This window comes from Achromobacter sp. JD-1, assembly GCF_038594925.1.
GTDB classification, from domain to species: domain Bacteria; phylum Pseudomonadota; class Gammaproteobacteria; order Burkholderiales; family Burkholderiaceae_B; genus Achromobacter; species Achromobacter spanius_C.
Map to the genome: position 1 here is coordinate 110098 of NZ_JBCGCS010000004.1, position 54601 is coordinate 164698.

Consider the following 54601-nt stretch of genomic DNA (forward strand, 5'->3'; position numbering starts at 1 on the left):
CGTTATTTGAGTGCCATAGGGCCACGCCCAAAGGCTGCAAGATGTAGTCGTGATTGACCTTTTCCCCTTGGCCTACGTGGTAGTCAATGTGGGCTGCGGTGCCTTGGGCTGCTGCTGAAAGCATGGTGGTCACGGTCTTAAGGTCTGAGCCTGCTGCATCACTGGTCACAAGACTGATAAATGCCTCTTTGTAGAGTGCTTGTTCGGCCTGGTCGCGGGTGCTGATCGCCTCTATGGCCATCTCCTTGCCTGCCACTTGGAAAAAGTGCATGTCCTCGGCTGTTGGGTGGTAGCCGGTGTCTACGATGGCCTGCACAAAGGCTCTGTCGTTCTCATGGTCGCTTACTGACCCTATGGCATACCCAAGGCTTACGCCTGCCTTGTTGAGCTCCAAAACGGTTCCTACCTGGTGCGCCTTTGACGCTGCAAACATGGCATCTACTTTTGCGTCATGGGTCATGGTTGGGTAGTAGCTGTTTGCCATCATGCGGGTGGTTTCAACTGAACCTTTGACTGCTGCATATTCCAAATTCTCTCTTGTGAATATGTCTGAGGTCCAACCTTGTCTTGATAACAATCTCAAATTGTCTATGTTGTCAGTGTCAATGTTTTCTCTAACAATTTCGTGAATTGATTTATTCATATTTTCTCCTTTATGATTGTTCTATAGTTATACAAAAAAACAAACATAAATCAATAGACAAGCACAAAAGAAAAAAGCCCCGTAGGGCTTAAATTTTCATTCCTCTTGATTGAGACTTTGCTTTGGGTGGCATCTTGTTTTGGAAATTATGATTTTGATAGGCTTTAATCAAAAGGATCTTGGACTCTGAGAAAAGGTCATTTACCTCGTCAATCCACTCTTTGGTAGGTGGAACCATGCCTTTATGAACAAGTAGGTGCTTAAGAATGGTCAAGTCCTCAATATGGCTTGCACGGCTCAAGGTTTCCAATGTTGGCTCTGCTCCATTCTCAAGCATGTAGATAGCTGCGTTTGTATGGTCGTTCTCAATGAAATCATTGAGGATTGGGCTGTAGTTCTTGGCTCCACGTTCGGCAAGAAATGGCAAGTAGCATGGGTTATCGGTTGCGGCTCTATAGACAAGGTATTCGTCATCTGCCGTGGCATCTGCACCATGCTTAAAAAGGTATTCAACATAGAAATCATCGCCGTTTTCCATAGCAACACCACAAGAGCCTGTGCTTGGCACAACTCCTTGCACCTCAACGATTTCTTGAACCACTGAGAAAGCACGGGCATTGACTGCCCACTCAAGAGCCTCTTGGATGTCGTATGTCTCATCCTTTGCCTCAATCATCTTGGCTTGGTGTTCTCTGAATTCCTCCAATTGATTTCCTGCTGCAAGTTGCTGTAGGTATTCTTGTGGTTCAGGTGTGATTTTTGAAAAGCCTGCCTCGGCTCCAAATGGGTCATATTCGTCAAAATCAATCATCTTTATTCTCCTTAGATTTTCATTTTTTGGGTTGTTGTTGTGGTGGTTCTTGCTTGGTGTTTCACAAGCAATTTGTCTCTCAAGTCTCTTTTGGCTAGGGCTTGATTGATTTCATTGATTGCATATTCATTGCCAGCTCTTAAATTTTCAGGGCCTTTATTAAGCCTTTGCCTATCCTCTTGGGTTAGGTTTCGCTCTGTGTGATTGATAATGAAAAGCAATGTGTAAATGTGGTAGACGGGCATTGCCAATGCAATTTTCAAGTCAAAGTCCTTGTGAACGTAATCTTTGACCTCTTGGTAGTTATCGTAGCAGTGGGTCAAGATTTCCATGTAGTTGCTATTGAATCCTGTATTTGTTAAGCAGGTTGCAATAATTTGCCCATCAAACCTCATAGGGTTTGCACCTTTTTCTAAGAGTTTATAGATTAGGTGCATTTTGTTTGGTGTGTGTTTTACGACTTTATTAAACAAGTCAAGGTCAAGCTTGTCTTGTTTTTCTTGTGCATAAAATTCATCGTTGGTTAAAATTGTGTAGGTCATAATTTCTCTCTTATTGTGGTTGTGCTTTCATGTAGACAATTCGTTCGCCATTGACTTTCTTTTCTCCGTCTTTTTTGATTTGAGGAAAGATATTGGCAACACGCATCCAAAAGGTTGTTGAGTTCATCTGTTCAAAGTTGTTCTCGTCAGCCCATTGATTGAAATAATCAAAGACTTTCTTTTTGCTTGTGGTCTGTTTTTGCTCAGTGTCGTATTGGTAATTTTTCTCAGACAAGAACAAACGCACTTTGTCAGCACTGTTTTTCCATTCGTCCAAAGCTTTCTCAACCTCATCGGCAACTGTGAATTTCCACTTGTTCTTGATAAGACGTTGCAAGCCCTGCAAGCACCAAATAATGAAATCATCCATCTCGCTTTCTGCAATCAATTTTTCCAAATCAGGGATTGGCTCAGGGTTGCCGTTCTTGCCGTCAAATTGAGTGTCCCAAGTAATCAACTGAATGCGACGGAACAAGCCATCTGAAAAGTCATTGATGTGAGGCATGCCATTCATCAACATAATCCACTTGGCTGTTAGCTTTGCATTCTGTTTCTTGGAATAGATGCCTCTAAGCTCAATGGTGTCGCCACTGACTGCTTGCTTAAGGAATTCCTGGTCAAAGCCTGCTTTGCCTGTCTCAGTGCAATAGATAAGGCTAGAGCCAATCAAATGATTGTTGTATTCATGGACCTTGCTGATATTGACTGACACTGCTTTTGAGTGAGCCTTACTAAGCAAGTAAATCATGACGGATTTACCGTTTGCACCTTTGCCAATCCACATCTGCATAAGCTGCATCATGGTGGTGTTGGTCAAGGTATAGCCGCAGTATTCTTGAACCATGCTTTTCTTGGCACCTGTGCCCAAAGATGACTCAATGAATTTATGCAAGCGTGCATTTTTCTTTGGTGGGAAAGGTTTATCTTTCTCAGGCAACTTATAAGGGCCTGCTTTTTCCACTACCAAATCAATTTGTGTGCGAATAGGTTTACTTTTGTCAGGAACGATGCCAATGAAATCGCCTGTCTCAGCATCCAACTTAAGCCAATGCTTTTTAGTTGGGATGATGGTTTCGTTGGTGTCGGTGGTATCAAAACTCTTAGCAGTAGCCAAAAGCATTGAATAAATGCTGTTCAAATTCTTGCTTGTGAATTTGAGTGGGTGCTTTTCACGCAACCATGCGGCAATCTGTTCTTTGATAAGTTCCTCAGATTGCTCTTGCCAATATTCTTTGTTCCACTTGAACAATACTTGTCCGTCTTTCTTATAGTCCCAATGCAAGAATTGGCCTGGGGTTTTCTCTTGAAAGACATATTTAAACTCAATGGATTGAGTTTCTTTTTTCTCGTTATTCTTTGCCAATGCTTTGACTGCAAGAGCAATCATTTCAGCCTCGGTCAATTCAGGCTTTTGTTCTTTTGCTTGTGGTGCAGTTGTAAGCGCAAGTTGTTCTTTGAGTTCTGTCATACGGTTCCTTTGCTGTGTTTATTTGTGGCTCATCTCCTTTCAAAAGATTGAGCAAGGTATTTAATTAGTGAGTCTTTTTATCTAAGAGAAATTGGTATTTTTCAATCACAATGTCTGCGGCCTCTCTTAAGGCGTGGCTCACATTAATGCCTTTTTCTTTGAGTTCTTTTAATGCTTGTGTCTGTTCTACTGTGTAGCGAGTGGAACTATGCTTTTCTGATATTTTTGCTTTGTTTGTCATCTGTTTTCCTTTTGTCCTACTTGTCGTACAAAGATACTAAAATAAAAACTAATGTCAATAGTCTATGAATAAAATATTGAAATTTGTTTTCAATGATTTGCCCCATCTTTAGTTGGGGCATCGCTTTTTTCATACTTTGATTTTTTCAAGAGTCTTGAGAAAGACTTGAGAGTTCAAAGGGCAAATGTGATTTGTGGCAGGGTCTTGAATGAAAACTGAAATCAGCCTGTCGTTTACAACCTTTCGCTTAATCACTACCTCACGATTGAAAAAGAAATCACGCATATCCTTGGCAATGTTCATAAGAGGCTTTTCTTGAAAGATTGCCATGCCTGTGCAAGTGTTCTTGATAAGGGCGGTCAGTTGTGAGCTTTCATAGTGGGTTTTTGTGTAGTCCTGCTTTGCATGGAAAAGATGATTAAGTGCAATCACGTCATTGATAAGCTTGATTTTCTTGTTCATGATTTTGAGTTGTTCGTTCATTTGTTTTCCTTTCGTTTGTTTGATGTGTGTATGTTATTGATTTGAGCTAAAACTAGCGCCAAACGAGAACCTGCCTTGTGTTTGTTGACAGGTTTCGTTTTCTGGTGTAGCTCAAGCTGTTTCGGGCTCTTTGGTCTTGTTGGTCTTGTGTTCCTGGCTGAACCTCACAACGTCGTCATAGAGGCTCTGATGGGCGTTTGGTAGCCAGTGGTAAAGCACATGCTTTCCTTGGTTCATTTCCTCGTATTCAGTGATGATGTTTCCATTGAAAACTCGGACACTTTTCAAAGGGATTCTGTGAATGCAAGAGTTGAGAACCACTTGCACGGTGCAAATCTTTGCCATGTGAGGATCTAGGTCGTTGGCAACCACATTAAGCATGCTGACGGCTCCTTTGCCGTCTCTTGCAAGCGTTGCTTTTATCTGTCCAAGGACAAGACTGCCTGCGCCGCATCCTGTGTCGTCTCCAATGGTTGTAGGGCTTGTGATTGGCTCACTGATGTTCATGATTAATGCCCCCAAGAGGTCTGCTAGGTCAGGCGGGGTTAGGAACTGTCCAAGGGTGTTGCCCTTGAGCTCCAAGTCATAGAGGCTTGTCATGTGGTCTGTGAAAGGCTCTGCCTCAGCTATGGCCTGCAAGAACATTTGGGAAAGTGTTTGCAGTTCCTCCCATGCTCGTTTGTCTTTCTTGTAGTAGGTCAATTCCTGCCTGAACTCTGCACCATAGCGATATAGGGTGTTGGGAAATGCTCGCTCAATGAATGCAGGCTCACTCAAGAGATTGCAATACATCTGCATCAAGTCCTCAATGACTTGTTTTTCTGTCCTGCGTCTAGCAACTGTGGCAACCCGTGCCACTTGTTTTGATAGGTTTGTCATTGCTTTCATTTATTGAGTGATTGTTTGAATTTCTACCTTGTCCTCATATCCCCATTCGTTGACATAGGTTTCCAAAAACTCAGAGACTCCTTGAGTTGTAGCCTTGCAGTCGTATTCATAAGTCTGCTCGTCTACGACAAAATGAATTGCAAAGGTGTCTCCTGACTCGTCGTTTTCTTTGCGATCTACAAAGATAAACTTTGCATTGCCGTTTTCCATGTTGTTAATCGTGTCAATGATTAAGCCCTCAAGACTTAGACTTTTGCTTTCGTATGTGAAAATGTCATCGTCAAGGTAGGTGTGAGTCCATAGCATTTTGTATTTGTGATTTATCATCTTTCTTTCTCCTGTTGTTATTTATATATTATTAAATCTAAAGTTAAAGTCAATGGTTTGTCTTTATTTCTTTATCTAATGTTGGTATGTAAAAGGAAACCTCATCAACGTGGTGACTGTTGAAAATACGGGCAATCTCAGTTTGAGAAAGAATGACGGCTTGCGCCTGCTCCATACTTTCAGCAATAACCTCAATGTGGCCTGTTGTTTCCTTTCTCATGATGACTTGAACCTTAAAAACATTCATTTAAAGACGTTTCTATTGCTGTCAAAGCTTTCGTTGATAAGTGTTTCCCCATCGTCGTCCAAGACTGTTATTTCCTCGTCTTTAACGTCTTTGTCATGGCCGTAGCCCTGGAATTCATCCTCAAGATTCATTCCAAAGTAAATCTCCAAAGCCTCTTGTTGTGCTGTTTCTGCGCTGTGGCTATCAATGGAAATTTGGCAAACCTCTCTTTTCCATCGTTCAATTTCAATGTAATATTTCATGGCTTTTCTCCTTTAAGTTAATCTTTGTCTGCAATCCAACTGCTCACGTTGTCAAAATCAACATGAATATTTGTGTCTATGATTGATTGAGTTAAAACAATGTGTGCAAGGCTTTCCATCTGTTTTTGACCTAAAGCCTCGGCTTGTTCCAAAACATCATCCATATCCTCATCCTCGTCATAGTTATCAACCTCAATTTCAAGGGTCATAAGAACGGGGAACTCAACGTCTACATAAATCTTTGATTTCATGCTGTCTCCTTAACAAGAAATGTTTTAAGTAATTCAATGCTGTTGTGGTCTTTGAACTCAAAGAGCCTGACTTTCTTTTTGATATGGAATGCCATGACAAATCTTTCGTTTTCAATTTTCACAAGTTGCAAGCCGTCTTTACTGCCTGCATAACTTACAAACATGTCCAAAATGATTGGCAATAGGTTCTCAAGTAGATTGTTGTCTTTCATGGTCTTTCCTTTATAGAGTTGTTATTTGGTATTCTTTTTCAAAGCCGTTTTTAAATTGCTTGAAAACATTGTTTAGTTCGTCGTTCAATTCTTTGATTGATGAAATTTCAAAAGTAGTTTGCGTATTGCACCAATCGTTTAAAAGTAATGAATAGCAGACAAAGAACTCTCCATTTGGCATGAACTTTGATTTTTCAATCCAGTTCCATCCTTTCCATTCGTCAAAGATCTCTTTCAAAAGACTCTTAATGTTTTCGTGGTCTGATGTGTAGGTTTCCTCATCGGGCTGAGTAATCTGCAATCTGAATTTATTGCTCATGCTGCATCCTTTTCTTGTTGGTTGTTTGTGGTGGCAAGGTATTCAAGGAATGCATGAAACAAGCTTTCCTTGCTGTTCTTGATAAGCCTTACCTTTGGCTCCGCGTTGTAGTGCCTTGTTGAAAGCAAGATTTGGCTTTCATGGTGGATTGCCTGAAACATTGCTTTGCCCATAGTCATGTCGCTGTATGAGCTAGTTGTCTCAAGCAATTCAGGCTCTACTTGTTCTTGTCCAATCTCGGCCAAGAGCTTTGCAACCTCAATGAATGCGATTGGTTTAATGCTTTCATCATGAAAGAGCATGTCGTTCATGACTCGTTGCATTGAATAAAAGAGTTTTGTTTTACTATCCATATCAATTCCTTTCTTTGTTTTGATGTTTGTATTGTTTCAAAATCAAAGAAAACAATCGCCAAAGTAAAAGCTTGTCTATAATTGTTGACAAGTGATATGATTTGGCGTATGGATACCGTCAATGAAATAAGAGGGGCAACTTGGATTGCCTACTTGCTAGACAAAGGGGGATACAAGAGCCTTGCTGAAATGCATGAGGCTCTTGACCTAGTGGGATCTGTCCAGTCGTGGGGCCAATACAAGGCAGGCAAGGCGAGTCCGCAGGAATCAACCGTCAAGCTCGCTGATAGGGCTGTGCCTGGTAGCGCCTCGGTGTTCTTGAATGGGCCAAAGGGCCTGCCTGTGTGGGCTGTGCTTGATGGGGATTTGTCCGTGTGTCAGAGAGTCGTTTCTGACCTCTTGAATGCCTACCTTGAGCCTGAGCCGTGGATGTCTGTGGCTCGTCGTTCAGTCGTGTCTATGGGCGACTCTGAGAGGCTGAAAGCTCTGCTTGAGGTGGTGTTGCCTCAATCCCTGTGGCATTCGCCCTCAAGCTCTGTCCGATACAACCCAAATGAGCCTCATAGGCTTGAGCTCGTAGGGTGGCTGTCTCTTGCTGAACTGTTCCAAAGGGCTGAGAACCCCTTGGCCGTCCTGTATCCAAATGACAGGCTGAAAGCTGGTGAGGAAAACATTCTCAAGTCGTTCGTCTATGGCATGGTTGCCAAAATGACGGGGCAAGGTGCTTTCGTTCAGAGTTCCAAGAACAATCTCACAAATCCTAGCTTTGTCTTAGCATTCATTGCTCTAATTCAGATATGCAATGAGAGTAGAGATAAGACTTTGAGCCTTGCACCTGATTTCCTAAAGCTTGGTATCAAGCAAAGTGTGATTGATTGCTTTGGTTCTGAGGTTGCTTTGTTTGTAGAGAGATTGTAGGGGCCTTGTTTTCTTTTATATGTACGCTAGTATTGGTTCACAACAACCAATGGAGTAGATATATGAGAAAACTTTTGTCAGTCGTTGTTCTTTCAGTGGCATTCTTGAGCGGCTGTGCCACCACTCAAAAAGAACAAATCAGTTTCAATGCAACTGTGCAGGCAGTCCGCAATTATCAAGGTTTCAAGAAAGAGCCTAGCGGCGTCAATACGGTTCTTGGTGCTGTGGGCGGCGGTGTCCTTGGCAATCAAGTTGGCAAGGGCAACGGTAGGAAAGCCATGACTGTGCTTGGTGTCCTTGGCGGTGCTGCAATCGGCTCTCAAGTCGGTCAAAACACTGTGCCTGTTGCCATGCAAGAGCTTTCTGTTCTCATGCCTGACGGTCGCCTTATCAAAATCAACGTTGAGCAAGCCGGTTTCTATGCAGGGCAGCAAGTTCAAATTACGACTACTAATGGAAATAAAGCAGAAATCAAAGCCTTGTAAGAGATTTGAAAAAAACAAAGCCCCAATCAAGGGGCTTTTTTCATTTGAGCTATTGACAAAGACAAATAACCTACTATAAAGAGTAATGTTTATTTTAGTGTGTTTGATTTAGTCTTTGTTCATGTCGTTTAGCCTCCTTTGCTGACGAAAGAAAGAGCCACTGTAAAAGGTGGCTTTTTTCTTTGGTGGATCGTTGACTTTTGAAATCAGCACGCTATTAAATAGGTGTGGGCATGAATTAGTTTTCTAATTACTGACTCCGTTGTTGAAAAGAGCCTCTGTAGAAATGCAGGGGCTTTTTTGTTGGCTTTGCTTGTTTTGTCTCTTGATTTTCATTTTCTATTTTGTATAACTTAGAGACATGCACTTAGAAAAATAACAACAAAGGAGGTGTGCAATGCAATATCTAGTCTTTTTAATGATGCTCTTGCTTATGGGCGAGTCTCATGCATCAAACTTATTTGAACCTGTCGCAAATGACATTTCAATTCAAGCCTTGACGGCTTTGTTTCCTGGACTCATGCCTAGTGGTGGGGGCGCTGACGCTATAGCAGGCTCAATGATGGTGTTCAACGGGGCAATCTTAATGGTGGGTGGCATCTTGGCTACCTATACCTTATTGGCAGGAACCTTGGGCACTGCTCATGACGGGGAAATGCTCGGCAAAAAGTTTTCCTCTGTTTGGATTCCCATCAGATATGCCCTTGGCACTGCTGTTGTTTTGCCTGTCATTGGTGGTGGCTACAACATCATGCAGCAAATCGTTATGTGGTTAGTCATTCAATCAGTTGGCATGGCTGACAACGTTTGGACAAAGTTTGTAGATAGCCAAAACATCACAAATATTGCTGCCGTGTCCATTCAATCCCCTGATGCAAAACAATTGGCTTACACCACATTGAACATTGGTGTTTGTATGGCTGCATTGGCTAAAGCTCAAAACGGCAGTGGCGACAAGATAGCAAGAGGCGATATATCAGCAGGAATTACTACTGATGACGGTTTGGTTTCTAAGTCTTATTTGTTTGGCGACAAGAACGAAACATCAGGATTGAAAAAAGACACTTGCGGCACTGTGACTTTCGCAAAAATGACAACCCCTGTTCAAACTGCAAATGGCTTTACTAATTTTATAGCCTCATTTGCCAATGCTCAAAAAATCATCAATGCTCAAGAGTCTCAATATGCGGGCTTGGTTGCAAGCTTGACTCCGATTGCTGCAAAGATATTCACTGAAAAGAAAGCGGGTGATGTCACTGCCATTCAAACTGCAATCAATACTTATCAAAGCAATGTATCCAAAGACGCTGCAAGCATGATTTCTAATTCTGACGCTTTCAGTGATTTATCCAAGAATGCAAGTCAAGACGGTTGGGGTTCTGCGGGTTTTTGGTTCGTCAAGCTTTCAAACATGATGGACTTGGTTCAACGCTCTATTGCTGCCGTTCCTACTGCTCAAGGTCCTCAAACTGAGTCAGCAAGCACAATGGAATATTATGCTGATGCTGTTCCTGCAATCATTGAGACAATCAATAAAGGTGGTGCGAACTTAGCAGGTATGGGCATAGGTAATGAGGATGGTGGTTCAAACACATCCTGGTGGAACACTATTAAGTCTGCTGTCAAAAATCTTGACCCTACTGTGATTGTCAAGAAAGCATTCACGTCAAGCATGAACTTTGCTATTCAAGACGGCGAACACCCATTGATGGCAATCAAACGCTTAGGAAATACAACTCTTGCAATCGCTGCGACTGGCTTTGCAGGTTGTATGGCTGCTCTTGCAACTATCGGCAATGCGCCTGGTATCGGTATGGCGATAGCCTCAGCTATGTTCATGGCTGTGATTCCTCTTGCAATCATTGGTGTGACTCTTTCCTATGTCATTCCTTTTATGCCTGCCTTGATTTGGATCTCAATCTTGATTGGTTGGTTTATTCAGGTGGTAGAGGCTGTGATTGCTGCAAGTATTTGGGCAATCATGCACTTGCACCCAAGTGGTGATGACTTAACAGGAAAAGGGGGCAATGGTTATAACTTAATCATGGGCATCATGTTCCGTCCTGTCTTGTCAGTATTCGGCTTGATTGCTGCATTGCTTTCAATGCAAATCTTTGGTCAGTTCATAAACAAAGTTTTTGCAGATGCATTTCTTGTATCTCAGCAAGACTCAGGATTATTCATTTGGTTGATTGGGTTGATTGCTGCCCCTCTTATGTATTGTGTGGCTATGTGGACTATCGTCAAGAAATTATTTGAAATCGTTCATATTATTCCTGACCAATTAATGCAATGGATTGGTGGCGGTTCTCATACTTTAGGCGAGTATGCTAAATCAATGGGTGGCGGTGGTGATCATAGTCACATGGTTGCAGCAGGCTTGAACTTAGGAAATCAGCAAGGCGCAAATGCAATGAATGGATTTGCTGACATGAAAAAGAATGCAAGCAATAAATTGTCTGAGAAAGCAATGACCAAAAAGGGCATGGGCCAAGGTCAACAAGAGGTCATGAACATGTTGCAAGGCACATTGAAAGGAAAGGCTGCTCAAAGTCAATCAGCAATGGCAATGCAAGCTAATCACAAAGCAAACATAGCTGATTTGAAAGCTGTCAATCCTGCGATGGCTGGTCAGTATGAAAAGAACTTAGAGGAAATGAGCTCTAATCCTAAATACGACAAGCTTACCCATACTGATTTAATGACTCATGCAAGAGAGTCCACAATCAGACAAAACTATGGTGGTGGTGCTTTAACTGCTATGAGAAATTATTCAGGTGGCGCAAGTAGTGGTCCAGCATTCAATAAAGCTCTTGATACTTATGAGACTGCAAGACAATCAGCTAAAGAGGTCAATCCAAGTGGATATGTGAAAGATTTGACTGCTGCAAGCACTGCAATCAATACTGAGTTCAAGAGCAATGCCAAATTGCCTCAAGCTCAACAAATCACTCCTGATGCAATCATGTCTAAACACTTAGACAAATTCCAAGAGTAAGAGTGATAGAAATAAGAAAGCCCCTTAATCGGGGCTTTTTTATTTCATAAGCAAAGGGCATTTACTTTATCAGGAAAGACTTTGACTTTGATTTGAAAACCTGATTGTTTGGGGTCAATCAACTTGCCAAAGTCCAAAACCTCCATCTTGGTCTGTCCCTTGGCAATCGCTACTGATATGCGGTGCATGCCGTCCACAAGGCTATCGCCTGCGATTGCAGGAAACTTGGTTGAGGGGTTGGTTAGGATAGTGGTGTAGTTCGCTACCTGGTGGGCACTGAGGGCGTGTAGAGCCTCTTTTGGAACTACTCTGAGGTCTATGGTCTTGACAGGCACTAGACGGCTGTAAAAGTCTCTTTCTGTGGCATCAGGATTGACATAGCAAGCATGTAGGTTAAATAGTTCCTCTCTCATTGCCCTATCCAAGTCTCCTATTCTTATTTTTTTCATTCTTATTCTCCATGATATGAGAATAAGATAGAGAATAGATTTTGTTAGTCAATGGCTATTGATTTTATTCTTTGTTTTTGTATAACTAGAAAAACAAAAGGAATATTTATGAATAACTATGACGATAAAGAAATTGAGGTAATGAGTGATGAGGAAATAAAGCAGTTCGTTGGCATTCTTGGCAAGATGCTCAAGTCTGCTCAGACAAAGGAACTCACTGCAAAGGTTGAGCTTGACCAGGCGCAAAAGCACTGGTTTTATGATCGCCCAAAGTGGGTAGCTGACCAAAAGGCTTTATCCAAGAGAATAGATAAGCTTGAGTTCAAGCTGAAAGAAATTAGCAATCAGTTGTTCTACTTGAAAAGAACCCTCGGCAGGACAAAGTCTGAAATCAATGCAAGGTCATGTGTGAGAGAAAAGGTTGAGACAATTATTGATGACCTTTTTGATGAGGTATAAAAAAAGCCCCTTGATAGGGGCTTTGCTTTTGGGCTACTCTCAATCACTCAACCATGATTCCAAAAGAGTTGCATTCATAAGCCAATATCCATCTCTTGCTCCTATCGTGCAAAGGTTTTACAAATCGGGCAACGCCACTTTCCAAAGGGTCCGGCGAATGCACCAGGTGCAGCACCAAGCCTTATTTTCTTTTGCTGTGAGTCAAAGCAGCCTGTGCAGTAAAGAGCATCGTCTCCCTCAAACTTGTAGCCACCGTCAACCAATGTGGGCTTGGTGTCCTCTTTGTTTGAGAGCCGTTTTGCAAGTGCCTCTTTTTCCTCTATCTCTTTAGCAAGTTCTGTCTTGAGATTGGCAACCTCAAGCTTTGTCTCTGCAAGCTGCATTGAGAGGTCGGCAAGCAACATACTGAAATCAGCATCTTGCACTTTCTTTGAAAGCTCTCTGAGTTTGCCCGTTATCTCCAAGGCAGTCTGAATGCCTGTTATTACGTCCATTGTTAGCCCCTGTCTGAAAAGCCCCATCAAAGAGGCTTAGATTATTTTGGTAGATAGTCGTGGACTTTGGTTTTCCACTCACTCATTAAGAGCATGTCGCAAGATACGGTTGTGCTGTCGTCAAACACAAGTTCAAGCTCTCCTGCTTTTTTGATTCTCTCAACCTTGAAATTGTCATTGATCGTTTGCAGCAGCTTTTTCTTGTACTTGGTGTCAAGGTTTCCGTCTAACTGGTCGCCCTTGGTTTCAATGACCACAACACGCTTGTCATTCACTGCAAAGATAAAGTCAGGATAGACCTTGTTCTTACGCCATCCTTGAACAAAGTATTGACCTGATTTGGCAACGTTCCTGTGCCACCAAACAAGAGCTTTATGTTCGTCAAGGTAGCAAGCAAAGTCTTGTTCGTCATTGTTGAACTCAAGCTTGTAGGCAGGAGCAAAGATGCTCTTTTCTACAATGTCGCCATTGCTACGGGTCAGTTTCTCCGAGTTCTCGGCAAGGTCAGTCCACATGTGTTCGGGCATAACCCAATTGTGTGTGTCCGTCCTCAGTCGGAATTGGATGTCCTCGGCTGCAACCTTGCTGATAAAGATTTCCTCGGCCAAGTTGTCTCTCTGAGCAACAAGATACTTTCGCAATTCCTCAAGAATGAAACTTGAGAGCAAGCCAATCTTGTTCTCATCAAAGCCTCGCTTTTGCAAGCCCTTGATAATCTCTGCAATCAAGCCACGTGCAACCCAAGGGTTCGGCACAATGTCAGAAACAATCCTTGTCGCATAAACAGGGTCAAACAAAGAGAGTTCATCAATCGCCTTTGCTTTGGCTGTCTTAAAGAATTCGCCGTCCTCTCCATCGCTTACCGTTATCTGAGTCATTTGAGACTTGATAAGGGTTATGTTCTCAGGGATAGAATCAATCAAGGGCTGAATGTCAATCTGGCTCCATTCCACATCCATGAGAATGTCATGCTCATAGTTGAGTGGTCTGATTATCTCCCCCTCTACAACATTAACAACGGGCATGTAGATTTGGACCTTTTCAAAGCCTTTTCTACGTGCCACTTTCCTTGCTGCATTGGTTTTCTTTCCTGAGCCATCGGACTCTCGGATTTCTTGCACCAGGTCAGCCATGCCGTCTTTCTCAAGGCTGTCCTTGATACCTGCAACTACCTCTTTCGTGCTCGCATGATGACAAAACACATAGCATTGATCCAATGCCTCGGCATTGGTTTTCACTGCATACGGTTGCCTCAAAATGCGTCCTACAAGCTGAGTCATTGCCGATAGGTTGGAGCTGGCCGACAAGGAGCAAAGCACATAGGCAAAGGGGCAGTCCCATCCCTCCTGCAATGCCTGCTTTGTGATGATGACTCTGATTGCATTGGTGGGGCTTAAGAGGTCTTGATTTTCAGGTGTCTTGAGGTCGTTAATCTCAGAGGTCTTGATTGCAATTTCCCTCTCCGTGAGTCCTGCTGTAAGCAAGAACTCCTTGGCATCCTCCGAATGGATAAAGCCTGCCTCTCGTTGGTCTTTGCCTGTTCTCTCAACCTGCACAAGCAAGATTGGTCGGATGTAGGTTGCTGTGTTGCTCAAGAGCTTGTCTGCATCAGCCTGCAACTTGTTTAGGTGTTCAAGGCTCTCCCTCAAACAGTCTCGCCAATCGTCGCCTGCTTTAACTTTCAGGTTGATTGGCAGCTTAATCATTTCCTCTTTGGCTAGGTCTGAACCTCGCACGTCCACAAGCCAATTTGAGTAGGTCGGTGGGATGTCTTTGGGCTTGTCCTTTGGTGTGGCTGACAACTCAAGCACAAAGCTTGGATTGAACCCATAAACGGTGTCCAAGGCTTTCTGACTGAATGCCTTATGCCCCTCGTCAATGACCACTACGGGCCTGATAAGTCGCAAGACATTACCAAGGCTGTCATGAATGATTGAACCCATCTGTGCGCCGTCCTGCCCGTTGTAGCAAGAAAGGTTTGGAATGGCTTGCAAGAGGCTGTAGTGAGCTTGGAAATCGTCCTCAAGGGGAAAGAACCCATGCACATTGCCACGGTCCCTAAAGAGCCTCAATGTCTCCTTAGTCTCGCGGTTTGCTGACTGCAACATAAGCAACATGACACAAAGATGAGTGTTAAGGTCTTGCCTGTTCAGTGGGTCGTCTTTCTCAAGAATTTTGGTGCGGCCTGCTGAGGCTCTATCCAAAATCTGCCTGAAAGGATGCTCTCTATTTGCCAATTGTCTTTTTGTTTGGCTGTAGATAGCCTCATTGGGAACAATCCAAAGCACCAAGCCTGTGTTGCTGCTCAGGTAGCGCCCATAAATCTTGCTCACTGAGGCTGCGGCAAGCAGGGTCTTACCTCCACCTGTCGGAATTTTTAGTGTTAGGTTTGGTACCTGTCTGCCAACTCCATCAAATCGTGGGCTGTAAGGTGTGTTCTCGCGGATTTTGGGCAGCAGTCCTTTTGCCTTTTGCTGGCCCCAAGCATCTCCACAAAAATCAGGGATAGGTATCTTTAACTTGGGATTAGCAAGTTTCAGTTGCTCAACCTCAATTGCATTTTCTTTTTGAGTTCGCAACTCATCAAGAAAAGAATCAAGCTTGATTAATACTCCGTCTTGGTAGTCTTTGAACTCCATTGTTATTTCTCCACTCGGTAGAGAGCAAATGGCAACGGTGCATATTCAACACCAAGCGGCAATAAAGTTTTATTAGGAACATACTTTGCAGGAGCAAAGACAAGATGCTTTTTGTTTTTGTTTTCAGCAATCTTTTCTGCAAATGACAAAGTAAGTGCTGCATCTCTTGATTTCAAAAAATCAAGGGATGGTTTGTAAATCAACCAAACACAATAGGCATTGCTCTCGCCAAGGAAAAAGTCTTTTTCTTTGATGTTTTTAACATTCAAAGCCTCGCCTGTGGCTGTATGGAACAACCAAGAACCAATAGATTGAAAATCGGGCAGATTTTCGCCTGTCAATATTTTGTCAATGTCAATCGGCTCTCCAAGAGTGCAGTATGTAAAGCTGCCTCCTGTTCCTGCTTTAATATTCTTATCTTTGGATGTTGGAACACCATTGATGACTCGTCGGACTCGTTCAGCCGTGGTTGTGTCAGCATAAGGCTCACACTCAACAAGAATGAATTTTCTGTCACTCTTGCTGTCTCGCTTGTTCATGGCAAGAACTGCATGGGCTGTGGTTCCTGAACCTGCGAAAGAGTCAAGAACGGTCATGCCTGGCTCTGTTGCAATCTGCAATACCATGTCAAGCAAACCTACAGGCTTAGGAGTGTCAAAGGGGGATCCCTCTGGGAACAACTGCTTAATTTCAAGCTTGGATGTGCGAGAACTACCTACTTGAGCGTTGTAGAAAATTGTCTCAGGTGGTCGTCCGTCCAATGTATCTGCATAAATGCGGAAATAAGGGGTCCAACCCGTTTTGCCAACTTTCCACTCAATACGGTCTTTTTCTTTCTCAGCCTTATCTTTGCCCCATCTCCATGCTCCATCGGTTCCGTCTGTCAAAACAGGGAACACCTCTGAGCCGTCAGGAGCTTGCATTGCATAGTAAAGGTTTGGTCGGGCTGCTCTTGTCTCGCCCTGTCCACCCATAGCTCGTAAAGGCTTGAGGTAGTATTTCCTACCTCCATCGTCCTCTTTGTCGTAGTGCTGAGGAATGTCTGTTGTTTGGATGCGATTAAAGCAAACATGCTCAAGGTTCTTTGCATAAACAAGCATGTGGTCTTGTCTTGACGAAAAGAACTCCACATCCATTCTTGGGCTGTCTGCTTTTTCCCATGAGACATCAGCGAGAAAGTTGTTTTCTCCAAAGATTTCGTCAAGCATCATGCGTGCTCGGTGAACCTCGTTGTCGTCCAGTGTCATCCAGAAAGACCCATGTTCTGCCAAGAGTTCATGCAGTAGCTTGAGCCGTGGATACATCATGGCAAGCCACTTGTCATGTTTCAGCATGTCGTCTTTGTTGACGGGGTTGCTACTGAGCCATTCCTTAATCATTGGGCTATTAACATTGTCGTTATAAGCCCATCCCTCATTGCCCGTGTTGTAAGGTGGGTCAATGAAAATACAGTCAATCTTTCCTGCATACATAGGCATTAATGCCTTGAGTGCATGCAAGTTGTCTCCATGAACAACTAGATTCTCGTTAATGTTTCCTGCGCCAATAGACTTATCCTTATGAGGCACAAGAGGGCGGTAAGGAACAGATAGGTGATGGTTAAAGACAAACTCTTTACCCTTGAATTGAATTTCTGGCATTGTTATATTCCTCGCAATTAGTGCTGTACAAAGCACATAGGCTAGAGCAACCCCTAGCCTATAAACTTTGTGAACAAGAGAAAGCCCCAAACTAGGGGCTTTCCTTGAGGCCGTTAGGTCTTACTTGGCCTTGGGGTCAACATAGTTGAACACGAACTCGGCAATCTTTTTCAGTTCTGCCTTGCCTGCCTCGGTCTTTGCATAAGCCTCAGCCTCCTTGACGATGAACTTGCTCAGGTTCTTTTCGGTTTCGGCTACATCCTTGCCCTTGAGGCGTTGTGCAGGCTTGCCGATAGAGGCAAAGATTTGCTTGCCTTGATAGAACTCGTTGGTGCGGCCTTGGTGGATAACCACATCCGTAACCCGTTGGTGGTCGTCGGCTGCACGGGGGATGTCAATGAAAATCGGGTTCTTGTCCGATTCAAAGACACGGGCAACCTTTTCTTGCTTGGGCTTGGCCTCGCCGCTTGCAGCCTTTGCAGCCTTGCCGGTGGTCAGGCCACGTGCCTTAACCTCGTCCATCAGTTCCTCGTTCGTGAATTCAGCGAACGGGGCATCAGCAAACAGTTCCTTGATACCAAAGCCTTGAGCCTTGATTGCAGCAGCAATCTTGGTCAGTTCGGTGGTGCGGGTGGCCTTGAGGTCACGGATTTGCTTGATGACGGCGGCTTGTTGCTTTTGGTTGGCTGCAAGCTCCTTGTCGTCAAGGTCCAGTTCAGCATTGCGCAGGTCGTTCAGCAGGTCGCGCAGTTGGGTTGCGTTCAGCTTGGTCAGGTCAGCAGCAGCAGCGGTGGGGGCAGCGACGGGGGCGTTTGCAACGGCGTTCATAGTGTTTCTCCTAAAGGATTGATCAAGAAAGAGTTGAGGTTGGTATCAACACACAACCCTTTCTTTGAATCGGTGTTTTGTGTTGATGGGTCTACTGTAGCTTTGGCCTTTGTGTGCGTCAACAACAAACAAAGACTTTTTTCAATCTTTTTTGTCTGCGTCTTTCTCACAACAAAGAACACTGTAGCCACTATGTATAAAACTCAGACAAACGCATTATTTTTACTTATAAGACATTCCATAGCATGAGATAGAGCCACCTAATCCACCAATAACCCCACAAAAAGAAAAAGGACGGATAGCTTTAAAACCATCCATCCCTTTCAATGCCAAGCAAGGTATTTAATTGCGGTTTCTGCCTTTGGTGCTCAATTCCCTGAGTCTTTCAATATCAGCAGGGTCAATTCCTGGCATTTGAGCAAGTCCCTCAGTCAGCTTATCCATTGCACTAAGCATATTTGTGATTGAATCGCTCTTGTCTTTGGCATTGGAATTATTGAACTCATCAAATTTGACTTGTGCATACTGAATAAAGCTTTGGTATGCCTCATTGAATTTCGGTGTCCTGATGCTTTCGTCAATCTGGCCGATAATAGATGCAGGGGTGTTCATGAACTCAAAATATGGTACTGCATCGTCTTGAGTCGCAATCCAATCACAAACCTTATGAAAACCCATGAGAACCGGGGCAATGGCCTCCGTTCCTTTTGTTCCATAGTTCCTTGCAATATCCAAGATTGAGAAACCTGCATAGAACATGGCTTTGCCAAAGTCTGTGTCAGCTACATCTGAAATATGCCCACGGTAGCCTTTGAAAAGTTGGCTGTCCTTTTCCAAATCAGCAGCATAGACTTTATTTGCCCCTGCTTTGAGTGGGATAAGTTCAACGGCTTGAATTCCGCAGGTATCAAACCAGGTCAATCCCGTGCTTGCATTTGCTTTGGCAAATTCCTCTTTTGCACGGTTAAGCAAGTCACTCCTGTCTTTGTCGCCCAATTCTTTTTGGATGAAACCAATGACTTGCTCAAAGGTTTCATTGAACTCTGAATTCTTTTGTTCGTTGCAGTTGCCTTTGATGACATTGAACGGCAGATTGAGCAAGTCAAAGTATGCTTGCTTGTTCGGTTGCATTGAAATCCATTGAGCAACCACTACAAAGCCCTCAAGGGCATAGGCTCCTTTGTCTGCACCACTGCTGCGCAGTTCATTGAGAACACCTGTGGCTGCATAAAGCATGGCCTTTGAAAAATCGGTATTACCTACTTTGTCAAAGTGCTTGCCGTTTTCACTCCACAATGCAAAGCCGCGTTCTTTGTCAATGTTGTATGACTCATTAGCAGCAGATTGCAAGGCTACGAATTGAGTATTGCTTGAATTGATACTTTTGAACCAAGGCAAACCTGATGAGTCAAGCTTGTCTTTCAATCCACCCTTGAGAATTGCAAGAATGGCGGCTTTGACTTGTTGCATGGTTGCAGAACCAAGAGGCAGCAATGCAAGTCGTTCTTGACCCTTGAGGCTTGCCGTATCCTTTTGCATGAATACTGAGAAAACCACATTGATAACTGCCTCTGCATTGTCAGCAGCAGTAGCAGGCTGATAGCTCTTGCTTTCTTTCAGGATTGCCAAAATCACATTGGCATCAATATCAAGCTCGGCCTCCTGGTTGGCCTGCATGGCATCCTTTAGTGCAAGAAAGCTCGGATAAACATAGTTGGCAATCTTGAGGAAATTTGCCCTGTCCTGTTCATAGAAAGCTTTGGCCTCTTTCTCGTTAAGCTCCTGTATGGCTTTCTCAATCGTCATGCCATGACCTTGAACGGCTGTTGCAAAGTCTTTGGATGATTGAGTAGGGGTAGCTTGTTGTGTGGTTGCAGCCGTGTCCTTGATAAGCAGGATTTTCCTGCACATCTTTTCTATGCCCTTGAGCTTTTGTTGAACTGCCTCTTTGCTGTCTGGTGCTTGCTGTGTCAGAAAGCCAGTGTAGGTGACTGCCATGCCTCTCAAATAATAGCCTGCGAACTCTCTGAGAATTTCAGGTTGGCTTTGCGCTTTGATGTAATCGTTGAGCTTGGCATAAGAGTCAAGTAACTCAGGAATGTCATTGGCTCCTTTGTCTATGACTGCTGTATGCCAATGCTTGAACAAGTAGGCCGATATGACAGCATTGTCTGCTGTGTTGCCACTGAGGCTTTGCTTGAAACCTTGTGAGGCGAATTGGCTGTTTTCGCTTGAGGCTTTGACTAGGTTTGCATAGAGAGCTCTTGCGCCATTCAAAACACTTTCAGGATAGCTTGCAACCTCTGCAATCAATGCTTGGTTCTGCTTGTCCGTTAGAACTTGATTGTTGTAGTCCTGCACTCGGTTTGTGGTCGGCTCTTGGCTAGTCGTTTTCTTAGAACCAATCAGCCCCATGACATCGTCTTGGGTGGCATGTTCTTTTTTCTCAAACATCAATAATCCTCAGTTGTCAGTTTTTTTGGGTTAAGTCTTGGACGGAAACTTTGCACTGAATTTCTGCATCATTTCCCGTTTTTCCAAATAATTGTTGAGTTCCTGGTTGCCGTATTCAAGAGCCGTCTTACCGTTGCCGTCCTTTACTGAAAAATTCAAACCATTGTCTAAGAGTTCGGGCAGGTATTCATTGAGGCTCTGTGCAGGGTTTCTTGCAATCAAATGGGCTAGGGTGCCTCGTTGCTCAATGCCATTCACAAAGTAGCTCAATACCTTGTTTAAATCATGGCTTGCTGCAACCGTGTCAAGGTCGCTTTGCATGTAGGCGATAGCTTGAGGGTCGTTTGTGATTAGAACCTCAAAGCCTGTAATGTTTGTCTCATCGTCCCTGCCAAAAATCTCAATGCTCTCAAAGAGAGTAAATGGCTCGTCGTCGTGATAGATAGTTGGGGCAACTAGGCAATCATCAAAAGCACTTGCAAAGGTCAGCTTGTCGGCTTGCGTTGTGTTTTTGACGGTTCTAGCTTTAATCCAATCCCTCACATCTCCTACACGATACTTGACATGCTTTTTGTTTTTGACAAATTGGGGGCCGTCGCCATCAACCCTCCATTTGTTCAATCGTTCGGGGATTTCTCCAATCCATTCCCCCAAGGTTTCGGTATCAATGAGTTTTTCATTGTCCCAAGTGCTGTAAGCCCCTGCATTGTTCGTAATGACTTGAGGGGCTTGCAAAGCTCCAAGGATTGCAATGATGTGTTCTGCCGTGATTGGGGTATTTGGTGGCAAGCTCTTGAGCTTAAATTCAAGTTCTGATGGTGTCATGCAACTGCCTCAATATTTTGGTTGTTGTTCTGGTTGTTCTTGCGTTGGCGCTCAAAGGCTTGTTTGTCCAAGAAATTTTGGGCAACGGGTGCTTTCAATGTTTCTGCAACTACTGCAAGGAAAAAATCCTCAACGGTTTGCATAGTCTCCAAAATCTCAGCCTCGTTGCGAACAAAGTAATGTTCATTGACATCACTGCGCTTGTGCTTGAGGCAGTAGTCAATGTTTCGTTCATCAAGCTTGAGTTTGCGTGCAGCCGTTGCCCATGTGCGGCGCAAATCATGGTGACTCACAAGCTTGCCTGACATTTCAGCAATCCTCTTGAAATGCCATTGGCAATCTTGTGGAATGTGGCCGGTCTTGCTGTCTGCATAGTCAAAGACATGCACGGTGTCTTTGTTCAATTTCAGTCGTCGCTCAAAAATCTCATGAACCCGTTTGGTCATCGGATAAGTGTAATCCTCGCCGTTCTTTGTATCAATGTAGTGAATTCGCTTGAGCTCCATATCCACATGTTTCCATTGCAAAGGTGCAAGGTCAATGGAACGGCCTGACTGCAAAAGAGAACAAAGCAAGTAGTCTGAAACAATGCCTTGTTCAAAGTCGTATTGCTCAACTGCTTTCCACCACTTAGGAAACTCTGCACGCTCAAAATCTACAAAACGAGTTCGCTTGTTTGTCTTTGTCCATTTTTTACGCACTGACATGACATCAAAGGGATTGCGCAAGTCCTCTAAAACATCCAACTCATTTCTTGCAATAATAAAGTTGTAGGCAGAGCTTGCGAACTTGAACGACATTTGATTTGTGCGAACAATTGGCGCCAATACTTTTTGATTGCGTGCGGGTCGTGCTTTCTCCAAGACTGCAAAACGGTCAAGCACCTCTTGACGTGTGATTGAACGGAATGGGCGGTCATGCCACGACGAAAGTTTGACCTCCATATCGTTTGTCCAACTGCCGTCCTCATTCTGCTTGAGGGTCATGACGGTCTTTTCGTCAAAGTAGTCCATCGTTGTGGCAATGTTGTGCAGTGTGCCTTTGCTGCCACCTTTGTAACCGATGAGGTGTTCGGCCTTGTAGGTGTCCATCAACCACTTGAATGTTTCCTCGTCTGCGGCCTTGGCCTGTGCCTCAACTATCTTGGCCTGCTTTTTTTCTTGAACGGGGTTGTGGCCGTCAGCAATCTTGGCAAGCTCCTTGGCTGCAAGGTCTGAGGCATGCTTGATAGTGATGTCGCCATACTTGCCCAAGCTGATACGAACGGGGGCAGTGCTGCCTTTGGGTCTTGTGTAGACGATGAACGTCTTGCTTGAGGCTCCAACTCGTAAGGCTAAGTTGGTCTTGTTGGTGTCGTAGTAAGTGGTCTGCTTGCCACTTTCGGCAAAGGGGATGGCGTCCAGGTTGGACTTGTTGAAAGCAATGCGTGTGGTCGGCTTGCCTGTCATAATTGCTGTGCCTCGTGTCTAGGGTTCATTGAGATGTTGTGTGGAAACATCATTTTAGCGAACTCTAGGCTACTAGGCTACAGAAAAGGCTACAGACTGACGGAAATCAACGGTATCCAACGGAATGTAGCGGTAGGCAAAAAATCAAGGAAATCAAGCACTTAGGCGCTAAACCCTTGATTTTGCTAGGCTCGAAAGGCTCAAACTAGAGGACTCATAATCCGTTGGTGCCGAGTTCGACTCTCGGGGGGCCTACCAAGAAAATCCTGAGAAATCAGGTACGAAACAGCCGCCATTACTGGCGGCTGTTTCGTTTCCGGCGTTTGCGGTGTCCAAAATGCGCCCACTCTTGGCAACGCGTCTTCAGTAGGCGGTGCTTGATCTCTGATCGCGCAGCGGGGCCAGCCCATGAACTTGCGTCAATGGAGAGGGCACGTTCGCTGGCCTGACATCTTGGGCGCATGTACGCCGGGAAGCGCCAGGTAGCCCACGTTTGGAGCGGGCTGCGCGATGCCGGCCTGGGCTAATAGTAAGGCTGCTCATCCTCGGGGAACCGCATGCCGATTTGTTCTTGCAGCGCAGCCTCAGCACAGTATGCGCGGATCATCGCCAGACAAAGTTCTTTGTCTGCGAGCGAGAGCGCTCTGAATTGCTCGAGCGGAAAATTGGGGATAGGCCAGTCGTTCATGCATCGCACTCTACCAAGCGAATCGACCTTTGCGTTGGATATCGGCCCAATCTAAGACCAATTGACTCTCCTATCGGCGGCGCGCCGGGGTATGCCCTTGCGGCTATCGGGGCGCCATTCCTTTTCTAAGCCTCCCAGAGCGGCGAGATCACGTCGGAGTTCCAGGGCTGGCGCTCGCGGATGGTGCGAAGGTCGTCAAGGGTGAGGGGAGCTTTGAACGTCATGGTGGAAAATACTGTTTGTATATCCAGTATATTTCATCAAAAACGGGGGCATTCCTCGCTATCCAAACAAGTCTCGCGGCGATGCGGAGACGAGAGTGTATGGCTGTCTTGATATGCCGAGTGCCCGGCAATTCGGCGCGCCAATGGAAGAGCGCCCCAGCTCAAGATGAGTCTGAGGCGCTCCTGCCCGGCTTCGCACGCGATGGGTGTCAGACAGCCCGGCAACTCAAATCTACTGCTGTGAAAATCTATCGGCAATAGGGAAAACCCCAAAAAATTAAAGGGTTACAAGCGTCTTGAATCGGGCGCGACGACGCACCTCCCCGACCCTTTGTCGCCGATGGCGCGAAGGGTTTTTTGTCGGGCGGCGACGTTCCTCGGCGCGTCAAGGCCGCGGGATCTTTTTGCCCACCTCGGCTTGCGCGAATTGTGGCGGCCAGGTGCCAAGCCGACACTGACGCCTACTTTCAACGCAGCGGAGAGCAGAGATGTGGAGCAGTCGAAAACGGCAGGTGGGCCAAGGGATGACGGAATACATAGTCGTCGTGGCGCTGGTGGCGGTGGCTGCTATTGCCGTCTATCAGTACTTCGGTCAGGTGGTTCGTTCCCAAACCGCCGCCATGGCGCGAGAGCTTGCAGGGGAAGACGGCGGCACACAGACGCGCGCGGCACAGCAGGCGGCTCAGAAGGCCGCGGCTCAGGCCAAGGCACGGTCTCTCAAGTCCTTTACCGGCAATGCCTCGGATGCGAAGTGATGACGCGGATGCGGGTGTCTTCCGGCGTTCAGCAGGGCCAGGCGTTGGTGCTGGGCATGATGATCGTGTCGGTCGCGGCGGCATCCCTGGTTGTGCTCTACAACCTGGGTCAAACTGCTGAAGGCCGCATGCGCTTGACCCATGCGGCGGACGCGGCGGCCTATAGCGGCGCGCTTGAGCAAGCGCGCACGCTCAATGCCCTTGCTTATTTGAACCGTACGCAGATTGCGCACCAGGTCGCCATGGCGCACTTGGTCACCTTGGCCGCCGCCGCCCAGTACGGCCGTACCATGCACGCTCAACGTACCCGCGGCAACCCGCCTGCCGGCCTGATCGCCATGCTGTTTGGCCCGGATATGGGGCTTGCTTATCGGGCAGGGCAGGTAGTGCCCGATGCTGAGTCCCGCTTGGCCAATGCGTTCGCACAACATGACTACGTTGTGCATCGGGTGTTGGAAGCCGCGGCGGCTTCGGCCATGACCGGGCTGTCGGCTTCGCGCGAGCGCATCATGCGCAAGGTCCTGGAAGCCAACATGACTGACTCGGATCAGGATTCGGGCAAGTTGCCCCGTGCGCCGGGGCTTACGTTGCATTTGCTGTCGGATGCGTGGCCCGGGTTCGCCCAGCGTAACGTCGGTACGCGCAAAGCGGGGCTGCGGCCAGCTGTGGAGCAGGCTGTCGACCGCTATGCCTACCTGCAAAAGCGCAATGCCACGCGCCGCAATTCCTGGCCCGTCAGCAAACGCTGCCCCTTGAAGCGGCATGAATTGCGCCGCCGTGGTTCGACATGGTTGGGGCCCGATGGGCGTTGGGGCGCCTTGGACACGCAGTCGTTTCATGCGCTGCGATCCAATCGATGGATCGGCTGCTATTTCCGCGAATACTCAATGGCCTGGGGTACGGCGCAAGGCCAGAAGTCCAAGACGCCAGTGGGTCTGGACTACGTGGATGAGCCGCCCGCGGACTTTTCCCAAGACGATTTTTGGCGTTGGGTGGAGCAGTCCACGGCATGGGACATTTTCAGCGGCGTGACCAATCCCATGGCGAACTCCTATGCGATGGCGTCCGCACAGCGCTGGCCAGGCAAAGGCTTGCCTCCTTACCGCGAAGTCAAGGCGTCGCGCACGGGCGAGCCGCTACGTTTTGCCGTGCGCGTGCGTTGGTCTGGTTCGGTACTGAAGACGACCGACGCGGGCAGCGCGTTGGCGTCGCCGACCGGAATTTTTCGTTATGCCGCGCTGGGGCAGTCCGGCGGGATCACCGTGACCAGCGCGGCTGAAACGTATTTCTCGCGGCCCGAGCAACGGGCGGATCGCCGTGAAGAATTGGCCACCTTGTTTCGACCTTATTGGCAGGCACGTCTATCGGCGGTTACGCGCGCGGAGACCTTGCTTGCCCGGAGGACGCCATGATGCAGAGATATGGGTATCCCCGTCCCGCGCGGCAACGAGGGCAGGCGATCGTCGAGGCCCTGCTGATGCTGCCGCTGATGGCGGCGCTGGTTTGGGCGGTGTCTTGGGTCGGCGGGCTGCAGTTCTCGGCGCAACAGTTGCTGCAGGCCAGCCGCAAGACGGTGATGTCAGGCGCGATGGGGCAGGCCGTGGAGCCGCCGCAATCAATGGCGGCCGTCGGGCTGCGCCAGCGGGTCCGTGAGTTGCCCGGCATCGTGCCGCCGAACCTCTCTGTACTACAGCGCGAATGGTTCGGCGCAGGCTTGAACTTGCTGTCGGTGTATGTGCGCTCGCGGCCCTTGAAAGAGGGGCGAACGCCTTTCATCGCACGCCATGCGCATGTGGCAATCGGCGCCGGCCATGCACATGGAGACGTCGACACGCATCGTCGTATTGGCAATGCACCGACGGCATGGCGTCAGGTTGAACGGGCATCGCTTGCGCAGGCCCGACGAGTAGGGGCTGCCACACGGCGCATGGAAAGCCCCTGGGGGCGGGCGGCGCTACAGACCGATTGGCTGTCGGCATGGGCAGATGTGGTGCCGCCTGAGCGGTTGGGAACACGTGAAGGACGAAAGCCATGAATGCGCGCTCAATGATTCCGATTCGCTGGACAAGGCCTGCCGCCGTCAACCTGATTCGTCCCTTGATGGCGATGATGTGGTTCGCGAGTTTGGCCGGGTCCTGCATTGCGCAGCCGTCCCTGTCCGCAACGACTGCCGCGGCATCCTTGATCCAGTTGCGCTTGCCGGAAGGGTCCACTCGCGCGATGTTGGCCGACCGCATGTGGCTTCATGGCCATCCAGCCCAAGTGCTGGTGTTTGACGCACCCGTGGATGCCCGTGCAGTGGTCCGTGTGTTGGTGGATCAGCAGCCCGGCTTGTCCGATTTGAATGTGTTGCCAGGCCATCTCATCCTGTCTGGTTGGATCGATGACCGGCAATGGGTGGCGCAAATGCAAAGTGCGGGTCCGAGCCGGACGGTCGGCATGGTTTCTTCGCTGCGGGTGACGGCTCCCTCAAACCCCGTCGTGCCCGCCTGGCTGCCAGAGGGCGCAAGGTTGCGTCTTGATTTTGCCGTGATGGAGGCGGGGGTCAAAGTGTGGGAGCGCGTTTGGCAGCATTCTTTGCCGCCTTCTCGGATAGCACCATTGTTGGAAGCGGCCTTGTTGCGTGACGGGTGGCACCTTGAAGCGGACGACGGTGCTTTGCAATCATGGACACGCGCAGACCAGCGCATGCAGGTGTCGTTGGTGCCGTTGGATGCCGGCAGCGGCCTGCGGATTAGAAGGTGGGCGCCATGAAGGCCGCATTGATACGTGGCGTTTCCCGGTTGCGCCGCGCAGGCGTGTACGGGCTGGCGTTGATGGCCGGGCTGTTATCGGCCTGGGCCGTGCGCGAGCATGTGCAGCAACGGGTAGCGGCACTGGAAGCCGAAGCCCGCACACCCGTGGTCGAGCGTCTGGTTGCCGCCTATGACCTGGTGGCGGGAACGCGGCTGGAAGAGGCTGACGTGGCTATTCGCGAAATTCCGGTGCAGTGGGCCTCTTCCGCCAGCCTGGAACCCCTGGCATTGAGCAATTTGCTTGGCGGTACCCTGATGGCAGATGTCGCCCACGGCGAACCCCTGCTGAAGTCTCATCTGACATTCGCCATGCCGGCCCCCGCCCTGGCATCCCGATTGCGTTCGGGCCAGCGGGCGCTGACTGTCGCCGCGGCTGACCTTGGCGGCTTGGCCGAGATGCTGCATGCCGGCGATTCGATCGACATTTACGTGACCTTTCCCCATCGTCAAAAGGAGCTCACCGTGCCTTTGCTGCAAGGCATGCGCGTACTGACGGTGGGGGGCGGGGCCGACGATGAGGGTGGTGCAAGCGGCGTCGGCAGCATTACGCTTGCCGCCGATCCGGACCAAGCCATGAAGTTCGTTGCCGCCAGGCAGGCTGGATCGCTGACGGCCATGCTGCGTCATCGTGACGATGAGGCGGCTGTCGCTGGGTCTGCCCAGACAGATTTGGCTTCGCTCATTGGATTGGTGCCCGAACCCGAGCCTGCGCCGGGTGTTGCGATCTTGTACGGGGACCGCATGCAGGCTCAATCGCCTGTTCCTTCTGACTCGGCCGCAATGGCGGGTATCGCATCGGAGCGGCCATGAGACACATCGTATTCATCCTGGGCGCAATCACTCTTTTCTTGACGTCCGTGAGCGCCAGCGTCGCGCAAGAGCCGCAGGCGCTGGAGTTGCAGGTGGGTGAAACCCGGGTGCTGCCGCATCCCGGCGTGAAAAGAGTAGCTATCGGAAACGGGCAGGTATTGAGCGCTGTTGCGGCCGAGGGTCGGGATGTCGTGATCTTTGCGCGCGCTGAAGGGGTGTCGTCCGTGCACGTCTGGGCGTCCGGAGGCAAACCGAAAGCCTATGAGCTGCGCGTTGTTCCCGCCGGCACGCCGCGTTTGCGGGTAGAGGTCGAGTCGCTGCTTGCCCGCATCCCCGGCGCGCGCAGCACCATTGTCGGAGGGCGGATCGTGATCGAAGGAGACGATTTGTCCGATGACGATCGGGCACGCATCGCGGCCTTGGCCGAACGTTATCCCGCCATCCTGGATTTCACGGGGCAAGTGGGATGGGACCGCATGGTGCTGCTCGATGTACAGGTTGTCGAGATTCCCACGTCGCGAATGCGCGAGTTTGGCCTGCGCTGGGATGGGGTGAGCCAAGGCGGCGCGAACGTTGGCGTGGCTTGGGACGCCGGCTCACGCGGGCGCATGAGCCGGCCCGGCGAATCCATCATCGAGATCTCCGGACCGGTCTCGGCTGTCGCGGGCTATTTCGGGGTCAACGCCTTGCTGTCCGCGCGCATCGCCGCGTTGGCTCAAAGTGGCGAAGCCGTCATGCTGGCCCAACCGCAACTACTGGCGCGAAGCGGCGCCAGCGCGACGTTTCTGGCGGGCGGCGAAGTGCCCTACACATCGACCGATTCCCGTGGCAATCCCACCACCTTGTTCAAACCATATGGCGTGTCACTCAACATCACGCCGCGCATAGACCGAAACGGCGTGATCCGTTCCCTGATCGAAGTCGAGGCAAGCTCTGTCGATACGTCGCTAAGCGTAGCGGGTGGGCCGGCTTTGCGCACGCGGCGGGCTTCCACCGAGTTCAACGTCAGATCGGGCAATACGCTGGTCATCGGGGGCTTCTTGTCGCGAGAGCAAAGCCAAGAGGTCAATGGCCTGCCCTGGTTGCAGAACATTCCCATCCTTGGGGCCTTGTTCTCGTCGCGTCGGTTTCAGCAGCGCGAAACCGAGCTGGCCATCTTTGTGACACCCAAGATCGTGTCGCAAAGTGAGCCCGGCATGCAGGATCGGGTGCGACGCGGACGTGATGTGTTGAGCACGACGTTTCCAGAGCCGCCGCGCCTGGGCACCGCAACTCCCGCCACCGTCGACGCTTGGGATCCCTATGTGGGCGCGGGCTCGCAGTGGGTTGCGCGCGATGAACTCCCTCAGACACCACGCCAAGAGTGATGCCATGCTCGACATCGAAATGACCTTTGAAGATTCGGGCGTTCGCCGACAGTTTGTGCCGACGCCGGTGCTGATCGGACGGGGCGCCCAGTGCGGCCTGCGTATCGTCAATTGGCGAGTGGGTCGGCAGCATGCCCGCTTGCTGCGTCAAGACAACGATATCGTTCTGGAGGATCTGGGCACCTTGGCGGGCACCATCGTGAACGGAGCAAGAGTGGTTCGTCATGCGCCGGTCCTGCCCGACGACGATATTCTGATAGGTCCTTGCCGCTTGCGAGTGAAATGGGTAGAGCCGGACGAAGCCGCGCCGGCCCAGGCCTTCGACGCTGTGCCCGTACCCTCCGATGCGGTGGTGGTGACCTCGTCCGAGACGGCTTCGCCCTCGATGGCCTCGACGCCGCCGTCGTCCATTGCACCACAGCGCGTGCAAGCACGGCGCCGCCTGCACGCGGCCTTGCTGGAAGCGCTGGACCTGCGTCGGCGCGACGTCGCGGGCATGAGCGACGGCATATTGCGTGCCGAAGCCGAGCGCTTGCTGACGCATATCGTCGCATCCGACGTCGATTTTCCCGACGATCTGGCCAAGCAGGCCTTGTGCAGAGAGGTGCTGGACGAAGCCGTGGGCTTGGGGCCTTTGGAGCCCCTGTTGGCGGCGCCCGATATCACCGAAATCATGGTCAACCGCTACGACGAGATCTATGTTGAACGCGCGGGGCGGCTTTGGCGGCATCCCGCCGCATTTACCAGCGAACAATCGGTGCGATGGGTGATCGAACGCATCGTCACGCCGCTTGGCCGTCGTATCGACGAAAGCTCGCCCATGGTTGACGCACGCTTGCCCGATGGATCGCGCGTACACGCCATCATCCCCCCTGTTGCGATGAAGGGGGCCAGCCTGACCATCCGCAAGTTTCCGCAGCGACGGCCCCAGATGTCTGATCTGATCGCGGCGGCATCCTTGAGCGAGGCCATGGCGCAGTTCCTGGCGCTATGCGTCAGGATGCGCAAGAACCTGGTTGTGTCCGGTGGCACGGGTTCCGGAAAAACGACTTTGCTGAACATCTTGTCCAACGAAATACCCGATGGCGAGCGGGTCGTCACCATTGAGGACGCCGCCGAGTTGCGGCTGAATCACGATCATCTGGTGGCGCTGGAAGCGCGCCCCGCCAATCAGGAGGGCAGGGGGCATATCGCCATACGCGAACTTGTGCGCAATGCGCTGCGCATGCGGCCAGACCGAATTGTTGTAGGAGAGTGCCGGGGCGCCGAAGCGTTTGACATGTTGACGGCCATGAATACGGGCCACGAGGGCTCGTTGACCACCTTGCATGCGAACTCACCTCGTGATGCCTTGGGCAGGCTGGAATCGATGGTCCTGATGGCGGGCCTGGACCTGCCCTTGTCCGTCGTGCGGGAGCAGATCGCCGCCAGCGTGGAACTTGTGGTGCAACAGGCCCGTTTGGCGGATGGCCGCCGAGTCGTGACGTCGATTGTCGAAGTCACCGGTATGGAAAGCGGGCGCATACAACTACTGGAGCTATTCCGATTTGATCGGACTGCGGGGTTCAAGGGGTGCGGAGCGTTGCCGGGCTTCTCGCAAGGCTGGGCCGACGATGGTGTGTCGATCGATCCAGCGTGGTTCACTGAAGCCTGGGCACCGAAGGGTTCGCCCTTGTCCAAGTTCGCACTGGGGCTGCCATGATCTGGTTGGCGGCGGCGGGTGCAATGTGCTGCGCTGCAGTGTTGGTGCTGCATGCCCAGGCATGGCTTGCGCCGGCGTTGCGCCGCTACCGGGAGCTCTACACGCAGGACGCAGGCGTCCGGCTTAGCGAGGTGTTCCTGTTCATTGACCCTGCGCAGTTGTGGCTGGCGGCAGTCGCGTGCGCGGCCCTGTCGGCGACACTGGCTTTCTCGCTGACCGGCAGTGGCATCCTGGCGGCGTTGCTTTCCGGGCTGGCCTCGCGTGCACCTCGCACGACGGTTGAGATGCTGCGGCGCAAACGGGCACGCCGTTTTGAAGGCCAATTACCGATGGCATTGCTGATGCTGGCCTCGGCATTGCGCGCGGGCGTTGCGTTGCCCACGGGTTTGCGCCATGTCGTTGAGCAGAGCGCTGCGCCGCTGGCCCAGGAATTTGGCTTGATGCTGCGGGAACAGCGTTTGGGAGTGCCCTGGGATGTGGCGCTAGGGAATTTGCAGTCACGGATGCCTGCCGACTCCACCGCTTTGGTGGTGGCCGCCATGCGCATTGCGGCGCAGACCGGAGGCAATCTGGCCGAGGCACTGGAGAGCATCGCGCAAACCTTGCGTGCGCGTTTGCAGTTGCAGGCGAAGTTGCAGGCGCTGACTTCCCAAGGGCGTTTGCAAGCTTGGATAGTCGGGGCATTGCCCTTGGTTTTGCTTGCGGTATTGAATGAGCTTGAACCTGAAATCATGGGATTGCTGTGGCATACGCCCATGGGATGGGGCGTGCTCGCGATTGTGGCCGTACTGGAGACAGCGGGTGTGTTGCTGATCCGGCGGATTATCCGTATCGAGCTCTGACAGCAAAAAAAAGACAATGAGGGGGAAGCCATGTTGCTGACATTGGGCATGTTGATGGCGGCGTTGGTCGTCAGCGGATTGACCTGGTTTGCGCTGCGCCCGTTACTGGCCGGCAAGCCAATGGTATCGGCGGGGTTGCCGTGGTGGTGGCGTGTGGCCTGGCCGTGGGTTTCTGTCGTGGCGCCGCTGGTAGGGCCACTATGCTCGTGGCGTTTGCGCTCGCGACTGGCGCGCGCAATCGAATTGGCGGGGCTACCGGCCAGCGTCGGTTATGCGCACGTGGCCGCGCTGAGCGCCAGCGCGGCGCTGCTTGCTGGCGGGTTGGCCGCGGGCGCCATGACGGCCTACGGCATGGCGCCCTTGGGCGGGATGCCTTGGGTGCTGGCTTTGGGCGTCGCGGCCGGCCTGGCGCCTCGAGCATGGCTGCGAAGCCTGGGCGAAACCCGCCGCCGCCGCATCGAACGCGATCTGCCCTTTGTGTTCGACATGATGACGCTATGCGTGGAAGCAGGTTTAAGCGTGCAGGGGGCGCTGCAGTTGGCGGCGCAAAGCGGGCCGCAAGGCATCCTGCGCAATGCGTTGGCCGAGGCCTTGGCGGAGATGCGGACGGGCGTGACGCGGACGGCCGCCATCAAGGCGCTGGCCGAGCGCAGCAACAGCCCGATTGCGCGGACCTGGGCCGCTGCGTTGGCACAAGCCGAAGCGCTGGGTATCAGTCTGGGGCCGGTCCTGCGGGCGCAAGCGGCGCAGTGCCGCAGCGACCGGCACCTGCAAGCCGAACAACTGGCCACGCAGGCGCCGGTGAAAATGCTGCTGCCCTTGATCGCTTGCATTTTTCCGTGCACGTTCATTGTGCTGGCGTTTCCGATCGCCGTTCAAATGCTGCAAAGCGTGCAATGACGGGCCGTATCCCCTTGCCGCCCGACCGGCTGCGATTCTTGCGCGTGGATGGTTGGGCGAGCCGGATGCGTGGCCTGCTGGGACGCCGGCCGCCCGGCAAGAGGTCCGGCCTGTTGCTCATGCCCTGTGCTGGCGTGCATACGTTTGGCATGCACTATGCCATCGACGTGGCGTTCGTATCGCGGGATCTGCGGGTGGTGGCGGTGCGCAGGGCGTTGCCCCCCTGGCGCATCGCCTTATGCCTGGGCGCTGTTGCCGTTGTCGAGATGCGTGCTGGTGTTATTGATGCCGAACACGGAGGTATAGGCAGGGTAGAAGCTGCAATACAGCGCGCCGCCCGCGGCGATGTTGAACGGGACTTGTAGCGTGCCCGCGAATTCCACGGACAGGCCCATGTAAACCAGCAAGCCGGCGCACAGGTCAATGAAGAGAAAAACAAGTACCCACGTCGCACCGTAAACGAGGAAGGCCCACTTATTGCGCCAGCACGCGATGCCCGAGAAAAACAGGGCCTGCACCAGGCGCAGGCCATGCCAGGCGACCAACGCCGGGGCATGCCAGAACAGCGCCGCGATCACGACATAGATAATGGCAAAGATGGTCAGTGGAACCCGCATGGCCATCAAGACGGGGTCCAAGGACTGCTCGACGGACGCAATGCGAAAAGCCTCCACCATCGAGTCAATGAAAGGCATCAAAGTCAACAGGCCGGCCGCCATGCTCAAGCCCGCATACAACAGGCCCATCAGGAACAGTTTTCTGAACACGCCAGGTTGCTTCAGGGGTTTGCCCCACATCGACGGCAGCATGACGCGGTCGGCCTCGACGTGTTTGCACGCTGACAAGGTCATCAAGGTGATGATGGGCATAAGCGCCACGACCAGGATCGGGCCCACGGGAGGGGTCGCGCTGGCGAAGACGGCCAGAAGGCTGATGAACATTGCCCAGGTAAACATGGCCAGCGGTTGTTTGCGGAACAGACGGGATCCGTCTAGAACCCATTGCCAGCCGGACGTCGCGGGTAAGAATGCTGCTTGCATGGTTCTTTACAGGAGGGATGGCTCTCAAAAGGGACGCGCTAGCCCCATTATGCTGGGCGTTGCGGTTACGGCAATATTGGCAAGCGCGACCGGTGGCGTGCCTGCAACACTCTTTCGAAGTGCCGTGGGTCGTGCGGTTTCAGCGTTTGCGCGGGTCGGGGCAGGAAAAAGTCATACAAGCGGGAGATCCAGAAGCGCAGGGCGGCCGCTCGCAGCATCAGGGGCCAGACTTCGCGTTCGGCGTCGGTGAAGGGGCGCACGCCAGCGTAGGCCGCCAGCCACGATTGCACCAGTTCGGGGACGAATTCGCCGGTATCGCGTTCGATGCACCAGTCGTTGACGCTGACCGCTACGTCGAATAGCCAGGTGTCGCAGCCGGCGAAGTAGAAGTCGATGATGCCGCCCATGAGCGGATTTTCGAACGTGCCGGCAAACAGTACGTTGTCGCGGAAGAGGTCGCAGTGGGCCGGGCCGGTTTGCAGTGCCTGCCAGGCGGGTGTGGCCACCGCGGCTTGTTGGGCAGCCAGCTCCGTGCTTAACAGTTCGGCCTGAGCGGGGCCAAGGAACGGCATGACCTTGGGCGCCGTTTCCAGCCACCAGTTCAGGCCACGTAAGTTGGGCTGGTGAATCGGGAAGTCCCGGGCGGCCAGATGAGCGCGGGCCAGCGTCGCGCCCGCCAGGGCGCAATGCGTTGCGCCGGGGGCGGGTTCGTAGCCGCCAGGCAAGCGAGACACGATGGCGCAGGGTTTGTCGTGCAGCGTGGTGAGTCGTGTACCGTCGCGCAGGTTTTGCGGCTGCGGCACTGGCACACCGCGTTCGGCCAGGTGGTACATCAGTTCAATATAGAAAGGCAGTTGCGCCTGCGTCAGCACTTCGAACAGCGTCAGCACATATTCGCCGCGGGTCGTATACAAGAAGTAATTAGTGTTCTCGATACCCGCCGTGATCCCTCGAAGCGAGACGAACTCGCCCAGGTCGAATCGCGCCAGGAGGGCGCGCGCGTCGTCGTCGGATACGGGAGTGAATACGGCCATTGATGTACAGGGTAAGAAGTTAACGGACGCGCGGACTTGCCTGGAGCGGCGGCGGCGGCGCAATTTTAGACCACATAGCGCCTGGGCCGTTCGGGATAAGGGCAGACCGGCCGGGGACAGGCTGCCGGACATATTGTCGCGAAGCCCGTAAAATACCGCATCCCCTTGTTTTGTAGAGTGATTCTTGGACTCCCCCGACTGGCGGCTGTGCGTCGCCCCGATGATTGACGTGACCGATCGCCATTGCCGCTATTTCCATCGGCTGCTGGCTCCCCGCGCTCGCCTGTATACGGAAATGATCACGACGGGCGCGCTGCTGCATGGCAACGTGGCGCGCCACCTGGACTTCGACGAGGCCGAGCACCCCGTTGCGCTGCAACTTGGCGGCAGCGAGCCTGACGCATTGGCGCAATCCGCCAAGCTGGGCCGCCAATGGGGTTACGACGAGATCAACCTCAACTGCGGCTGTCCCTCTGAACGCGTGCAGAAAGGCGCATTCGGCGCCTGCCTGATGGCCGAGCCTGCCCTGGTTGCGGATTGCATGAAAGCCATGCAGGACGCCGTCGACATCCCCGTTACCGTCAAGCATCGCTTGGGCCTGGATTACGAGAATTCCTACGAGTTCGTCCGAGATTTCGTCGGCAAGATTTATGACACGGGATGTCGGGTTTTCATTGCGCATGCCCGCAACGCGGTGTTGAAGGGCTTGTCGCCGAAGGACAACCGCGAAATTCCGCCGCTGCGCTACGACGTGGTCAAGCAGCTCAAGCGCGACTTCCCCGACTGCACGTTCGTGTTGAACGGTGGCTTGGCGGATGCGGATCAGTCCGTTGGGGCCGCCAACGAGTTCGATGGGGTGATGCTGGGCCGTGCAGCCTGGCACACGCCGCGCGTGCTGTCCGAGGTATCACTGCGATTGTGGCCGTCGGTTCGACTGCCCACGGATGCTCAGGTGGTGGATGCGATGACCGAATACGTCGCCAGGCAGGTAGCAAAGGGCGTGCCCTTGCGCGTGATGACGCGGCCGATGCTGGGGCTGGTGAATGGGCAGTCCGGGGCGCGGCGCTGGCGCCGGATGCTGTCGGATCCGGCCCTGCTTGCGGCCAACAACCCTGACTTGATCTACGACGCCTGGCGCAGCCAGCGGCAGGCGCCGGATGTGCGCGGCGCCACGTTGGAAGCGGCGCCGGCGGGGGTCTGACGGCAGGCTGGCGGCTGCGAATGCGGCCGCGCAAACCTGGCAATGCTCAGGACTTGGCGGGTTCCGCGCTTTCGGTCGGCCAGTCGCGGATATAGGCTTTCAGCATGTTGTTTTCAAATTGCTGAGCCGCCACGATCGCCTGCGCCATGTCATAGAACGAAATCACGCCCATCAGGGTGGGGCCGTCCATAACCGGAATGTAGCGGGCATGCTTTTCCAGCATCAGGCGCTGCACTTCGTCGGCGCTGGTGTTGGGTGACACGCTGACCGGCGCGTCATCCATGATCGAGCGGATGGTGGTTTCGCCGGCGCCGCCGTGCGCATGCATATGGCGGATGATCTCGCGGAACGTGAGCATGCCGGTCAGGGTGCCGAACTCCATGATGACAAGCGAGCCTATGTCCTGCTCGCTCATGGTTTGCACGGCCTGGGACACAGGCATATCCGGCGACGCCGTATAGAGCGTATCGCCCTTGACGCGCAAAATCTCGCTGACCTTCAACATCGGTTCCTCCTGGGCGGACTGCGCCCTGATACTTTGCTATTTCTTGTTCGCTTCCAATTGTAATAAGGGAGCGATTCCATTTTCGGTATTCTGCGCCTCTCCGCACAGTTCTTCCAGCGTTGGCGCATTTTCCTGGGAAATCACGGACGAGGCGGCTCGCAGGACGTCCGGATCGTTCCGCACCCTGGGCTGGTCGCGGTCCAGCAGAAAATGGTCCACAACCGGCGCCATCGATGTCTCGCGGGCATCGCAGGTCAGCACCCAGAGGTCTTCCGGGCTGCGGGTGGCCAGCCCCATCGCGCTCAGTTTTTCCAGCACGTCGTTCAGTTCGTCTTGATGCAAGCGCAATTGGGACGCCAGCACATTGGCGGGCAAGCCGGGCGGATTGCCCGATTGCACGCGGCGCAAGGCGCGCAAGGCGTCCAGGGCGTCCACGAATTGCGCGCCGGCGTAGCGGTTGATCTTCCGGCGGCCCAGCCGGATCAACGGCGCGCTGGAAGCCAGAATGGCGCCCAGCAGCACAGCCAGCCACGACAGGTAGATCCACAATAGAAAGATCGGCAGCGTGGCGAAAGCGCCGTAAATGATGGTGTAGGTGGGAAAACGGGTCAGGTAGTACGCAAAGCCCGACTTCATGATTTCCAGGACGATGGCCGTCACGGCCCCGCCAATCAGCGCATCCCGCCACAGCACGTCGCGATTGGGGACGACGACGAACAGGGCTGCGAAGCCCAAGCCCGTCAGGATCAGCGGCATAAAGGAAACGGCGATGCTGACGATTTCCGGGACGTCGCGCACCAGCCCCAGCGATTCGCGCGCCACGAAAGAGGTGGCCCACAAGCTGGCGCCCGCCAGAACCGGCCCCAGGGTGATGACGGCCCAATACACCAGCGCGCGCTGCCGTAGCGGACGCTGGCGCGACACATGCCAGATGTCATTGAAGGCCTGGTCGATCGTCATGATCAGCAGCAAGGATGTCACCAGCAGGAACGCGCCGCCAATGGCCGTCAGGCGGGAAGCCTGGCGCGCGAACTGGTTCAGGTAGTCCATGATGTTGTCCGAGACGGACGGCGGCATCAGGCTGTTGGTCAGGAAGTCTTCGAGGGCGACACGGAACTCCTGGAACACCGGAAAGGCGGTGAACAGGGAAAGCACCACTGCCAGCATGGGCACGATAGCCAGCACCGTGGTGAAGGTGAGGCTGGACGCGACTTGCAGAAGTTTTTCTTCGCCGGCGCGTTGCAGGGTGAAGCGGAGGACACGTCCGGCCCTGACAACCCATGAAGAGCGCGGGGTCGAGGGTTTGGTAGCCGCCGGCGTGGCGGCGACGGACTCGGCGGGGCGATTCATCAGGCGATAATAGCAGCATGAATCTTGAACTCAACCCCCGTTTGCGCCTGCTGGCGTCGGTTTCGCTGTTCGCCCTGATCGTCCTGTGCGTAACCTGGGAAACCGTGGTGGCGCCGTTGCGGCCGGGCGGATCCTGGATGCTGTTGAAGGCCTTGCCGCTGGCGTTTCCGCTGCGCGGCATCCTGCGCGGGAACCTCTACACCTATCAGTGGGCCTCCATGCTGTCGCTGCTGTATCTGATGGAAGGGGTGGTGCGAGCCATGTCCGATCCGATGCCGCTTTCCGTGCTGATGGCCTGGGGCGAAATCGTTCTTTCGTCCACCTTTTTCCTTAGCGCCATTTTCTATGTGCGGCCCGCCAAGCGCGCCGCCAGGAGCCAACGCGCATGAATGCACACTCCCTATCCGAGCTGCGCGCGGTCAATACGTTTGCCGCGCTGCCCACCGCCTTCTATACCCGCCTGACGCCGCAAGGCCTGAACAACCCCCGACTGTTGCACGCCAACGCCGACGCAGCCGCGCTGCTTGGCCTGGCCCCGTCCGTGTTGACCACGCCCGAGTTTCTGCGGGTGTTTTCCGGCGCGCAACCGCTGCCGGGCGGAGACACCTTGGCCGCGGTCTATAGCGGGCATCAGTTCGGCGTGTGGGCAGGCCAATTGGGAGACGGGCGCGCCCATCTGTTGGGCGAAGTTGTGGGGCCGGACGGAGGCTGGGAGCTGCAGTTGAAAGGCGCCGGCATGACGCCGTACTCGCGCATGGGGGATGGCCGCGCGGTGTTGCGTTCATCCGTGCGTGAATACCTGGCCAGTGAAGCCATGCACGGTTTGGGTATACCCACGACGCGCGCACTGGCGCTGGTGGTATCGGATGACCCCGTCATGCGCGAAACCGTGGAAACCGCCGCCATCGTGACGCGAATGTCACCCAGTTTCGTTCGATTCGGTTCGTTTGAACACTGGTCGTCGCGCCGACAGCCGGAATTGTTGAAGACGCTGGCCGACTATGTGATCGACCATTTTTACCCGCAATGCCGCGAGGCGTCGGTGGGGCAGGCCCAAGGCTCGCAGGACGCGCAGAGTGATGGCGCGCCCTATATCAACTTGCTGCGTGAGGTCACGCATCGTACGGCGCGGCTGATGGCCGACTGGCAGGCGGTAGGTTTTTGCCATGGCGTCATGAACACCGACAACATGTCCATCCTGGGGCTCACGCTGGATTACGGGCCCTACGGTTTCATGGACGGCTTCCGTCTGGGGCACGTGTGCAACCATTCGGATTCGGAAGGGCGCTATTCCTGGAACCGCCAGCCGTCGGTGGCGCTCTGGAATCTGTACCGCCTGGGCGGCAGCTTGCATGCCTTGGTGCAGGACGTGGACGGCCTGCGTGCCGTGCTGGACGAATTTGAGGCGGTTTTCACCCGCGCCTTCCACGACCGCATGGGCGCCAAGCTGGGCTTGGCGGCATGGCGGCCGGCCGACGAGCCATTGCTGGACGACCTGCTCAAGCTGATGGACGCCAATCAGGCGGATTTCACCCTGTCATGGCGGCGGCTGTCGGACGCGGTTTTGGGGCAGCGCAATGGCTTCGAAGACCTGTTCATCGACCGTCCGGCCGCTGCCGCCTGGCTCGACAGGCTGCTGGCGCGCCACGCAGAGGATGGGCGGCCCGCGCAGGAAGTCGCTGCCGGCATGAACCGCGTCAATCCCCTGTATGTGTTGCGCAATCATTTGGCTGAAGAAGCCATCCGTGCGGCCAAGCAAGGCGATGCAAGCGAAATCGATACCTTGATGATGCTGTTGCGCAATCCGTATGAAGCCCGGGACGGCTACGAACGCTATGCGAGTCTGCCCCCGGATTGGGCGGGAAGCCTGGAAGTCAGTTGCTCGTCTTGAGGGCGAGTGTCGTCAAACGCACAAAAACGCATACCGAATTCTTGTGATTTACGCGAAAAAGCGCTGATAGAGAGCGAAATATCACGCTTTTTTTCACTGCAATCATTCGTTTCCATTGTAAATCTCGTAAGATTGTCGCCTGCTGGACACTCAGGATTGCATACCGCATCCATGGGGCATTTGTCGACAATTTTCAACATAAAGCACTCTGAATATGCCTGGCGCAGATGGTTTGCTATGTATCGGTCTGCTTGAGGATGACGCCGACTTCCGAGAGGAACTGGCGTTAGGCTTGGGCGGCTATGGTTTTCGAGTAGCGTTTGCTTGTGACAATGCGGCGGCGTTTTATCGCCGGTTGCAGGAGCAGCCGTGCGACATCGTCATCCTGGACGCGCATCTTCCTGGCGAAGATGGCTTTTCCGTCGCCACGCGGTTACGAGCCTTGAGTCCGGTGGGCATTGTCATGCTGACAGGTCGTAGCGCCCTTGAAGATCGGGTGCGCGGCCTGGAGGGCGGCGCCGACGTCTACATGACCAAGCCCGTGGACCTGCTGGAACTCAGCTCCGTGATCCGCAGCCTGGCTCGTCGGATGCGGCTGGCCAAGGCGCCGCGTCCCGCCGACGCAGAAACGCGGGCATCGGCTGACAGCACCTGGTCCTTGCAGGATGGGGGCTGGATACTGGTGGCGCCGGACGGTGCGTCGCTGCACTTGAGCGCGCAGGAACGGACGTTCCTGATGGCCTTGATGGATGCGGCCGGCAACGCGGTCAGCCGTCAGGTGCTGGCGGAATTGTTCTTGCCTGAAAGTCCGGGCGGGTTCGAATTGCGCCGCATCGATGTGCTGGTGAGCCGACTGCGCGCCAAGGCGCAAACCGCCGGCCTCAAGCTTCCGGTCTTGTCCGTGCGCGGCCAAGGCTACGTGTTCGCCGCCTGATCCGTACCGGTTTGGCCCGGCGGCTTGGCGGGCAGCGTGATCACAAACCGGGTGCCTACGCCGACCTTGCTCTGCAGGGTCAGTGTGCCCCCCTGGTTCTGGCAAATGCGGCGTGCCAGATATAGCCCGATACCCATACCCTGCGTTTCCCGATGCGCGGAACGCCGAAAATGCGGTTCAAACACGCGAGCCTGGTCTGATTCTTCAATGCCCGGGCCGCGATCCACTACGGCCAGCCATGCCATTTGCGTGTCGCTCACAAGGACCTGCCCGGTCTCTATCCTGACGGGCTCGTTGGCCGGCGAATACTTGATGGCATTGTGGATCAGGTTGCGCACCACCACGCTGGTCAGCGGACGGTCGCAAAACACGGGCAGGGGGGCGTCGGCCTGAATCACCAGCGCGTGCGCGGTGTCCGGCTGCATCGCGGTCGCCACGTCGCGGGCCAGTTCGGCCAGGTCGGTATGTTCGCCTCGAGGCGTCCAGGCCTGGTCGCCCAAACGGTCCTGGTTCAGCAACTGATCCATCAATTCCATCATGCGCGCAACCGAGCGGTGGATGCGGGCCAGCCGCGTGTCGACGGCTTCACCGCTGTCGGACAAGATCATGTCCAGCGATTGCGCCGCGGCACTGATGGTGGCCAAGGGCGCCCGCAGTTCATGCGAGATCAAGGCGTTCATCTGGCGTTGCGTGTCCAGCGCGCCCGCCAGTTCCGCCACGCGCAGTTCGCCTTGTGCAACCTGCTCGGCATCGGTGTGGTCGTGAGCCCCGCGGCGCGTGGCAATGGACCCATGGCTCTGCCACCTTAGCGCCACACCCAGCAGCGCGCCGGCCACCAGCCACAGCCGGGCAAGCTCAATTGGCGTAGCCGTGGTGTCGGCGCCGTTGGATAGCCAGGCGTCTTGGCCCAGCATCCACGCCGATGCTGCATATATACAGGCCAAGCCCATTGCCAGGGGGCGGCCGGCTTTGCGTTGCACGGCCTGCACCACGAACCAGGCGGTCAGCGCCACGCTCAGGCAGGCGCACGTGCCGGCAATGACGGCCGGGATCAGCCCGTTTTCGGTTTCATAGACGAAGATCAGCGCCAGCGCGGCCACGCATGCCAGCGCCATGCTGACGCCGCGACAGGCAGTCGCCAACCTGGCGGCCTGGGGCGAAGGGGTCAGCAGGGGGGCAGTCAAGGCCAGCAGGGCGGCGTAAGAGCCGGCTTGCAGCGCGCCCGGCGGCAGCAACGTGGGTAATGAGCGCAAGACGCCTTCCAGCAACATGAAGGCCAGGCCGGCGCCGAAAAGCGATGATCGGGTGCAGATCCAGGCGATCACACACGCCAGGCCGCAGGTCAGTGCTACGCCAGCGGTCAAGCCTAGCTGGATGTCTTCGTAGGGGGATAAGAGGCCATGGGCCAGCACCACGCCAGGCCAGAAGAACGCGCAAGCCAGCATGCCGAGCCGCAACAAGAACGCCTGCGGTCCGGCGGTGGCGCGTCGTGCACCGCGTTGGCGAAGAAAACAGCGGGTGCGAAGAAACAGTCCTTCCGTCAACTAGGAACCCATTGATCATCCGGCGCGAGTTCGCGCGTAAGGGCGAAGTTTACGACAGCCCCGCGTATCGCGCGGACGCCCAGGTCTTCCAGGATGTCCTGGGTGGCCAGGTCGGGAACGTCTTCGGCGTAGACCGCCATGCCCAGCGTCGCCGCAGTGGTCATGACGGTGGCGGCCAGGTGCTGGCTGCCGGGGCTATGTAGCAAGCCGGTAATAAAGCTGCCGCAAAGTTTCAAATACGAGACGGGGAATTCATGCAGCCGCTCCATTGCGCCGAACTGCTGCGACAGCCGCGACAGGCCCACCCGGCCGCCCGCCGCGATGACGATGTCGCAAAGCTGGCGCAAGTCGGCGGCTTGCTCGATCAGCCCGTCGGCGTCGACCTCGATGATCAGGCGCAGCGTCAACGCCGGGCGGTCGGCCAGCATGCGCTCCAGCCGCGACAGGAACGAGCTTTGTGCAAGCGATGCCAAGGACACCGGCACCGTCAGCGCCGCAGTGTGCGTGAACAACCAGTCCAGCCCCAAGCGGATGGCCTGTATGTCGCATTCGGCCGATAGCCCGAGGCGAACCGCGGGCGGCATGAAAATCGAAGCCGGAACGGGGTCGCCATCAGTGGTGTCGTGCAGCGTCAGGCTGGCTTCGTGGTGCAGCAGTTCGCCATGCACCGCGTACAGCGGCTGCACCGATAGCGAAAAACGATGCTGTTCCAGCGCGGTGACCAAGGCGTCGTGCCAACTGTATTCGCCGATGCGGGTGCTGTCGGCGGCTTGGCTGGCGGGGGTGATCTGATCGTCTTCGGCGCTTTCGGCGCACATCAGGGCGTGGTCCAGCCGCGCCAGCGTATCGCTCATGTTGTCGCCGGGGGCATAAGCGGCCATCGCCAGCGCCCAGCGGCACCATCCGTATTTGTCCATGGGCACCCGCAACGAGCGCAGTTCGCGTCGCACCCGTTCTGCCAGCACGCTGGCCTGCGGTGCGGATGTGCGAGGCATCAGCAGGGCGAAGTCCGAACCGCTGATCCGGGCAAGTTGCGCCGTAGGTCCGCCAAATTCGGCAACCAGCTTGCGCAGGCGGTCAGAGGATGAGCGCAGCCACTGATCCGTAAACGCTCGCGACAGATGACGATTGATCTGCGCCAGGTCGCGTTGGCGGAACATCAGGACGTGGCCGCCCGAATCCGCCGACTTGTCGGCCAGCGCCGCCCGGAACTGGTCGATGAAATGCTTGCGGTTCGACAGGCGGGTGATTGGGTCCCGGTAAATTTCGCTTTGCAGCGATTCGATCTTCGCGTTCTGTTCCTCGACGGTTGCCGCAACCCGGCGCTGTGCGTCGACCAGGGCCTGGTCCACACCCGCCAGCTCGCATGATCCGCTTGGCGGGGCATTGTTGCCGGGCGCCAGGGCGCGGACGCGTTCGCAGATGTCGCGCGAGGTCCGTGTCTCTATCCATCGCACCAGATTCATGGCGAAGAGCGACCAGAAGACCCCTGCGGCCAATACCAGCCCCAAGACCCGGACGCCGCCTTGCCACAACGTGTCGCGCGCCAGTCGCGTGTCGGCCTGTACCGTCACGGTGCCGCGTGCGCCGCCGTCCAATGACACATACGGGCGTGATATCGGGGGGGCTTGAACGTTCAGCCAGGCGTTGCGCCAATCGCCGGTCGGGTGGGCGCCGGAAGGTTGCTTGCTTCGCTCGATGATGGTGGCGTCATTGTCGTTAGTGATACGCACCAGCGCATACAGCCCTTGTTCGAACAACTCATCGGCTAGCGCCGCCCTTTCTTCAGGGCTGGACGAGGCATGCGCCAGTGCCCACGTCAACGCGCTGGCCCCGCCTTCGCTCTGCTGGGCCAGTTGGGCGTTCAGATAGCGGTGCGCGGCCAGCATTCCCAGCGCCTGGGCGCCGAGCAGAATGAAGCCGACCAGAAGGGCGGTGCAAAGAAGTAATCGGCGTAATGTCGACATGTGGTTGAGTTCCCTTTGTGGGCAGCAAGCGCGCGTGTCGAAGATTGGATGGCTGCCGGTTAAAGGGGGCGTCGCGGCGACGAAGGCGCCCGACGTAACGAAGCCTGGATAAGAAACGTGACACACGTTACTAATACCTCAGCGGCACCGCTTACACTGTAATTCGGCATGTCACAGAACGTACAGAATATTACGAAATTCGGCGCAACGTCAGACGAGCTATGCAATTATTTCGATTGTGACGATCTTTAAGTTGAGAACTATTGAGACAGGGCGTATTAATTTTTGGCGCTTCGCTGTCGTAGTAAGGGCAGGGCATGGGTCCTAGGACCGGCCGGCATTCTGCTACCAAGGACCGACATGACCACCCACAAGCGAGTAAAGAGCCTTCAGATTTCAAGGAAAAGAGGCGCGTTGCCTCCGAAGTGTGGCGTTTTTTTGCGAAAATAATGCATAATTTAAAAAATGTTACAGCCTTTGGGTTCTTTCCTGGACCGCAACGCCAAAGGTATCTAGATAGGGGGCTCCGTGCGTGAGAGTTACCTGCTCGCACTGTGCCTGACGCTCGCGGGCGCACTGGCAGCGATTAGTTGGTTTTTCGTCCGTCGGGACCGTGCGCTGCGTCAGCGTCTGACGCGCGACGAACTGACTGGCGTCCTGAGTCAGCAAGAACTGCATCGGCGCGTTCGCGTCTGGCTGGCGCAAAAAGACGGGCCGGCGCGCCGAGGCGCGTTTTTTCTTGTTAGCTTCGAGCAATATGCCGAAATCAGCGCCATGCTGCGCGCGGGTGAAGATCAGGCGCTTTTGGTGCTTGTCGCCAACCGCCTGAGCTTGATCTCCCGCACGCTGGGCGGCCTGGTTGCACGCAGCGGCACCGATACCTTTACCGTCTGCGTGCCGGAAGTGGACGAGGTGGGAGCAGCGCAGGTATCCACCAAACTGCTGGAAGACTTGAGCGAACCCTACGAATTGGGGGGGCGTCCCTTGATTGCCGTGTTCAGGGTGGGCGCGGCCTTATACCCGGAACATGGGCGAACGGTCGAAGAACTGCAACGCTGCGTGCAGGTGGCGTTGGTGCCTCTGAAAGAACGTGGCGGACCTGGATGGAATTTATTTGATTTCCGGCTTCTGGCGCGGCATCGGGACGAACAGGGGCTGGAGAACGATCTGCGGCTGGCCCTGACCACGCCTGCCATGGAGCAATTCGAGCTTTTCTATCAGCCGGTCTGCGATAGCGGCTCTGGCATGGTGCAAGGGTGTGAAGCCCTGTTGCGGTGGCATCACCCGACACTGGGCAGTGTGTCGCCCGCCGTTACCATCGAACTGGCCGAGCGCAGCGGCTTGATTGTCCCGCTGGGCGCCTGGATTCTGGAACGCGCTTGTTCGCAGGCCGTGTCATGGCCGCCGGCCTGGCGCGTGCATGTGAACCTGTCCGTCAAACAGATGAATGAAGATGGGCTGGTGCAGTTGGTGTCCGACGTATTGGCTTCCACACAACTGTCGCCTCGCAAACTGGTGCTGGAGATCACGGAATCCATTTTCATCCTGCATTACGAAAGGCAGGTGAAGATGCTGAACACCCTGCGCGCCCAAGGCATTGGCATTGCGCTTGACGATTTCGGTTGCGGCTATTCCAGCCTGAACCATTTGCGCCATCTGCCCATTGATTGGGTGAAGATCGACCGCAGCTTCATTTCCGCGCTGGAATCCGACGCCGGTAGCCGCGAGGTCGTCTCGGCGCTGTTTGGGCTGTGCCAGGCGATGCGCCTGCCCGTCGTGGCCGAGGGCGTTGAAACCGAGGGCCAGCGTGAAATCCTGAAATCACTGGGTTGCCGCGTCATGCAGGGTTTTCTGCTTGGCCGACCCGCGCCAGCCTCTGAAATCCAGGCTTTGGCTTTGGCGGTGTCATAATCGGGGTTGCTCGCAAACCCGACCTGTTGACTCCCTATGCCCGGCAATACCTTAGGTACTATTTTCACCGTCACGAATTTCGGCGAATCCCACGGGCCGGCCATCGGCTGCGTGGTGGATGGCTGCCCCCCGGGGTTGAGCCTGGACGCGTCCGATATCCAGTTGGAACTGGATCGCCGCCGCCCAGGCACTTCGCGCCACGTCACACAGCGCCAGGAAGCCGATCAGGTCGAAATCCTCTCGGGCGTATATGAAGGTGTCACTACCGGCACGCCGATTGGCCTGCTGATCCGCAACACCGATGCCCGCAGCAAAGACTATTCGAACATTGCCGACACGTTTCGGCCCGGCCATGCCGACTACGCCTACTGGCGCAAGTTCGGCGTGCGCGACCCGCGCGGCGGCGGCCGTTCATCGGCCCGCTTGACCGCGCCCACCGTCGCCGCGGGCGCCATCGCCAAGAAGTGGCTGGCCGAGCAATACGGCGTCAAGGTGCGTGGCTACATGAGCCAGTTGGGCCCGGTCGCGATCCCGTTCCTGTCCTGGGACGAGGTGCCAAACAATCCCTTCTACGCACCTAATGCCGACGTCGTGCCGGAACTGGAAGCCTATATGGACCAGTTGCGCCGCGATGGCGATTCCGTGGGCGCGCGCATCGAAGTCGTCGCCGAAAACCTGCCCGCGGGCTGGGGCGAACCCATCTACGACCGCCTGGACGCCGACATCGCACACGTGATGATGGGGCTGAACGCCGTCAAGGGCGTGTCCATCGGCGCGGGCTTTGACTGCATTGCGCAGCGCGGCTCCGAGCACGGCGACGAAATCACGCCCGATGGATTTTTGACCAACCACGCCGGCGGCGTGCTGGGCGGCATTTCAACGGGCCAGCCCATTACCGTGTCGCTGGCCATCAAGCCCACGTCCAGCATCCGCGTCGAACGCCGCTCGGTCAACCGCGCGAACGAACCGGTCATGGTGCAGACGCTGGGCCGGCATGACCCGTGCGTAGGTATTCGCGCCACCCCCATCGCGGAAGCCATGCTGGCGCTGGTGTTGATCGACCACGCGTTGCGCCATCGCGGCCAATGTGGCGATCCCCTCTAATCCCCCGGTATTTTCGCTATCGCTTCCAGGAGGCCGTCATGAATCGTAAACGTCATTTGTTGCGCGGCGCGGGCGCAGCGCTTGCTCTGGCCGTGTTGGGCGGCTGTACCGGCATGAATACCACGCAGTCCGGCGCCATTGGCGTCAACCGCACGCAATACATGTCCAGCCTGGTGCCGTCTCAGGCGCTGGAGCAGGAAGCCAGCCAGCAATACGCCGATATTCTCAAGCAAGCTCAAGCCAAGGGCCTGTTGGACCGCGACGCACAGCAACTGGCGCGTGTGCGCACCATTTCCCAGCGGCTGATTGCCCAGGCGGGCATTTTTCGGCCGGATGCGGCGGGCTGGAAGTGGGAAGTTCATGTGCTGTCCAGCAACGAGGTCAACGCCTGGTGCATGCCCGGAGGCAAGATTGCCGTCTATACGGGCCTGATCTCCAAGATCAAACCGACCGACGATGAGCTTGCCGCGGTGCTGGGCCATGAGATTGCCCACGCGCTGCGGGAACATGCGCGTGAGCGCGTGTCACAGCAAATGGCAACGAACCTGGGCTTGTCGGTGCTGTCCATCGCTACGGGTTCGACCGCGGCTTCCGACCTGGGCGGCCAGCTTACCGACGTGATGTTCTCGTTGCCCAACAGCCGCACGCATGAAACGGAAGCGGATCGCATGGGCGTTGAACTGGCGGCCCGGGCGGGTTATGACCCGCGCGCCGCCGTGACGCTGTGGCAAAAGATGGGGGCGGCCGAGAGCGGCAATGCGCCGCCGGAAATCTTGTCGACGCACCCGTCGGCCGAGTCCCGCATCAGCGATCTGCAAGCCGCTGCCCAGCAGGTGCTGCCGTTGTATCAACAGGCAAAGAAGTAGCGGCGTCATCCGCGAGTCCGCAAAAAAATAAGCCGCCCGGTCTTCCTGGCGGCTTATTCGTTGATGCGCGGTGCGACTAGACTGGCGTTACCGCCCGCTTCACACCGGGACCGCGCATGACCTCGATTCCCAGACCGGCCAGGATGCGCTGCGTTTCAGCGTCCGGCACGTCTTCGGCGTAGACGTCGATGTTCAAGTCGCGCGCCGTTTCCAATACGGATGCCGTCAACTGCTGGCTGCCCGGGCTTTGCGACATACCGCCCACAAAGCCGCCACCCAGTTTTACGTAGGACAAAGGCAGCGTGTGCAATTGGGCCACCGCGCCGAACTGCTGCGCCAGGCGGCGCACGCCGATATGCGCGCCGAAATCCGAAACCACGCGGGCCAGCGTGGCGATTTGCTCGTGGCATTCCACCAAGCCATGCGCATCAATCTCCAAGAACAGGCGCGGGGCCAAGGGCCGCCGTTCGGTCAGCAGCAGCGCCAGCTGGCGGAAAAACTTTTGACCGCGCAAGGACGGCAGGGCAACCCGCACCGCCAGTTCGCGGTCATGAGTGGCCAGCCAATCCAGCCCCAGACGCACCGACTCCAGGTCGCAATCAGCCACCAGATCCAGCCGCACCGCGGGCGGGATGAACAGCGTGGCGGGAATGGCAACCTGGTCGGCAGCCGTGCGCAGCATCAGCATGGCCTCGGTGCGCAGGGCGGAGCCATCGGCCGCCAGCAGCTGTTCCGTGGCCAGTTCAAAGTGCTTCTCTTCCAGCGCGGACAGGATGGCATCCTTCCAGGCTCGCTCTCCGGACTCCGACGGCGACTGCATATCCGTGGCACCCGCGATGACGACTTGATCGTTGTTGGCGCTTTCCGCACGCATCAGGCCAAAGTCCAGGCGCGCCAGCACCGGGCCGGCCTGGTTGCCCCGGCTGTAGTCCGTCATGGCCAAGGCCCATCGGCAAAGATGGCCTTCACCCACGGGAATGCGCGTGGCATGCAGGTCGGCCCGTAGTTGCTCGGCCACCATCATGGCCTGGGGCGCCGCGCAGCCGGGCAGCAGCAACGCGAAGTCCGAACCGTTCAGGCGCGCCAGTAACGGCGCTGCCGCGTTCAGCGTCTTCAACGTGCCCTGAATCCGTTCGCACGCGGCGCGCAGCCATTGGTCGATGAATTCGCGCGGCATGTGGCGGTTCAAGTCAGCCAAGTCGCGTTGGCGAAACACCAGCACGTGTCCGCCCGTCACGGTCGGCGCTTCAAGCGCGCGCCGGAACTCGTTCACGAAATATTTGCGATTCGGCAAGCGGGTGACTGGGTCCTGATTCAGTTCCAGTTCCAGCGACTCGATCTTGGCGTTCTGTTCTTCCACGCTGGCGTACACACGCTCGCGGGTCTGGTTCAAGGCCTGCACCACGCCGGACAGCTCGGGCACGCGCGCTTCGACCTGCTCGGGCGGCGCGTCTCGGCCGATGCTGCGGACATGGTCACTGATCTCGCGCAGCAGACGGTTCTTGATCCACCCCACCAGCACAAAGGCAAACACGGCCCACAACACGCCGGCGCCCACCACCAGCGCGATCATCTTCACGCTGCTGCGCCACAGAGCTTCCCACGCATAGGAATCATTGGCGATCAAGGTCACTTCACCCACTTGGCGCCAGCCGTCACTGACCGCGTGGCTGGCCGGTTGCGTGTCCAGCGGCGCCAGCTTCTGGAACCAGGCGGGAACCGCGTTCGGCGTAGCGGTGGACTTGCGTTCGATCAGCACCTTGCCTTCAGGGTCGGCCAGGCGCACCAGCGAGAAATGCCCGCCGTCGTACAGCGCGGATATCAGCAATTCCTGCAGCACCGGATCGTTATTGGCAGGCTGTGACAGCGACAGCGCCAGCGACACCGCCGCATCGGTGCTTTGCACCTGCAACTGGCCGGAAAGGTATTCCCGTGCCGAATTGATGCTGAGCGCCAAAGTGCCCAGCAGGATGACGCCGATCGCAAGCGTGACGCTGAGCAGTAGTTGTCGAAGTATGGACATAGTCTTGTTTCCGGACATCAGGGGCGTATGCCGTCCCGTTCCATGCGTTGAAGTAGATCACGCCAGCGGCTGAGTCGGTCAACCGGCGCGGCGGCCTTGCCATCAACGTAGACACCGTCGGCGTTGAAACTGAACACCGGCGTCAGGTCGCGACGCTGCGTGGCAGGCAGGATGGTTGAAATCAGGCTGTCCAGCACCAGCGGGACGGCGTTTGGGGTGTCGTAGTAGCCCAGCACCATGTGGGCGACCTGGCTGCTGCTGGCCGGCCCGCCCACGCGCGCGCGGACGTAGATGAAACGCAGCTTGTTGGCGGGCACACCCATGGCCAACAGGGTGAAGTACTTGCCGATGACGTAGTCTTCGCAATCGCCGGCGCCTCGGCCCAGCGATTCCAGCGGCGTGGCCCAGTAGTCGGCCTGCTTCCAGAGCGTGCTGTCTTCGCTGGACAGCAGGGTTTGGTTCCAGAAATCGTTGGCGGTTGTCAGCTTGTCCCGCTCTTGCGGGGGCGGCGGATTGCGCAGCAGTTGCAGCCAGTTGGAGACAGATCTGGCGCTTTTGGCGCCGTAGCGACTTGCCGCCAGGTTCTGCAGTTTGACGGCATCGATCTCGATTGCGAAAGTGCCGCCCCACCAGCATGTGAGGCCAAGCAAGCCAAGGCCGATAACCCGTTTCAACCGAAGCGGGCGGCGGCGGAGCATGATTCCAGGGGCAAGTAATCTGGTCGCATGTGGGTGCAGTTCTTTCGGGATCTCAGGCCGCTGCCTAATTCTGCCTGGCCTGCCGGGCGGCCTTCATGCGAGCGCGGTCCGACGCCTCCTGGGTGAGGTTCTTGATATAGCCGTCATAGGTTTCCCCATGTGTGGCCTTGCGGACTTCCTCGCCTACTTGGCATGCCCATTTTTCACCGCCCACGATCAGCGCGGATTGCGTGATCAGGTCGGCGTAGGATGAGCGCAGAACAAACGCAATGCTCTTCTCGTAATTCCCACCATCGCGTTCCAGTTTGGTGGCAATCTGCCAATTCGAGACGGCATTGATGAGCACCGCATTGAGGTGATCGAAATGCGTGCGGTAAAACGCATTCCGAGGCAAGCGTACAAGCGCCTCGAAGAAGCCCTGATTGATTTCCTCGTCAGGGACGTCCTTGTCGCGGTCGATCAGGTCGTCCCATAGATGCGCGATACGGCACACCATGTCCACGTAATCGGCCGCGGTGGCGTTTCCTTTGAACCAGGTCAGGAGCTGGTCGCGTTCAAAAAAATGCTTGGGCATGGGATACGAGAATAAACCCGCGATCCGGCCCGCCGGGCCGGATCGCGTGGCGGGTGGGTCAATGATGGTCGACGATGAGTTTACCCTTGTTCAACAGGTCATTGATCACCTGAGCGCTCGTCAGCGAACCGTTGTTGGTAAGGTCCACATTCTCCAGAACGATCTTCTGGTCGACGTTGTGCTGCAGGTCGCCGTTGGTGCTGACGTTGATCACCGTGTTGTTGCCGACCTTGGTGACTTGCAGATAGTCGGTCAGCGGGTTGTTCTCTTCGTGTTGCAGCAAGTCCTTCAGGTCGAGCACGTCGCCGTTATTGGCGGGCGTGCCCAACGAGAAGTCCTTGATGTGGTCCACGGCGGGCGCGGCTGCCGTGCCCTGGTCATTGAGCTCCCAGCGGAACGTGTCGCTGCCCGCGCCGCCTATAAGGGTGTCGTCACCCTTGCCGCCAACCAGGATGTCCTTGCCCGTGCCGCCGTAGAGGGTGTCTTTGCCCTCGCCGCCGTGCAGGTAGTCATCGCCGCCCTGGCCGAACAGGGTGTCGTCGCCCTTGCCGCCGTACAGGAAGTCGTTTCCGCCACGGGTGTCGTCCGGCTTGTCGAATTCTGCGCTGTGCTGCTGCAGATAGTCGAAGAGTTCCGCGGTGGTCGGGGCAACGCCGTTCTTCTGCGCCGTCATGAAGTCCACCAGTGCCTGCCAACCCTGACCGTCGTGCGTGCCTTGAGCGTGGCCAGCCCACGACAGGTGGTCGGTATTGATGGTGTCGCCGAAGATGATGTCGTTGCCTTCGCCGCCGTTGATCGTGTCGCTGGAGACGGGAGCCAGCTCGGTCGACGAATGGCCGCCTTGCAGCGCGGCGTCCAAGTCGTTGGCGTTGTGGACGATCTGGGGTTGACCGACCGTGCCGGTGACGGTGTACTCGTTGCTGCTGCAACCGCTGGTTTCCTTAACCACTTGCGAGCCGGTGCCCGTGGCGTCGGTGTTGTCGAAGAAGCGCAGATAGTTGCTGTTAACCCCCTCACCGATGCCAATGCCGTACATGACGACTTTGTTGTCGCCAACCAGCACGCCGGATCCGTCCACCAGCGGCTTGGCCGCATCGACGGCTTCTTGCATCGCCCCCTTGCTTTGGTTGCCGTTGGACCCGTAGACGTTGGGATTGCCGTCCGTCAGGAAGAAAGTCAGGTTCTGGTAGTCGTGAGCCGCGTCCTTGCCGCCCGACACCTGCGAGTTGAACCAGGCCACGGCCTTATTGAAGGCATCTTGATAATTGGTTTGGCCGTCGGCCTGCAAACCATCAATGGCAGTGAGCAACAGGTGGACGTTCTGCGACGTCAGGTTGTTCAGCGTCACCCCTTTTTGCGCATTGTCGGCAAACGGAATCAGGCGTACGTTCACCACGCCATCGTGATTGGCCAGTTGATTGGCCAGCGACACCAGCGAGCTCTTGAGCAGGTCGATCCGCGACACATTGGTGTCGCCGATCTCCTGGGTCATGCTGCCGGATACGTCGACGATGAGCGAGATGTTGTAGTTCTTGCCCGGTTCCACAGCCGTGACGGAACCGCCGCGGTCGCCCACCAGGATGTCGTTGCCACCGCCGCCGTTCAAATCCGTATTGCTGGCGTTGTTGCCCACGACGAGCTTGTCGGTGCTCAGCGTGAAACTGTGGTCGGCCGATGTATCCTGGCCGCCATTGGCGGTGCCGCCCGAATCCCGCACCGAGAAGTCGAACGTGGCGTCCCCGCCCGCGCTTGACGGCGTGAACACCAGCTTGCCGGCTTGGATATCCGCCACGGTAATGACCTGGCCAGCGGTCACAGGCTGATTGTTGAACATCAGACTGCCTTCACCGGCGCCAGGGGCGCGGGTAATGACCACGCTCTGGAAGCTGTCGTTCTCCACGCCATCATTGAACGGGAAGTCGGACGTCTTGAGCACGTAAGACGTGCCGATAGCCAGGTGGGCGGACGTGTCGCCAGAGACCGGCGCGTCGTTTGTGCCCACGATGGTCACATCGACCGGGCTGGACGCAGTGCCATCTTGCGAAACGACGGTGAAGTTCTCGGTCAAAGTCTGGCCGGCCTTCAGGTTTTGCACCTCGGCCAGCGCGTTGTTCAACTGGTAGCTCCAGTTGCCGTTGGCGTCGACCGTGAACGTGCCGTACTTACCCGGCACGCCTGCCTGGGCCTGCACATGGTTCTGATTGGCGTCCGGATCGGAGACCGTGAGCTTGCCGGTGGCGAACGCCGACGAATCCTCGTAGACCTGGCCCGAGCTTGAGCCGCTGATACTGGCCGCGTCGTTCTTGCCCATCACCGTGACGGTCAGCAAGGCTTGGCTGGTGCCGCCTTCGCCGTCCGAAACCGTGTACCAGACCGAGGTCTGGCCAGGCTGGCCTTCAGCCAGGTTCTGGAAGTCATTGCCCGGGTTGAACGAGTAGGTACCGTCCGCGTAGATGATGAAGCTGCCGCCATTCAGGCCCGCGACCGCCTGGCCTACGCCGCTGGCGTTTCCGCCTACCGCGGAGACGTGCAGCGGGTCGCCATCCGGATCCACGTCGTTGGCAAGCACGCCCTTCGTGACGTCGGTGACCTGGATGGAGGTGTCTTCGTCAGTATTGGCCTGGTCATGATCAGCCTGCGGCAGCGGATTGGTGATATTCCACTTGAACGTCTGCGTCGTCGACACGCCAGCCATATCGGTCGCCGTGACGGTGATCGTATGTACGCCGGTGCCGCCGAACTGCGAGGCGGAATGATCAATCTTGCCGCTGATGATGCCGGTGTCCGGATCAATCGTCAGGCCGGCCGGCAAGCCGGTGGCGCTGAAGGCGAGCTTGTCGCCGTTACCTACGTCTGCGTCCGCGAAGTGGCTCGATACATCCAGGCTCACAACCGTCTGAGAATCCTCGCCGCTCTGGTTGGCGATCGCGGTGGAGGTCGGGCCCGAGTTGGTGCCCGTCACCGTCACGGTCAGGGTCGCGGTCGACGTTCCGCCTTCGCCGTCGGAAACGGTGTAGGCAATCGACGTCGTGGCGCTGACGCCGTTCGCCAGGTGCTGGAACGCGGTGCCGGGGTTGAAGCTGTAGGAACCGTCAGCGTTCAGGGTGAAGGTGCCGCCGTTGGACCCAGCGATAGCCGCGCCCACGCTGGCCGCCTGGCCGTTGACCTGCGAGACGGTCAGCGTGTCGCTATCCGGATCGGTGTCGTTTGCC

At 54.9% G+C, this 54601-nt stretch carries 53 protein-coding genes and 1 pseudogene (1 of these 54 cut by a window edge); 21 read left to right on the forward strand and 33 right to left on the reverse strand.

The window, feature by feature from the left end:
• From WBR68_RS08190 to WBR68_RS08255, 14 genes are all read right to left on the reverse strand, one after another.
• A protein-coding gene (locus WBR68_RS08190; RefSeq protein WP_230693886.1) for a hypothetical protein crosses the window boundary here: on the reverse strand, nucleotides 1-643 show its 5' portion. The gene continues 200 nt to the left of window position 1, outside the view; only the first 643 of its 843 coding nucleotides appear in the window; the start codon lies at nucleotides 641-643; its stop codon lies off the left edge, out of view.
• A gap of 88 nt (nucleotides 644-731) precedes the next feature.
• Nucleotides 732-1454 (reverse strand): hypothetical protein, encoded by a 723-nt coding sequence (locus tag WBR68_RS08195; RefSeq protein ID WP_230693887.1) that lies wholly within the window; start codon nucleotides 1452-1454, stop codon nucleotides 732-734.
• Between the two features lie 11 nt (nucleotides 1455-1465).
• Entirely contained in the window at nucleotides 1466-1996 is a 531-nt protein-coding gene (locus WBR68_RS08200) for a hypothetical protein (RefSeq protein ID WP_230693888.1), read from the reverse strand.
• 10 nt (nucleotides 1997-2006) lie between these two features.
• Nucleotides 2007-3464 (reverse strand): DNA primase family protein, encoded by a 1458-nt coding sequence (locus tag WBR68_RS08205; RefSeq protein ID WP_230693889.1) that lies wholly within the window; start codon nucleotides 3462-3464, stop codon nucleotides 2007-2009.
• 64 nt (nucleotides 3465-3528) lie between these two features.
• On the reverse strand, nucleotides 3529-3705 hold the full coding sequence (locus WBR68_RS08210) for a hypothetical protein (protein WP_230693890.1): 177 nt from the start codon (nucleotides 3703-3705) through the stop codon (nucleotides 3529-3531).
• A gap of 129 nt (nucleotides 3706-3834) precedes the next feature.
• A complete protein-coding gene (locus WBR68_RS08215; RefSeq protein ID WP_230693891.1) occupies nucleotides 3835-4188 on the reverse strand; it encodes a hypothetical protein in 354 nt (117 codons plus the stop codon).
• 111 nt (nucleotides 4189-4299) lie between these two features.
• A complete protein-coding gene (locus WBR68_RS08220) occupies nucleotides 4300-5076 on the reverse strand; it encodes a hypothetical protein (protein WP_230693892.1) in 777 nt (258 codons plus the stop codon).
• A complete protein-coding gene (locus tag WBR68_RS08225; RefSeq protein ID WP_230693893.1) occupies nucleotides 5077-5286 on the reverse strand; it encodes a hypothetical protein in 210 nt (69 codons plus the stop codon).
• Nucleotides 5287-5452: 166 nt separating this feature from the next.
• Nucleotides 5453-5650, reverse strand: a complete 198-nt coding sequence (locus tag WBR68_RS08230) for a hypothetical protein (RefSeq protein WP_230693894.1) — start codon at nucleotides 5648-5650, stop codon at nucleotides 5453-5455.
• On the reverse strand, nucleotides 5647-5892 hold the full coding sequence (locus tag WBR68_RS08235; protein ID WP_230693895.1) for a hypothetical protein: 246 nt from the start codon (nucleotides 5890-5892) through the stop codon (nucleotides 5647-5649). Before WBR68_RS08235 ends, WBR68_RS08230 begins: the two co-directional genes overlap by 4 nt.
• Before the next feature lie 17 nt (nucleotides 5893-5909).
• Complete coding sequence (locus tag WBR68_RS08240) at nucleotides 5910-6143, reverse strand: hypothetical protein (protein WP_230693896.1); 234 nt, start codon at nucleotides 6141-6143, stop codon at nucleotides 5910-5912.
• Complete coding sequence (locus tag WBR68_RS08245) at nucleotides 6140-6355, reverse strand: hypothetical protein (protein WP_230693897.1); 216 nt, start codon at nucleotides 6353-6355, stop codon at nucleotides 6140-6142. The genes WBR68_RS08240 and WBR68_RS08245 overlap by 4 nt, the downstream gene beginning before the upstream one ends.
• 10 nt (nucleotides 6356-6365) lie before the next feature.
• Nucleotides 6366-6674, reverse strand: coding sequence for a hypothetical protein (locus WBR68_RS08250; RefSeq protein WP_230693898.1), 309 nt, complete (start codon nucleotides 6672-6674; stop codon nucleotides 6366-6368).
• On the reverse strand, nucleotides 6671-7027 hold the full coding sequence (locus WBR68_RS08255; RefSeq protein WP_230693899.1) for a hypothetical protein: 357 nt from the start codon (nucleotides 7025-7027) through the stop codon (nucleotides 6671-6673). The genes WBR68_RS08250 and WBR68_RS08255 overlap by 4 nt, the downstream gene beginning before the upstream one ends.
• 108 nt (nucleotides 7028-7135) lie before the next feature.
• Here WBR68_RS08255 and WBR68_RS08260 point away from each other — a divergent pair, with 108 nt between their 5' ends.
• From WBR68_RS08260 to WBR68_RS08270, 3 genes are all read left to right on the forward strand, one after another.
• Nucleotides 7136-7945 (forward strand): hypothetical protein, encoded by an 810-nt coding sequence (locus tag WBR68_RS08260; protein ID WP_230693900.1) that lies wholly within the window; start codon nucleotides 7136-7138, stop codon nucleotides 7943-7945.
• A gap of 62 nt (nucleotides 7946-8007) precedes the next feature.
• Nucleotides 8008-8430 carry a glycine zipper 2TM domain-containing protein gene (locus WBR68_RS08265; protein ID WP_342490493.1) on the forward strand — a complete coding sequence of 141 codons (423 nt, stop codon included), beginning with the start codon at nucleotides 8008-8010 and terminating at the stop codon, nucleotides 8428-8430.
• 397 nt (nucleotides 8431-8827) lie between these two features.
• Nucleotides 8828-11428: a DotA/TraY family protein gene (locus tag WBR68_RS08270; RefSeq protein ID WP_230693901.1), complete on the forward strand. Its 2601-nt coding sequence runs from the start codon at nucleotides 8828-8830 to the stop codon at nucleotides 11426-11428.
• A gap of 44 nt (nucleotides 11429-11472) precedes the next feature.
• Here WBR68_RS08270 and WBR68_RS08275 read toward each other — a convergent pair whose 3' ends face one another.
• Nucleotides 11473-11877, reverse strand: a complete 405-nt coding sequence (locus tag WBR68_RS08275; protein ID WP_230693902.1) for a hypothetical protein — start codon at nucleotides 11875-11877, stop codon at nucleotides 11473-11475.
• 108 nt (nucleotides 11878-11985) lie between these two features.
• On the opposite strand from WBR68_RS08275, the gene WBR68_RS08280 reads away from it, so the two are divergent.
• Nucleotides 11986-12336, forward strand: a complete 351-nt coding sequence (locus tag WBR68_RS08280; RefSeq protein WP_230693903.1) for a hypothetical protein — start codon at nucleotides 11986-11988, stop codon at nucleotides 12334-12336.
• 101 nt (nucleotides 12337-12437) lie between these two features.
• Here the strand turns inward: WBR68_RS08280 and WBR68_RS08285 are convergent, their stop codons facing one another.
• The 8 genes from WBR68_RS08285 to WBR68_RS08320 form a co-directional block, all read right to left on the reverse strand.
• Nucleotides 12438-12830, reverse strand: coding sequence for a hypothetical protein (locus tag WBR68_RS08285; protein ID WP_230693904.1), 393 nt, complete (start codon nucleotides 12828-12830; stop codon nucleotides 12438-12440).
• Nucleotides 12831-12871: 41 nt separating this feature from the next.
• A complete protein-coding gene (locus WBR68_RS08290; protein WP_230693905.1) occupies nucleotides 12872-15469 on the reverse strand; it encodes a DEAD/DEAH box helicase in 2598 nt (865 codons plus the stop codon).
• A gap of 2 nt (nucleotides 15470-15471) precedes the next feature.
• Nucleotides 15472-17109, reverse strand: coding sequence for a site-specific DNA-methyltransferase (locus tag WBR68_RS08295; protein ID WP_230693906.1), 1638 nt, complete (start codon nucleotides 17107-17109; stop codon nucleotides 15472-15474).
• 120 nt (nucleotides 17110-17229) lie between these two features.
• Nucleotides 17230-17937 (reverse strand): hypothetical protein, encoded by a 708-nt coding sequence (locus tag WBR68_RS08300; RefSeq protein WP_230693907.1) that lies wholly within the window; start codon nucleotides 17935-17937, stop codon nucleotides 17230-17232.
• Between the two features lie 342 nt (nucleotides 17938-18279).
• Nucleotides 18280-20391 carry a hypothetical protein gene (locus WBR68_RS08305; RefSeq protein WP_230693908.1) on the reverse strand — a complete coding sequence of 704 codons (2112 nt, stop codon included), beginning with the start codon at nucleotides 20389-20391 and terminating at the stop codon, nucleotides 18280-18282.
• A gap of 30 nt (nucleotides 20392-20421) precedes the next feature.
• Entirely contained in the window at nucleotides 20422-21216 is a 795-nt protein-coding gene (locus WBR68_RS08310) for a hypothetical protein (protein WP_230693909.1), read from the reverse strand.
• Entirely contained in the window at nucleotides 21213-22664 is a 1452-nt protein-coding gene (locus WBR68_RS08315; protein WP_230693910.1) for a tyrosine-type recombinase/integrase, read from the reverse strand. The genes WBR68_RS08310 and WBR68_RS08315 overlap by 4 nt, the downstream gene beginning before the upstream one ends.
• Nucleotides 22665-23187: 523 nt before the next feature.
• Entirely contained in the window at nucleotides 23188-23352 is a 165-nt protein-coding gene (locus tag WBR68_RS08320) for a hypothetical protein (protein ID WP_050446397.1), read from the reverse strand.
• 712 nt (nucleotides 23353-24064) lie between these two features.
• Here WBR68_RS08320 and WBR68_RS08325 point away from each other — a divergent pair.
• The 10 genes and pseudogenes from WBR68_RS08325 to WBR68_RS08370 form a co-directional block, all read left to right on the forward strand.
• Nucleotides 24065-24331 carry a hypothetical protein gene (locus WBR68_RS08325; RefSeq protein WP_050446398.1) on the forward strand — a complete coding sequence of 89 codons (267 nt, stop codon included), beginning with the start codon at nucleotides 24065-24067 and terminating at the stop codon, nucleotides 24329-24331.
• Complete coding sequence (locus WBR68_RS08330; RefSeq protein WP_050446399.1) at nucleotides 24331-25743, forward strand: hypothetical protein; 1413 nt, start codon at nucleotides 24331-24333, stop codon at nucleotides 25741-25743. The genes WBR68_RS08325 and WBR68_RS08330 overlap by 1 nt, the downstream gene beginning before the upstream one ends.
• Entirely contained in the window at nucleotides 25740-26366 is a 627-nt protein-coding gene (locus WBR68_RS08335) for a pilus assembly protein (RefSeq protein WP_230693911.1), read from the forward strand. The genes WBR68_RS08330 and WBR68_RS08335 overlap by 4 nt, the downstream gene beginning before the upstream one ends.
• Nucleotides 26363-27085: a hypothetical protein gene (locus WBR68_RS08340; RefSeq protein WP_230693912.1), complete on the forward strand. Its 723-nt coding sequence runs from the start codon at nucleotides 26363-26365 to the stop codon at nucleotides 27083-27085. Before WBR68_RS08335 ends, WBR68_RS08340 begins: the two co-directional genes overlap by 4 nt.
• Nucleotides 27082-27936, forward strand: coding sequence for a Flp pilus assembly protein CpaB (cpaB, locus tag WBR68_RS08345; RefSeq protein ID WP_230693913.1), 855 nt, complete (start codon nucleotides 27082-27084; stop codon nucleotides 27934-27936). The genes WBR68_RS08340 and cpaB overlap by 4 nt, the downstream gene beginning before the upstream one ends.
• Nucleotides 27933-29303 carry a type II and III secretion system protein family protein gene (locus tag WBR68_RS08350; protein ID WP_230693914.1) on the forward strand — a complete coding sequence of 457 codons (1371 nt, stop codon included), beginning with the start codon at nucleotides 27933-27935 and terminating at the stop codon, nucleotides 29301-29303. Before cpaB ends, WBR68_RS08350 begins: the two co-directional genes overlap by 4 nt.
• A 4-nt stretch (nucleotides 29304-29307) precedes the next feature.
• Nucleotides 29308-31005: an ATPase, T2SS/T4P/T4SS family gene (locus WBR68_RS08355; RefSeq protein WP_230693915.1), complete on the forward strand. Its 1698-nt coding sequence runs from the start codon at nucleotides 29308-29310 to the stop codon at nucleotides 31003-31005.
• Nucleotides 31002-31847, forward strand: a complete 846-nt coding sequence (locus WBR68_RS08360) for a type II secretion system F family protein (protein WP_230693916.1) — start codon at nucleotides 31002-31004, stop codon at nucleotides 31845-31847. Before WBR68_RS08355 ends, WBR68_RS08360 begins: the two co-directional genes overlap by 4 nt.
• Nucleotides 31848-31877: 30 nt before the next feature.
• Complete coding sequence (locus tag WBR68_RS08365; protein ID WP_230693917.1) at nucleotides 31878-32747, forward strand: type II secretion system F family protein; 870 nt, start codon at nucleotides 31878-31880, stop codon at nucleotides 32745-32747.
• Nucleotides 32748-32812: 65 nt separating this feature from the next.
• Nucleotides 32813-32977, forward strand: a pseudogene (locus WBR68_RS08370) (DUF192 domain-containing protein); the annotation flags it as partial.
• A gap of 6 nt (nucleotides 32978-32983) precedes the next feature.
• On the opposite strand, the gene WBR68_RS08375 reads toward WBR68_RS08370, so the two are convergent.
• Together WBR68_RS08375 and WBR68_RS08380 are read right to left on the reverse strand one after the other, a co-directional pair.
• A complete protein-coding gene (locus tag WBR68_RS08375) occupies nucleotides 32984-33787 on the reverse strand; it encodes a BPSS1780 family membrane protein (protein WP_050446404.1) in 804 nt (267 codons plus the stop codon).
• Between the two features lie 65 nt (nucleotides 33788-33852).
• Nucleotides 33853-34821: a homoserine kinase gene (locus tag WBR68_RS08380; RefSeq protein WP_050446405.1), complete on the reverse strand. Its 969-nt coding sequence runs from the start codon at nucleotides 34819-34821 to the stop codon at nucleotides 33853-33855.
• Nucleotides 34822-35005: 184 nt separating this feature from the next.
• Here WBR68_RS08380 and dusA point away from each other — a divergent pair, with 184 nt between their 5' ends.
• The gene (gene dusA, locus WBR68_RS08385; protein ID WP_083447325.1) at nucleotides 35006-36022 is read left to right on the forward strand and encodes a tRNA dihydrouridine(20/20a) synthase DusA; all 1017 of its coding nucleotides are present in this window, start codon (nucleotides 35006-35008) and stop codon (nucleotides 36020-36022) included.
• 46 nt (nucleotides 36023-36068) lie between these two features.
• On the opposite strand, the gene WBR68_RS08390 is transcribed toward dusA, so the two are convergent.
• On the reverse strand, nucleotides 36069-36527 hold the full coding sequence (locus WBR68_RS08390; protein WP_042792875.1) for a CBS domain-containing protein: 459 nt from the start codon (nucleotides 36525-36527) through the stop codon (nucleotides 36069-36071).
• A gap of 36 nt (nucleotides 36528-36563) precedes the next feature.
• Nucleotides 36564-37877, reverse strand: a complete 1314-nt coding sequence (locus WBR68_RS08395) for a YihY family inner membrane protein (protein ID WP_050446407.1) — start codon at nucleotides 37875-37877, stop codon at nucleotides 36564-36566.
• A 17-nt stretch (nucleotides 37878-37894) separates the two neighbouring features.
• On the opposite strand from WBR68_RS08395, the gene WBR68_RS08400 reads away from it, so the two are divergent.
• The 3 genes from WBR68_RS08400 to WBR68_RS08410 all read left to right on the forward strand — a co-directional run bounded on the left by WBR68_RS08400 (nucleotide 37895) and on the right by WBR68_RS08410 (nucleotide 40702).
• The gene (locus tag WBR68_RS08400; RefSeq protein WP_050446408.1) at nucleotides 37895-38266 is read left to right on the forward strand and encodes a DUF2069 domain-containing protein; all 372 of its coding nucleotides are present in this window, start codon (nucleotides 37895-37897) and stop codon (nucleotides 38264-38266) included.
• Nucleotides 38263-39768 (forward strand): protein adenylyltransferase SelO, encoded by a 1506-nt coding sequence (locus tag WBR68_RS08405; protein WP_230693918.1) that lies wholly within the window; start codon nucleotides 38263-38265, stop codon nucleotides 39766-39768. Before WBR68_RS08400 ends, WBR68_RS08405 begins: the two co-directional genes overlap by 4 nt.
• Nucleotides 39769-39982: 214 nt before the next feature.
• A complete protein-coding gene (locus tag WBR68_RS08410; protein WP_050446410.1) occupies nucleotides 39983-40702 on the forward strand; it encodes a response regulator transcription factor in 720 nt (239 codons plus the stop codon).
• Here the strand turns inward: WBR68_RS08410 and WBR68_RS08415 are convergent.
• Both WBR68_RS08415 and WBR68_RS08420 read right to left on the reverse strand, forming a co-directional pair.
• Nucleotides 40684-42159 (reverse strand): sensor histidine kinase, encoded by a 1476-nt coding sequence (locus tag WBR68_RS08415; RefSeq protein ID WP_230693919.1) that lies wholly within the window; start codon nucleotides 42157-42159, stop codon nucleotides 40684-40686. The genes WBR68_RS08410 and WBR68_RS08415 overlap by 19 nt on opposite strands.
• Nucleotides 42160-42242: 83 nt before the next feature.
• A complete protein-coding gene (locus WBR68_RS08420; RefSeq protein ID WP_230693920.1) occupies nucleotides 42243-44213 on the reverse strand; it encodes a bifunctional diguanylate cyclase/phosphodiesterase in 1971 nt (656 codons plus the stop codon).
• A gap of 528 nt (nucleotides 44214-44741) precedes the next feature.
• Here WBR68_RS08420 and WBR68_RS08425 point away from each other — a divergent pair.
• Genes WBR68_RS08425 through WBR68_RS08435 form a run of 3 tightly spaced genes read left to right on the forward strand, consistent with a single transcriptional unit; the run spans nucleotide 44742 to nucleotide 48094 of the window.
• A complete protein-coding gene (locus tag WBR68_RS08425) occupies nucleotides 44742-46124 on the forward strand; it encodes a putative bifunctional diguanylate cyclase/phosphodiesterase (RefSeq protein ID WP_050446412.1) in 1383 nt (460 codons plus the stop codon).
• Nucleotides 46125-46160: 36 nt separating this feature from the next.
• Nucleotides 46161-47228, forward strand: coding sequence for a chorismate synthase (gene aroC, locus WBR68_RS08430; protein WP_050446413.1), 1068 nt, complete (start codon nucleotides 46161-46163; stop codon nucleotides 47226-47228).
• 38 nt (nucleotides 47229-47266) lie between these two features.
• The gene (locus WBR68_RS08435) at nucleotides 47267-48094 is read left to right on the forward strand and encodes a M48 family metallopeptidase (RefSeq protein ID WP_050446414.1); all 828 of its coding nucleotides are present in this window, start codon (nucleotides 47267-47269) and stop codon (nucleotides 48092-48094) included.
• Between the two features lie 76 nt (nucleotides 48095-48170).
• Here WBR68_RS08435 and WBR68_RS08440 read toward each other — a convergent pair whose 3' ends face one another.
• The 4 genes from WBR68_RS08440 to WBR68_RS08455 form a co-directional block, all read right to left on the reverse strand.
• Entirely contained in the window at nucleotides 48171-50117 is a 1947-nt protein-coding gene (locus WBR68_RS08440; RefSeq protein WP_230693921.1) for a bifunctional diguanylate cyclase/phosphodiesterase, read from the reverse strand.
• 17 nt (nucleotides 50118-50134) lie between these two features.
• Nucleotides 50135-50818, reverse strand: a complete 684-nt coding sequence (locus tag WBR68_RS08445) for a transglutaminase-like cysteine peptidase (protein ID WP_370641209.1) — start codon at nucleotides 50816-50818, stop codon at nucleotides 50135-50137.
• Between the two features lie 61 nt (nucleotides 50819-50879).
• Complete coding sequence (locus WBR68_RS08450) at nucleotides 50880-51389, reverse strand: hypothetical protein (RefSeq protein WP_127184100.1); 510 nt, start codon at nucleotides 51387-51389, stop codon at nucleotides 50880-50882.
• Between the two features lie 58 nt (nucleotides 51390-51447).
• On the reverse strand, nucleotides 51448-54601 hold a 3154-nt coding region (locus tag WBR68_RS08455; protein ID WP_230693922.1), incomplete at its 5' end, for a VCBS domain-containing protein.

Coding starts and splice junctions, on each gene's coding strand:
- WBR68_RS08195 (WP_230693887.1), bottom strand. CDS start 1,454: ATGATTGATTTTGACGAATATGACCCATTTGGAGCCGAGGCAGGCTTT.
- WBR68_RS08200 (WP_230693888.1), bottom strand. CDS start 1,996: ATGACCTACACAATTTTAACCAACGATGAATTTTATGCACAAGAAAAA.
- WBR68_RS08205 (WP_230693889.1), bottom strand. CDS start 3,464: ATGACAGAACTCAAAGAACAACTTGCGCTTACAACTGCACCACAAGCA.
- WBR68_RS08210 (WP_230693890.1), bottom strand. CDS start 3,705: ATGACAAACAAAGCAAAAATATCAGAAAAGCATAGTTCCACTCGCTAC.
- WBR68_RS08215 (WP_230693891.1), bottom strand. CDS start 4,188: ATGAACGAACAACTCAAAATCATGAACAAGAAAATCAAGCTTATCAAT.
- WBR68_RS08220 (WP_230693892.1), bottom strand. CDS start 5,076: ATGAAAGCAATGACAAACCTATCAAAACAAGTGGCACGGGTTGCCACA.
- WBR68_RS08225 (WP_230693893.1), bottom strand. CDS start 5,286: ATGGAAAACGGCAATGCAAAGTTTATCTTTGTAGATCGCAAAGAAAAC.
- WBR68_RS08230 (WP_230693894.1), bottom strand. CDS start 5,650: ATGAATGTTTTTAAGGTTCAAGTCATCATGAGAAAGGAAACAACAGGC.
- WBR68_RS08235 (WP_230693895.1), bottom strand. CDS start 5,892: ATGAAATATTACATTGAAATTGAACGATGGAAAAGAGAGGTTTGCCAA.
- WBR68_RS08240 (WP_230693896.1), bottom strand. CDS start 6,143: ATGAAATCAAAGATTTATGTAGACGTTGAGTTCCCCGTTCTTATGACC.
- WBR68_RS08245 (WP_230693897.1), bottom strand. CDS start 6,355: ATGAAAGACAACAATCTACTTGAGAACCTATTGCCAATCATTTTGGAC.
- WBR68_RS08250 (WP_230693898.1), bottom strand. CDS start 6,674: ATGAGCAATAAATTCAGATTGCAGATTACTCAGCCCGATGAGGAAACC.
- WBR68_RS08255 (WP_230693899.1), bottom strand. CDS start 7,027: ATGGATAGTAAAACAAAACTCTTTTATTCAATGCAACGAGTCATGAAC.
- WBR68_RS08260 (WP_230693900.1), top strand. CDS start 7,136: ATGGATACCGTCAATGAAATAAGAGGGGCAACTTGGATTGCCTACTTG.
- WBR68_RS08265 (WP_342490493.1), top strand. CDS start 8,008: ATGAGAAAACTTTTGTCAGTCGTTGTTCTTTCAGTGGCATTCTTGAGC.
- WBR68_RS08270 (WP_230693901.1), top strand. CDS start 8,828: ATGCAATATCTAGTCTTTTTAATGATGCTCTTGCTTATGGGCGAGTCT.
- WBR68_RS08275 (WP_230693902.1), bottom strand. CDS start 11,877: ATGAAAAAAATAAGAATAGGAGACTTGGATAGGGCAATGAGAGAGGAA.
- WBR68_RS08280 (WP_230693903.1), top strand. CDS start 11,986: ATGAATAACTATGACGATAAAGAAATTGAGGTAATGAGTGATGAGGAA.
- WBR68_RS08285 (WP_230693904.1), bottom strand. CDS start 12,830: ATGGACGTAATAACAGGCATTCAGACTGCCTTGGAGATAACGGGCAAA.
- WBR68_RS08290 (WP_230693905.1), bottom strand. CDS start 15,469: ATGGAGTTCAAAGACTACCAAGACGGAGTATTAATCAAGCTTGATTCT.
- WBR68_RS08295 (WP_230693906.1), bottom strand. CDS start 17,109: ATGCCAGAAATTCAATTCAAGGGTAAAGAGTTTGTCTTTAACCATCAC.
- WBR68_RS08300 (WP_230693907.1), bottom strand. CDS start 17,937: ATGAACGCCGTTGCAAACGCCCCCGTCGCTGCCCCCACCGCTGCTGCT.
- WBR68_RS08305 (WP_230693908.1), bottom strand. CDS start 20,391: ATGTTTGAGAAAAAAGAACATGCCACCCAAGACGATGTCATGGGGCTG.
- WBR68_RS08310 (WP_230693909.1), bottom strand. CDS start 21,216: ATGACACCATCAGAACTTGAATTTAAGCTCAAGAGCTTGCCACCAAAT.
- WBR68_RS08315 (WP_230693910.1), bottom strand. CDS start 22,664: ATGACAGGCAAGCCGACCACACGCATTGCTTTCAACAAGTCCAACCTG.
- WBR68_RS08320 (WP_050446397.1), bottom strand. CDS start 23,352: ATGAACGACTGGCCTATCCCCAATTTTCCGCTCGAGCAATTCAGAGCG.
- WBR68_RS08325 (WP_050446398.1), top strand. CDS start 24,065: ATGTGGAGCAGTCGAAAACGGCAGGTGGGCCAAGGGATGACGGAATAC.
- WBR68_RS08330 (WP_050446399.1), top strand. CDS start 24,331: ATGACGCGGATGCGGGTGTCTTCCGGCGTTCAGCAGGGCCAGGCGTTG.
- WBR68_RS08335 (WP_230693911.1), top strand. CDS start 25,740: ATGATGCAGAGATATGGGTATCCCCGTCCCGCGCGGCAACGAGGGCAG.
- WBR68_RS08340 (WP_230693912.1), top strand. CDS start 26,363: ATGAATGCGCGCTCAATGATTCCGATTCGCTGGACAAGGCCTGCCGCC.
- cpaB (WP_230693913.1), top strand. CDS start 27,082: ATGAAGGCCGCATTGATACGTGGCGTTTCCCGGTTGCGCCGCGCAGGC.
- WBR68_RS08350 (WP_230693914.1), top strand. CDS start 27,933: ATGAGACACATCGTATTCATCCTGGGCGCAATCACTCTTTTCTTGACG.
- WBR68_RS08355 (WP_230693915.1), top strand. CDS start 29,308: ATGCTCGACATCGAAATGACCTTTGAAGATTCGGGCGTTCGCCGACAG.
- WBR68_RS08360 (WP_230693916.1), top strand. CDS start 31,002: ATGATCTGGTTGGCGGCGGCGGGTGCAATGTGCTGCGCTGCAGTGTTG.
- WBR68_RS08365 (WP_230693917.1), top strand. CDS start 31,878: ATGTTGCTGACATTGGGCATGTTGATGGCGGCGTTGGTCGTCAGCGGA.
- WBR68_RS08375 (WP_050446404.1), bottom strand. CDS start 33,787: ATGCAAGCAGCATTCTTACCCGCGACGTCCGGCTGGCAATGGGTTCTA.
- WBR68_RS08380 (WP_050446405.1), bottom strand. CDS start 34,821: ATGGCCGTATTCACTCCCGTATCCGACGACGACGCGCGCGCCCTCCTG.
- WBR68_RS08390 (WP_042792875.1), bottom strand. CDS start 36,527: ATGTTGAAGGTCAGCGAGATTTTGCGCGTCAAGGGCGATACGCTCTAT.
- WBR68_RS08395 (WP_050446407.1), bottom strand. CDS start 37,877: ATGAATCGCCCCGCCGAGTCCGTCGCCGCCACGCCGGCGGCTACCAAA.
- WBR68_RS08400 (WP_050446408.1), top strand. CDS start 37,895: ATGAATCTTGAACTCAACCCCCGTTTGCGCCTGCTGGCGTCGGTTTCG.
- WBR68_RS08405 (WP_230693918.1), top strand. CDS start 38,263: ATGAATGCACACTCCCTATCCGAGCTGCGCGCGGTCAATACGTTTGCC.
- WBR68_RS08410 (WP_050446410.1), top strand. CDS start 39,983: ATGCCTGGCGCAGATGGTTTGCTATGTATCGGTCTGCTTGAGGATGAC.
- WBR68_RS08420 (WP_230693920.1), bottom strand. CDS start 44,213: ATGTCGACATTACGCCGATTACTTCTTTGCACCGCCCTTCTGGTCGGC.
- aroC (WP_050446413.1), top strand. CDS start 46,161: ATGCCCGGCAATACCTTAGGTACTATTTTCACCGTCACGAATTTCGGC.
- WBR68_RS08435 (WP_050446414.1), top strand. CDS start 47,267: ATGAATCGTAAACGTCATTTGTTGCGCGGCGCGGGCGCAGCGCTTGCT.
- WBR68_RS08440 (WP_230693921.1), bottom strand. CDS start 50,117: ATGTCCATACTTCGACAACTACTGCTCAGCGTCACGCTTGCGATCGGC.
- WBR68_RS08450 (WP_127184100.1), bottom strand. CDS start 51,389: ATGCCCAAGCATTTTTTTGAACGCGACCAGCTCCTGACCTGGTTCAAA.